General features: G+C 56.4%; 36 protein-coding genes (1 of these 36 running past the window's edge). 12 read left to right on the top strand and 24 right to left on the bottom strand.

The features are described 5' to 3' along the window. Positions 1-2496 carry the 3' portion of a transporter substrate-binding domain-containing protein gene (locus tag ACWKXT_RS21810; RefSeq protein ID WP_454533395.1) on the top strand. The gene continues 426 nt to the left of window position 1, outside the view, so the window shows 2496 of its 2922 coding nt (coding positions 427-2922); the start codon falls outside the window, past its left edge; the stop codon is at positions 2494-2496. Between the two features lie 47 nt (positions 2497-2543). On the opposite strand, the gene ACWKXT_RS21805 is transcribed toward ACWKXT_RS21810, so the two are convergent. From ACWKXT_RS21805 to ACWKXT_RS21775, 7 genes are all read right to left on the bottom strand, one after another. Next, positions 2544-3230, bottom strand: coding sequence for a response regulator transcription factor (locus ACWKXT_RS21805; protein WP_454529521.1), 687 nt, complete (start codon positions 3228-3230; stop codon positions 2544-2546). Between the two features lie 48 nt (positions 3231-3278). Continuing rightward, positions 3279-4754, bottom strand: a complete 1476-nt coding sequence (locus tag ACWKXT_RS21800; protein ID WP_454529520.1) for a TolC family protein — start codon at positions 4752-4754, stop codon at positions 3279-3281. A gap of 1 nt (position 4755) precedes the next feature. Then, a complete protein-coding gene (locus ACWKXT_RS21795) occupies positions 4756-5994 on the bottom strand; it encodes an HlyD family type I secretion periplasmic adaptor subunit (RefSeq protein WP_454529519.1) in 1239 nt (412 codons plus the stop codon). Beyond that, on the bottom strand, positions 5991-8249 hold the full coding sequence (locus tag ACWKXT_RS21790) for a type I secretion system permease/ATPase (RefSeq protein WP_454533385.1): 2259 nt from the start codon (positions 8247-8249) through the stop codon (positions 5991-5993). The genes ACWKXT_RS21795 and ACWKXT_RS21790 overlap by 4 nt, the downstream gene beginning before the upstream one ends. A 203-nt stretch (positions 8250-8452) precedes the next feature. Beyond that, positions 8453-9361, bottom strand: coding sequence for an OmpA family protein (locus ACWKXT_RS21785; protein WP_454529517.1), 909 nt, complete (start codon positions 9359-9361; stop codon positions 8453-8455). A 44-nt stretch (positions 9362-9405) separates the two neighbouring features. Beyond that, positions 9406-14742, bottom strand: coding sequence for an Ig-like domain-containing protein (locus ACWKXT_RS21780; RefSeq protein WP_454533384.1), 5337 nt, complete (start codon positions 14740-14742; stop codon positions 9406-9408). 97 nt (positions 14743-14839) lie between these two features. Continuing rightward, a complete protein-coding gene (locus ACWKXT_RS21775) occupies positions 14840-19762 on the bottom strand; it encodes an Ig-like domain-containing protein (protein WP_454533383.1) in 4923 nt (1640 codons plus the stop codon). A gap of 189 nt (positions 19763-19951) precedes the next feature. On the opposite strand from ACWKXT_RS21775, the gene ACWKXT_RS21770 reads away from it, so the two are divergent. Further along, positions 19952-20662, top strand: coding sequence for a response regulator (locus ACWKXT_RS21770; protein WP_454529514.1), 711 nt, complete (start codon positions 19952-19954; stop codon positions 20660-20662). 185 nt (positions 20663-20847) lie between these two features. Beyond that, complete coding sequence (locus ACWKXT_RS21765; protein ID WP_454529513.1) at positions 20848-22497, top strand: alpha,alpha-trehalase; 1650 nt, start codon at positions 20848-20850, stop codon at positions 22495-22497. A 107-nt stretch (positions 22498-22604) separates the two neighbouring features. Here the strand turns inward: ACWKXT_RS21765 and ACWKXT_RS21760 are convergent, their stop codons facing one another. After that, a complete protein-coding gene (locus tag ACWKXT_RS21760; protein ID WP_454533382.1) occupies positions 22605-24197 on the bottom strand; it encodes an STY4199 family HEPN domain-containing protein in 1593 nt (530 codons plus the stop codon). Positions 24198-24343: 146 nt separating this feature from the next. Between ACWKXT_RS21760 and ACWKXT_RS21755 the strand changes: the two genes are divergently transcribed. After that, the gene (locus ACWKXT_RS21755) at positions 24344-24883 is read left to right on the top strand and encodes a GNAT family N-acetyltransferase (RefSeq protein WP_454533381.1); all 540 of its coding nucleotides are present in this window, start codon (positions 24344-24346) and stop codon (positions 24881-24883) included. Between the two features lie 71 nt (positions 24884-24954). Next, the gene (locus ACWKXT_RS21750) at positions 24955-25293 is read left to right on the top strand and encodes a lysozyme (RefSeq protein ID WP_080329104.1); all 339 of its coding nucleotides are present in this window, start codon (positions 24955-24957) and stop codon (positions 25291-25293) included. Here ACWKXT_RS21750 and ACWKXT_RS21745 read toward each other — a convergent pair. Next, positions 25272-25874, bottom strand: a complete 603-nt coding sequence (locus ACWKXT_RS21745) for a response regulator transcription factor (RefSeq protein ID WP_454529533.1) — start codon at positions 25872-25874, stop codon at positions 25272-25274. The genes ACWKXT_RS21750 and ACWKXT_RS21745 overlap by 22 nt on opposite strands. 174 nt (positions 25875-26048) lie before the next feature. Beyond that, a complete protein-coding gene (locus ACWKXT_RS21740; RefSeq protein WP_454533380.1) occupies positions 26049-26807 on the bottom strand; it encodes an SDR family NAD(P)-dependent oxidoreductase in 759 nt (252 codons plus the stop codon). 119 nt (positions 26808-26926) lie between these two features. Here ACWKXT_RS21740 and ACWKXT_RS21735 point away from each other — a divergent pair, with 119 nt between their 5' ends. The 3 genes from ACWKXT_RS21735 to ACWKXT_RS21725 all read left to right on the top strand — a co-directional run bounded on the left by ACWKXT_RS21735 (position 26927) and on the right by ACWKXT_RS21725 (position 30486). Next, complete coding sequence (locus ACWKXT_RS21735; RefSeq protein WP_119916287.1) at positions 26927-27826, top strand: LysR family transcriptional regulator; 900 nt, start codon at positions 26927-26929, stop codon at positions 27824-27826. A gap of 50 nt (positions 27827-27876) precedes the next feature. Next, positions 27877-28902 carry an inner membrane protein YhjD gene (gene yhjD, locus ACWKXT_RS21730; protein WP_454529509.1) on the top strand — a complete coding sequence of 342 codons (1026 nt, stop codon included), beginning with the start codon at positions 27877-27879 and terminating at the stop codon, positions 28900-28902. A 261-nt stretch (positions 28903-29163) separates the two neighbouring features. After that, positions 29164-30486, top strand: coding sequence for an MFS transporter (locus ACWKXT_RS21725; protein ID WP_454529508.1), 1323 nt, complete (start codon positions 29164-29166; stop codon positions 30484-30486). Between the two features lie 496 nt (positions 30487-30982). Here the strand turns inward: ACWKXT_RS21725 and ACWKXT_RS21720 are convergent, their stop codons facing one another. Further along, positions 30983-33025, bottom strand: a complete 2043-nt coding sequence (locus ACWKXT_RS21720) for an AsmA family protein (protein WP_454533379.1) — start codon at positions 33023-33025, stop codon at positions 30983-30985. Between the two features lie 65 nt (positions 33026-33090). After that, the gene (gene pdeH, locus ACWKXT_RS21715) at positions 33091-33864 is read right to left on the bottom strand and encodes a cyclic-guanylate-specific phosphodiesterase (RefSeq protein WP_454529506.1); all 774 of its coding nucleotides are present in this window, start codon (positions 33862-33864) and stop codon (positions 33091-33093) included. Positions 33865-34093: 229 nt separating this feature from the next. On the opposite strand from pdeH, the gene kdgK reads away from it, so the two are divergent. Further along, positions 34094-35023 (top strand): 2-dehydro-3-deoxygluconokinase, encoded by a 930-nt coding sequence (gene kdgK, locus ACWKXT_RS21710; protein WP_454533378.1) that lies wholly within the window; start codon positions 34094-34096, stop codon positions 35021-35023. Positions 35024-35076: 53 nt separating this feature from the next. Here kdgK and ACWKXT_RS21705 read toward each other — a convergent pair whose 3' ends face one another. The 9 genes from ACWKXT_RS21705 to bcsR form a co-directional block, all read right to left on the bottom strand. Then, complete coding sequence (locus ACWKXT_RS21705) at positions 35077-36570, bottom strand: M16 family metallopeptidase (protein WP_454529504.1); 1494 nt, start codon at positions 36568-36570, stop codon at positions 35077-35079. Between the two features lie 226 nt (positions 36571-36796). Beyond that, entirely contained in the window at positions 36797-38083 is a 1287-nt protein-coding gene (locus ACWKXT_RS21700) for a dicarboxylate/amino acid:cation symporter (protein WP_454529503.1), read from the bottom strand. A 159-nt stretch (positions 38084-38242) separates the two neighbouring features. Beyond that, entirely contained in the window at positions 38243-40249 is a 2007-nt protein-coding gene (gene hmsP / locus ACWKXT_RS21695; RefSeq protein WP_454529502.1) for a biofilm formation regulator HmsP, read from the bottom strand. A 119-nt stretch (positions 40250-40368) separates the two neighbouring features. Continuing rightward, a complete protein-coding gene (gene bcsC / locus ACWKXT_RS21690) occupies positions 40369-43851 on the bottom strand; it encodes a cellulose synthase complex outer membrane protein BcsC (RefSeq protein WP_454533377.1) in 3483 nt (1160 codons plus the stop codon). Further along, positions 43833-44939 carry a cellulose synthase complex periplasmic endoglucanase BcsZ gene (gene bcsZ / locus ACWKXT_RS21685; RefSeq protein WP_454533394.1) on the bottom strand — a complete coding sequence of 369 codons (1107 nt, stop codon included), beginning with the start codon at positions 44937-44939 and terminating at the stop codon, positions 43833-43835. The genes bcsC and bcsZ overlap by 19 nt, the downstream gene beginning before the upstream one ends. Positions 44940-44945: 6 nt before the next feature. Next, entirely contained in the window at positions 44946-47366 is a 2421-nt protein-coding gene (bcsB, locus tag ACWKXT_RS21680) for a cellulose biosynthesis cyclic di-GMP-binding regulatory protein BcsB (RefSeq protein WP_454529500.1), read from the bottom strand. A 10-nt stretch (positions 47367-47376) separates the two neighbouring features. Then, positions 47377-49992, bottom strand: a complete 2616-nt coding sequence (gene bcsA, locus ACWKXT_RS21675) for a UDP-forming cellulose synthase catalytic subunit (RefSeq protein WP_454529499.1) — start codon at positions 49990-49992, stop codon at positions 47377-47379. Further along, a complete protein-coding gene (gene bcsQ / locus ACWKXT_RS21670) occupies positions 49989-50741 on the bottom strand; it encodes a cellulose biosynthesis protein BcsQ (protein WP_061096790.1) in 753 nt (250 codons plus the stop codon). Before bcsQ ends, bcsA begins: the two co-directional genes overlap by 4 nt. Before the next feature lie 11 nt (positions 50742-50752). Further along, positions 50753-50941, bottom strand: a complete 189-nt coding sequence (bcsR, locus tag ACWKXT_RS21665) for a cellulose biosynthesis protein BcsR (protein WP_008503237.1) — start codon at positions 50939-50941, stop codon at positions 50753-50755. 174 nt (positions 50942-51115) lie between these two features. Between bcsR and bcsE the strand changes: the two genes are divergently transcribed. Genes bcsE through bcsG form a run of 3 tightly spaced genes read left to right on the top strand, consistent with a single transcriptional unit; the run spans position 51116 to position 54541 of the window. Next, positions 51116-52678, top strand: coding sequence for a cellulose biosynthesis c-di-GMP-binding protein BcsE (gene bcsE, locus ACWKXT_RS21660; RefSeq protein ID WP_454533376.1), 1563 nt, complete (start codon positions 51116-51118; stop codon positions 52676-52678). Next, positions 52675-52869 (top strand): cellulose biosynthesis protein BcsF, encoded by a 195-nt coding sequence (gene bcsF, locus ACWKXT_RS21655; protein WP_454529497.1) that lies wholly within the window; start codon positions 52675-52677, stop codon positions 52867-52869. Before bcsE ends, bcsF begins: the two co-directional genes overlap by 4 nt. Further along, entirely contained in the window at positions 52862-54541 is a 1680-nt protein-coding gene (gene bcsG, locus ACWKXT_RS21650) for a cellulose biosynthesis protein BcsG (RefSeq protein WP_454533375.1), read from the top strand. Before bcsF ends, bcsG begins: the two co-directional genes overlap by 8 nt. A 60-nt stretch (positions 54542-54601) precedes the next feature. Here the strand turns inward: bcsG and ACWKXT_RS21645 are convergent, their stop codons facing one another. The 3 genes from ACWKXT_RS21645 to murB are packed head-to-tail and all read right to left on the bottom strand — an operon-like array spanning position 54602 to position 57598. Continuing rightward, positions 54602-55594 (bottom strand): glycosyl hydrolase family 8, encoded by a 993-nt coding sequence (locus ACWKXT_RS21645; protein WP_454533393.1) that lies wholly within the window; start codon positions 55592-55594, stop codon positions 54602-54604. Between the two features lie 16 nt (positions 55595-55610). Continuing rightward, entirely contained in the window at positions 55611-56573 is a 963-nt protein-coding gene (gene birA / locus ACWKXT_RS21640; protein ID WP_454529495.1) for a bifunctional biotin--[acetyl-CoA-carboxylase] ligase/biotin operon repressor BirA, read from the bottom strand. Next, positions 56570-57598, bottom strand: a complete 1029-nt coding sequence (murB, locus tag ACWKXT_RS21635) for a UDP-N-acetylmuramate dehydrogenase (RefSeq protein ID WP_454533374.1) — start codon at positions 57596-57598, stop codon at positions 56570-56572. Before murB ends, birA begins: the two co-directional genes overlap by 4 nt. Positions 57599-57671 lie beyond the last annotated feature (73 nt).

Genomic DNA, 57671 nt, shown 5'->3' with positions numbered 1-57671 from the left:
GTATTAGGTATTAACGACCGCGACACCCAGCCCCTTGCCGACGATCTTGCCGACACCGATGTCGCGATGGTCAGGGACTACCTGCCCCTCGCGCAGGTAAAAGCGGCCTATCCTAAAGCACGTTTTCGCCTGTTTGACAGTTACCAGGAGGCGCTGAGCGCCGTGGCATTTGGTCAGTCGCGCGCCTATCTGGGTAACAGCTATTCGCTGAGCCGAAACTATTTAAATAACATTCACATTGAGCGCTTCTCGCGGCTCCCCAACCGCGAGGTGGGGTTCGCCCTGAGCCAGAGTAACCCGCAGCTTAACCAGATCATCAACGCAACGATTCGCGCCGTGCCCGAAGAGGAAAAGCTGGACCTCTACCGCCGCTGGCAGCCCGATCGCGTCGATATTGCTCAGGGAACCAAGTCCCTGGTTTTTACCGACCAGGAGAAAGCGTGGATTGCCCGTCATCCTGAGGTAAACGTGCTGATATACAGCCAGGATAATGCCGCACCGGTCTCCTTTATTGATAATAAAGGTGTGCTGCGCGGCGTCGTGGCCGATCTCTTTTCCGTGGTATCGCTGCGTACCGGATTGCGCTTTCGCTTTGAGACCGGCAATACCACCGATGATTTGATCGCTCAGGTCAACCACGGCCAGGCCGACATGCTCGCGTCGGTAACGCCAAGCGAAGCACGCCGGGATCAGCTCCTCTTCACCCGCCCCTACTTGCGCAGCGCGTTTTCTCTCGCGACGTCAACCTCGCGTAACGATATTCACTCACTGGCCGACCTGCGCGGAAAACGCCTGGCGCTGGTGAAAAATATTGGCATCGAACAGATGGTGCGCGAGCGTTACCCGGAAATTAAGATTGTGCATGTGGGCAATGAATCGCAGTTGCTCTCCAGCATCACCAGCGGTGAAGCCGATGCGGCGATAGGTATTCTGGTCATGACGGATTACCAGATATACACCAATTTTCAGGACAAGCTGAAGGTGGTGTCGATCGTTGGCGAATCCCCCGCCTGGATCTCCTTTGGCGTGGGGCTGGCAAGCCCGGAACTGCAGAGCATTCTGGATAAAGTCTTACTGAGCATCTCTCCCATTGAGCTGGAAAATGTGGCGAATCGCTGGAAACCTAACGAACTGGTGGTGGTCGACAGCTTCTGGTATCGCTATCGCGAGGTGTTGATCGCCACGGGCGTCTTCAGCGGCGTTCTGGTGTTATTAGCGCTGGGATGGGCGCTCTATTTACGCCGACAGATTGTACGTAAGGCGGCGCTGCGCAGGCAACTGAACGAGCAGCTCACCCAGCTGCGCGACATGCTCACCGAACGTGAATCGCTGCTGGCGGAGCTGAGCGAGGCGAAAGAGCGGGCGGAAGACTCCAACCGGGCAAAATCCGTGTTCCTGTCAACCATGAGCCACGAGATCCGTACCCCGATGAACGCGATCATCGGCATGCTCGACATCGTGCTGAAGAAAGGACGTCGGGGCGAACACGATATTCAGGCGCTGGAAGTCGCTTACGACTCGGCTGAGGGTCTGGTGGGGTTGATTGGCGATATTCTGGATATCTCACGGATCGAGGGCGGGCATCTCGATTTTAATCCGGAACCCGTCCAGTTTGGCAAACTCATCGACAACATGATGCGGGTATTCCAGGGGGTGGCAACGGAGAAGAATATCCAGCTGAATAAAGTCTTTCCGACGGAGGCGCTGTATGAGGTCTACGCCGACCCGCTGCGCATTAAGCAGGTGCTCTCCAACGTGCTGAGCAACGCGATTAAGTTCACCGATCGCGGCAGCGTAACGCTGACCTTACGGCAACGTGAGGAAGCGGGCACCGATAATGTCGAGTTTATTATCGAGGTGCAGGATAGCGGCGTCGGTATTGATGCCAGCCAGCAGGCTGCGTTGTTCAAGCCTTTCAGCCAGGCCGATAACCGCCGGGCGGGTACCGGCCTGGGGCTATATATCAGCCGGACCATCTGTGAAAGTATGAACGGCACGCTCACGCTCACCAGCGAAAAACATGTTGGCACCACGGTCAGGGCCACTTTTTCCCTGCCTAAAGTAACCCGCGCGGTCACTCCTCACGCCGAGCCTCTTGTTGAGGATGAAAAAATGCCGGCACTGAATGTGCTGGTGGTGGATGACAATCCCGCAAACCGAATCCTGTTAGCCAAACAGCTGGCGTGGCTGGGACAGCATGCGCACCTGGCTGCCGGCGGCGATGAAGCGCTAAAGATCTGGGCCAATACAGCGTTCGATGTCGTTATTACCGACTGCAATATGCCCGGCATCAACGGCTATCAGCTAACGGGGATGATGCGTAATGCAGAGCGCGAACAGGGCCGGTCGCCCGCATGGATTATTGGGTTTACGGCTAATGCGATGCATGAGATTAAAGAACGCTGTTTACAGGCGGGGATGAATGATTGTCTCTTTAAGCCGTGCTCTATTAGTGACCTGGCGACGGCGCTGCGCAACAGTAAGGCTGAAAAGTAAAGGGAGCCTCAGGCTCCCCGGCTATAGAGACATCTACAGGTAGGTCATCACAGCAGTTGGTCGTGCCAAAGGAACAGCTCAGGATCGGTCTTCACACCCAGCTTTTTCATCGCAGATTTCTTCTGGCCGCTAACGGTTTTGCGGCTACGGCTGAACTTCTCGGAGATTTGCAGCACGGACATACCAGAAAGAAAGAGGCGCAGCACTTCCAGCTCCCGCGCAGAAAGCTGGTCCAGACGGCCAATCCCGTCGATGACCTGCTTCTCGTCTTCAGCATCACCGGACGTCGCTGGCTCGGAGATAAGATAAAACTCCTTCTCCATGCTTTCGGACAGGCAGATGTGGCCCGCCGCCACGCGGCGCACGGCATCCACAACTTCCGAGGCATCACGGCTTTTACCAATATGTCCGCGCACGCCTGCCTTCAGCGCCATACGGACAATGGCAGTATTTTCCAGCGTTGATGAGATTAATATTTTCAGCCACGGAAAATTACTCATCAGCTGTTTTATCATTGGTAATCCGTCGATATCTTCATCACCGAGTAAATAGTCCAGGATCAGCACATCGATACGATTGGTACGTAAAAAGTTAATCAGATCGATGCGGTTTGCAAAGCTGCCTTTCAGTTCGAAATCCGGCTCCTGGCTGAAAATAATTTCCAGCCCTTTGCGCACAATGGGATGATCGTCGAGTAAGGCAATATAGATTTTTTTTCCTGAAAACTGATTCATCTGCACTCTCTTTCTGTGCCTGCTGTGTGGCTCATTATAAACGGCTGATTATTGATTTCTCAGCCACTGCAATAATGTTCCCGCACTGGCATAACTACGAAATATTGCAGCGTAAGCGTCAAAGCGGTTGGTGGCTTCTGCAACCTGGTTACCGTAATAATCACTTTCTGCACTCAGCACATCCAGCAGGGTTCGTCTGCCAAGGTGGTACCATTGATCGAAGAAATCATGGCGAATACGATCGGATTCAAAGGCTAAGTCATGGTACAGCTCAGCGCGTTCCAGCATGCTACGGGCATCCTGATCGGCCGCGCGTACGCGGTTATCCAAATCGCGTAATTGTTTTTCAATCGTTTCTCTGCTGGCATCAGCCCGACGCGCGGCAGAGAGTTCTGCGGCGCGTTGAGAACCGCCGCGGAAAATCGGCCAGCTCACGTTCACACCCGTCTCCCAGGACTGTTCACGCCCCAGTTCATCACGTCCGGTGCTTTTGCCCACGTTCCAGGTTACCGTCGGGTAAGATGCAGAGCGCGCGGCGTCCGCATCCGCCAGCGCCGACGCGGTTTCCGCCTTTGCCTGGCGAATCGTCGGATGGCTGTCGATGGCCGTCAGCTGTGTCGTCAACTCTCCCGGCTTCAGGTTCCAGACGGTCGCCGCTGGCAGGGGCACTTTTTTATCCCCCAACAGGCGGTTAAGGGTGATTTCAACATCACGAGCCCGCGAAACCGCCGTGTCCAGTGATGACTGCGCCTGAAGCAAGCGTCCACGCGCCTGAGTCAGCTCACTGCGACGTCCCTGATCGACTTTCACAATCCCGTCCAGCATGTTGACCAGCTCGTTCATGCGGGCCACATACTTTTGGCTCAGGCTGATGATCTGGCGCTGTTTGCTCAGCTCAACCAGTGAGCTGCTGACCTGCCAGGCGATATCTTCCGCCTGGGCATCGACGTTATTTTTCGCCGCGTCATGCAGTGCCTCACGGCTTTTAATGGTGTTGCTGGTGCGGCCAAAATCGAGCAGCGTGGTCGCCATATTGACGGTCACCGCCGGTCGGCTGTCACTGTAGCGGCGTTCACCGCCACCAAACTGATAGCTTTTGGAACGGGTACCGACGTCAATCTGCGGCCAGCGCTGACCTTTGGCTTCGTCCACGTTGGCTTCCGCCGCTTCAGTGTTGTAGTGCGCGCCACGCACTTCCGGGCTGATGCTCAGCGCGGTATTGACCGCATCATTAAACAGGGCGCGAATCTCACCTTCGCTAGGCGCCCGGGCCGTTGCAGCCAGGGCAAGGTTTTCACGCTTCGGCGTCGCAGCCGTTTTTTTCACGGATGACTGCTCCACTAACGGCGCGGCTGGCGCAGGCGGCGTGGAAGCCATCACCATGCGAGATTTTACCACAGGGGCTGCAGGCTCAAAGGCTAATAAACCATCACTATTGGCTGCACTTTTAGCCGAAGCCAGGCACGCCGCGGCCGTCAGCAGCGCCGCCAGACGGCGCTGCACAAACATTGAATCACTTTTCATATTAACGCTCGCGGAATGCTTCCTTCGCTTTGAAGATAGGTTTCAACAGGTAATCAAGAATGGTTTTTTCACCGGTGCGAATTTCAACCGTGGCAATCATGCCGGGGATGATTGGCAGTGATTTGCCCCCCGCCGTCAGCGTACTGCTGTCGGTTAAGACCATTACCCGGTAATAGGTATCGTCAGGGCGGCCTGCGGCGGCTTTTGCGTCGTCTTTCAGGGTATCCGGGCTGACGAGAGAAACATGTCCTTTCAGACCACCGTAAATACCGAAATCGTACGCGGTGATCTTCACCATCGCCGGTAACCCGGCGTGCAGGAAGGCCACGTCAGACGGTTTGATCTTCCCTTCCACCAGCAGCTGATCTTCCAGCGGGACGATTTCCATAATATGTTCACCGGGCTGAATAACGCCGCCGATGGTGGTGACGCGCACGTTTTTCACCGTTCCGCGCACCAGCGCGGTGATGGTGGTACGGCTTACCACGTCGGCGCGTCCCGTCAGGTTCTCTTCGGCCTGCACCAGATCCAGCTCCTGACGAATCAGCTCGGCGTTGGCATCTGCCTGGTAGCGGTTACGGCGCTCGACAATCTGCGACTGCAGATCGTTCGCCTGACGGCGCATGCGCAGCAATTCTACTTCCGAGAGCAGACCCCGTGCGGCCAGCGGTTCGGACATGGCAATTTCGTTCTGCGCCAGGCGATAGCTTTTCTCTAACGAGGCCACGCCCTCTTCCAGCGCCTGTTTGCGGCTGTTATAGGCGCGCGTTTCCAGGTCTACTTCGGAAGGGTACTGCTTAACGCGATCGCTAAAGGTCAGCGGCAGACCGTAGGCTTCCGCACGCAGGCGGTTAACGGTTGCTTCAAGGGCCACCACTTTACGCAGCGTCTCCTGATAGCTGGACTGGGCGCGGGTCGGGTCAATCTTGAGCAGCACCTGACCCGGCTCGACGATGTCGCCTTCACGCACGTTCATCTCTTCGAGGATCCCGCCTTCCAGGCTTTGAATCACCTGCTCACGGCTTTTAGAGACAATTTTGGCGTCACCTTTAGTGATCTCTTCCACTTTGGCGAAATGCGCCCACGTTAAGAAACCGGCAAAGACCACCAGGATCAGCCAGAGTACCAGACGGGATTTCGGCGTGGTCTGGGAGAACAGAGCTTCCTGAATATCGCTCATCCAGGCGGCGTCGCGCGCCGACAGGTTTTTTTGTTTAGTGTTGCGTTTGAAGAATGTCATGCGCTTGCCTCCACGGGCTGTTTTCCGCTAGCGGCTTTCGCTGGATGGCTGTCATTGGCGGGTGCGCCGTTCAGTGCGGCCAGAACCTGCTGTTTAGGGCCATCCGCCACAATTTTGCCGTCATCAATAACGATCATGCGGTCCACCAGCGCCAGCAGCGACGGGCGATGGGTGACCACCACCAGCGTGTGCCCGGCTGTCGCCACTTTCAGATGCTGTAAGAACAGGGCTTCCGTCTGGGCATCCATCGCGCTGGTGGGTTCATCCAGCAGCAGCAGATTCGGTCTCGCCAGCAGCGTTCGGGCCAGGGATACCAGCTGACGCTGACCGCCGGAAAGGCTGTTCCCTTGCTCACCGACAGGCATGTGGATGCCGCGTGGATGACGTGCAGCAATCTGGTCCAGCCCGGTCAGGCGCAGCACGTGCAGAAAATCATCGGACGAGGCGTTCTGGCGGCCAATCATGATGTTTTCACGCAGGGTGCCGTAAAACAGACGCGCTTCCTGGCCAACAAAGCCGACGTTGTTACGCCAGTCAGACGGTTCGATCTGATTGACATCCAGCCCGCTGCTGAAAAGCTGCCCTTTCACCGGGGTATAGAGGCGCGCAATGATGCGCAGCAGGGTCGATTTACCGCTGCCAATTTTGCCCACAATCGCTACGCGCTCGCCCGGTTTAATCGTCAGGTTGACGCCCTTCAGGATCTCCGGGTTAGGCTGCATCGGCGGTGCGGGGTAAGAGAAGGTCACGCCTTTCAGCTCAATATCGCCGTTCAGTTCAGGCTGTTTGATGTAATCAATGTCGCTGCTGCGATCGGTAGGATGTGCCATCAGCCTGTTCAATGAGGAGAGCGCGGCTTTCGCCTGCTGATAACGCACTGCCAGACCAATCACCTGGCTTAAGGGCGCAGTCACGCGGCCGGCCAGCATCACGGTACCGATCAGCGCACCCTGAGTCAGGTTCCCGGCATCAATGAGATACACGCCGGTGACGATCAGCATCACTGTCTGTAGCTGTTGCAGGAAACTCACCGAGTTCATAGCCAGTGCAGAGTAGTGCTTCGACGCGGCAGAGCTGGTGGACTGCATGGCGCTGAATTTCTGCCAGCGGCTCTGCATCCAGGATTCACCGCCAACTGACTTCAGGGTTTCCATCCCTTCGATGGATTCAATCAATACCCCCTGCTTTAACGACGCTTCCTGCAGGCTGGCTTTCATGACTTTCGCCAGCGGCCACTGGATCAGCAGACTGACCAGCAGGATCATCGGCAGCATCAGCATTGGAATAAAGGCCAGCGATCCGCCGATGGCAAAAATAATGCCGATAAACAGCAGCACAAAAGGCAAGTCGGCAATGGTCGCGAGCGTGGCGGAAGAGACGAAGTCACGGACGGATTCAAATTCGCGCAGCTGGTTGGCAAACGAGCCGGAAGAGGCCGGCTTATGCTCCATTTTTACCGCGAGAGACTGACGAAACAGAACGCTGCCGACGATCAAATCCGCTTTTTTCCCGGCGGTATCGAGCAGGTGCGCACGCACCGTACGGGTGACGGCCTCAAAGACCATCGCCACCAGCACGCCAATCGCCAGCGACCAGAGCGTGGTAAACGCCTGGTTGGGGATAACGCGGTCATAAACGTTCATGGTAAAGAAGACGGACGCCAGCGCCAGCACGTTTACCAGCACCGAAGCCAGCGCGGCGCTGCGGTAGTAGCTGCGATAGCGCCACAGAGTACTGAACAGCCAGTGGCCCTTCGGCTGCGGTGGGGCAATATCGCTCACCCGGCTGTCAATGCGCGCCGTTGGTTTTGCGGCAATAGCATAGCCGACGTACAGCTCGCTAAGCGCCTGATGGTTCAGCTCAACTGGCTCGTCGCCCACTTCTGGCATGATCAGGGAGTAAAACAGGTCCCATTTATCATCGGCATTTTTACGACGCTCGCGCGCCAGCAGCACCATGCCGCCCGCGCCCTTACGCAGCAGGATCATCGGGAAAACCTGCTCGGGCAGTTCAGCACTGTTACGCTTGATGAGCCCCCCGGTGATACCGGCGTTTTTAAGCGCATCAAGCGCTAAAGAGGGTGTGAGGGTTTGTTCAACAGGCAGACCAGCCAGCAAAACATCATCGCTTTTACCCAGTCCATAATGCTCCGACAGCCATGCAATGCTTCTTAGCAGGGAGTCATCATTAAGTCGGGTATCGCGGGCGATGGCGTGCAGCTGCTCCTCCTGGGTATTGGCCATTGAGGATTCCATATTTCGTGTATTCCTGGTTATTAAAATTCATTAAAATCAAAAAGATAAAATAACTTTTTGCGGTGGAATAAGAATATTCTGTCACGCGGAATGGTCTTGCCTTAATGAGACCTGTCTCAATGGAACTGCTTATTTTTTGATACGAAATAGGTTTGAACCGGGGAAAACGTGCCTTCCCCTGGGGGGAAGGCAGCGGAGAGTGGTTATTTCTGTGCGGATGCGCTCACATCTTGATCGCCGCTGACGCGGACCACAACACGGCGGTCAGGCGCATAGCACGCCACCAGCGCTTTTTTATCGGATGCGTTGCAGCCGTTGGCCACGGGCTCATCGCTCCCCACGCTTGATGCGCTCATCAGACGGGCAGGAATACCGTTTTTCACCAGCATGCTACGCACGGTTTGCGCGCGCTTCAGACCCAGCGCATAGTTGCTGCGATCGCTGCCGATAGGGTCGGTATGGCCGATGACCTGGATCTGCTTCAGCTCAACGTTTTCACGTTTGATTGTCGCCACCAGTTCTTTAACGGCCTGATGACCCCTGGCAGAAACCCCTTTCTCACTGGACTGTCCAAAGCGGAACATCACATCGCCGGAGAGGGTGTAATCTTTGTACTGCGGCGCTGGCAGGTAGTTACAGGCTTCGACGCTGGACGCACGAGACAGCACGTGAATCTGCTCACGCAGGCCAGCAAGATCCTTTTCCGCCTGCTCACGGGTGCGCGCTTCCGGCACCGCGTTCATGGTCTGGCTGACGCGTACGAAGTAGGTCTGACCGCCGCTCATTTCGACATTGTAGCCCTGCTCTTTGCCACGATACTGTGGCGCATCGTTCTGATACGCACCCAGGTTGTGCTTACCCGGTGCCAGACAGAACGTAGTAAAGCCGCCCGGCAGCAGCGCGTCGTGGAATTCGTTATCGACATAAATGTGCGCCGCGCCGCCCGCCGTATTGCTGGCGTCACGGTAGTAAACCACCTGCGTTTGCGTCTGGCCGACAGGCGCAACGGGTTGATACGTCTTCCCAAAGTTTTCAGCCGCCAGCGCCGGATGAAGGATAAATGCGGAGGAGGTAAACAGCGCCGCGAATAAAGAGGTCTTGAAAAAAGTCATAAATCCTCCACAGGCCCCCTTTCGGGGGCCTGGAAAAGTTTAAGTTAGTGATTATTCACGTTGACGGTGACGCCGGTTTGCACCAGCAGTTCCACGTCCAGGTTTTCTACCTGGTACACCTGGTACTCGACGCCAGACACCTTGACGTTACCGGCATTGGTCCAGTTACCCGGATCGGTGTTGTCAGGCAGCAGATCGCTCAGGTTCACCACATCGCCTTTGTTACCCTGAACCATCAGCTGTTTATTGCCATCGGCGATAAACATGTCTTTTTCAGCATGGGTCAGCACGTCGTTCAGACTGATATTCAGCTTGTCCTGCTTGCTGTTGGTAATATCAATCGTCTTGTGCTGAAGGTTATCCAGGTTGATCTCACGATCGTTCAGCGTACTTACCGCGATGGCGTTATCGTCATGCTGCTCATCCGCATTCAGCATCATACTTCTTGACGCAGAACGGGAGGTGTTAACCGTCCAACGCACATCATCAATCCAGTACTGGTCTGTGTTGAGGGTGTTACCACCACCAGACAGACCGCTGCTGACACCACGCCCCATATTGAACACGATATCGCCAATTTCACGTCCAGCAGGCGCATTGATGGAGAAAAGCGCGTTATAGTCAGGCGCAGAACCCGAAGGTAAATAACCCGACGTGATAACCTTGCCTTCCGTATCGTAGACGGTATACGTTGACTTCACGACGCTGGACTGCACTGCATCATTCGCACCATGGATGGTCATGCTCACCGCATTCACGCCATCAAAATGCATGGTCATATTGCCAAACGGTGTCAGACCTTTGCCGTATACCGCATTATATCCAATACTGCCGCCATAACCCGGATAGTAGTTATCGCTTAAGGTGAATTTCAGACCACTGTTCAGCGTAACGGTCCCTTTGCCGTAATTTTTCTCCGCGTAAGCATCAAAGTTTTCGTAGCCGCTGGTTTTCGGCGCTTCTACGGTCAGGCTACGCGAAACACCCGCACTTTGGTTACCCGCCTTGTCGATGGAGAACACGCTAAAGGTATGGTTACCCAGCGGCAGCGCAGACGGCGTCACGCTCCAGCTGCCGTTGGCTGCTGCAGTCGTGCTGTACGTCGTACCATTCACCGCGACATAAACGGTGCTGCCCGCTTCTGCCGTACCGTTCAATGTTGGCGTGTTGTCATCGGTTTTACCCATGTTGGCAACATTGCCCGTCGTCGTCCCGACGTTATCCATCACGCTGGTGATCACTGGTGCAGCGTTAACTGTATCAATGGTCACCCCATAGGTAGCGGAGTTCCCGGAACGGTTTCCGGCTCTGTCGACAGAGTAAGCCTGGAAGTTATACAGCTGGTTATAGTTGGTCGTCAGCGGGAAGGACCATTGCCCATTCGCACCCGCCGTGGTCGAACCATGGATCCCACCGTTAGCCGGGTTGATGATATACACCACGCTGCCCGCTTCCGCCGTCCCGCGCAAATCCAGGGTTCTGTCGTTAGTGACACCACCGTTGCCCACCAGACCGTTATACACGCCGCCCTGAACGTTATCGTAAGTCCCCATAATCACAGGTGCGTTATTGACCGTATCCACAGTGATTGCGAAGTTCGTCGAGTTAACAGAACGGTTTCCGGCCTTATCAACAGAATAAGCCTGGAAGTTGTACTGCTGGTTATAGTTGGTCGTCAGCGGGAAGGACCATTGTCCATTCGCACCTGCCGTGGTTGAACCATGGATCCCACCGTTTGCCGGGTTGATGATATACACCACGCTGCCCGCTTCCGCCGTCCCGCGCAGATCCAGGGTTCTGTCGTTAGTGACGCCGCCGTTGCCCACCAGGCCGTTATATACCCCGCCCGCTACATCGTCGAAGGAACCGGTAATGACTGGCGCGTTATTGACCGTATCCACCGTGATTGCAAACTTCGCGGAATCCGCCGAGCGGTTACCCGCCGGGTCAACAGAGTAAGCATGGAAGGTGTACTCTACGTTGTAGTTAGTGGCGACCTGGAATTTCCAGTTACCACTCGCATCTGCCTTCACAGAGCCCGCAACGGTGCCGTAGTTATCCACCACGATGTACACCACGCTGTTGGCTTCCGCCGTCCCGCGCAGTTCTGGCGTTTTGTCATTCGTCACGCCGCCATTAGCGACCAGACCGTTATACACGCCGCCAGCGACGTCATCGTACGCGCCCACGATAACAGGCGTGGTTGTTTGCGTGTCGACTTCCAGACCATAGTGGTTGGACTCACCCGACACGTTGCCCGCTTTGTCCTGCGCTCTCACATAGAAATCATGTTGCGCATCGGACAGCGCCGGAGAGGTCCACGACCAGTTACCGTCCGCATCCGCATACACCGAGCCAACCGGCACATTGCTGCCTGGAACGTAAATTTTTACCAGGCTGTCCTTCTCAGCCGTACCGCGCAGCTCAGGCGTCGTATCGCGTGAACGGCTGCCGTCGACAATCAGCGCGCCTGCGTCGTCATACATGCCGGTGATAACAGGCACATTCGGTGCTTCTGTATCAATGGTCAGGTTCCACGGTGCCGTTGGGGCACTCTTCACGCCGGTCGGGCTCTGGAATACTGCCGTCAGAGACAGCTCGCTACCGTTGTTCTGCTGAGGCAGCGTAAAGTTCCAGGCACCATCCGCACCTACGGTCACAGAGCCGATCGGCGAAGTACCGTCGTAAATGAACACCACATCGCCAGCCACACCCTTACCGTACAGCGTTGGCGTGGTGTCATCGGTCACCGCCGGGTTGGCCAGGTCGCCCTGCACAATACCCACATCATCGGCGATACGATCCAGAGAGCCTACCGGTACACGGGTATCCAGCGTCAGCTCAAACGGTGCGGTCTGCGCGCTTTCACCTGCGCCTGCGTTTTCAGTCGCAGTGATCTTATACAGTGCATCCACCGTCAGTGCCGGGTTAATGGTGTACTGCCACTCACCGGTCACGGCATCTGCCTGCACGCTACCTGCAATTTTGCCGTCAACATACACGTTCACCAGTGCGCCAGCCGTCGCGCGGCCCACAACCGTTGGGGTCGTGTCGTCGGTGTGGCTGCCGCTGCCCAGGTTGCCCTGCAGCAGACCTTCATCGTCCACAACGTGGCTGATGGAGACGCCGTTACGGCTGGTATCAACGATAAAGTGGATCGGATCCGAAGCCGGGCCTACGTTACCCGCTTTATCTTCGATGGAGACTTTCCAGGTGTAGTCGCCGTCCGCCAGCGCAGGGGCCGGGGTGTAGCTCCAGTTACCTTCGCCGTCTACCGGTACGCGCACGGTTTTGCCGTCACCCAGATCGATAATCGCGGTGCCGTCAGGCTCACCCTTACCACGGTAGGTCGGGGTGTTGTCATCGGTGGTGTCGTCATTGGCGATGAGACCCGGCGTGCCGAAATCGTCCCACAGTTCAATGTCGGTCGCCGCCAGCGGGTCGACGGAGTCAACGATAATGACCCACTCGCCGGTTTCCGGGCTGCGGTTACCGGTGACATCTACCGCCACAGCGCGGAAACGGTGCTCGCCCTGCGCCAGCGCGGTGTCGAAATCAATAGTCCAGCGGCCACCCGTCACCACGGCACTGCCGATTGGGTTCGGATTAGCGCCATCATAAAGATAAACGGTGGTGCCATCCTGCGCGGTACCGGTGATGGTCGGACGATCGTCGTTGGTGATACCCCCGTTCTGGATCGTACCTACATGTGCGGCAACATCATCGATCACGTCGGTGATCGCCGGTGCTGTTGGAATACCGCCCGCCAGCAGATCGAACGAGAAGGTGTCAGACGGTTCAGAACGCAGACCCGCCTTATCCTGAGCCACAACGCTCACGTCATAATGGCCGTTCGCCAGGCCCAGCGGCGGTGTCCAGGTCCAGGTGCCGGTGGCGTCAGCGGTTACAGAGTCAACCGTGCGGCCATTGACGATGATAAACACCAGGCTGTTCTGCTCGGCGGTACCGGTGAAGTCTGGGGTGCTATCGTCAGTAATACCGCCGTTCGCAATATTGCCGATCAGCTGACCTGCGTCATCATAAACGGTGTCGATCGTCGGTTTTGCCGGCGGCTGGGTATCAACGATAAAGCCGATTGGATCGGACGGTTCGCTGGCGTTGCCTGCCGGATCGACGATCACCACAACGGCTTCATGTTCACCTTCTGGCAGTGGATTTTCTGGGGTTACCTCCCATTTACCGTCTTCACCCACGATCGCAGTGCCCACGACTTTATCGTCGATAATCAATTCTACGGTTTCGCCAGGCACAGCGCCTTCGCCGCTGAAGACCGGTTTGGTGTCGTCGGTGGTGTCGCCGTTGTGGATAGGGCCGACAACTGGACCCTGATCGTCCTCAACGTCACCAATGATCGGTTTGTTCGGTGCTTCGGTGTCAACCACCAGCTTCCACGGCGCAGTTGGCGCGCTTTCTACGCCGGTTGGGCCACGGAAGACCACGCTAACATCCAGCTCGGTGCCGTTATCCTGCTCAGGCAGGGTATATTCCCAGCTGCCATCGGTGCTAACGGTGGCGGAACCGATGATGTCGCTGCCGTTGCGCACGAACACGATATCCCCAGGACGGCCAGTGCCGTGCAGGGTTGGGGTGGTGTCATCGGTGACCGCCGGGTTAGGCAGATCGCCCTGATAGCGACCGACGTCATCCGATACGCGATCGAACGTCCCCGTAGGAACAACGGTATCGATGGACAGCAGGAACGGACGTGTCGGCGGTGGGATTTCCCCCGGACCGCTGTACTCACCTGCGGTGATTGAGTAGGTTTTACCGGATTCCAGCGCAGGGTTGATTTCAATCGCCCACTCGCCGGTCGTTGGATCGGCCGTCATGGAACCGACCGGGTTACCGTCAACGTACAGCGTGACCAGAGAGCCCGGCGTCGCCGTACCCACAATAACGGGGTTCACGTCATCGGTGCTGCTGCCGCTTGCCAGCGGGTTGGTCAGCGTGCCGGTGTTATCTTCAGCGTGGCTGATGGACACAGCATTACCCAACGTATCAACGGTGAAGGTAATCGGTGCGGTGGATGGCCCACGTTCGCCCGCGCTGTTTTCCAGCGCAACCGACCAGGTGTAACTGCCATCAGCCAGCGCAGGCGCAGGTGTCCAGCTCCAGTTCCCTTCTGCATTGACCGGTACGCGGACGCTTTGACCATCGCCAAGGTCAATCACTGCCGTCATGCCCGGCTCACCCTTACCGCTGAAGGTTGGGGTGTTATCTTCGCTCGGATCGCCGTTGCGAATTTCACGCGGGAACTGATAGTCGTTCCAGAGTAAAACATCCGCAGGCAGTGGCGGCAGCGTCGCCAGTGCAGCGATGTTTGGTTCGGTATTGTTGTTAGAAGCAATGGTCTTTTTCATACTATTTTCCAAATCAATTCTGTTTATGTTCGGGTCAATCCCTGGTAAATCACTTTCCGGAGGTTCCCTGTCAGGAACCTCCGTTTTCTGGCATCAATTAGTGGTTCTGTAGCGTGACCGTAACTCCCATCTGAACGAGGATTTCGGTATTCAGGCTTTCCATCTGGTAAGACTGATACTCCACTCCTCCAACATTCACCGTACCGCCATCGGTCCAGTTACCCGGGTCCATATCGTTCGGTAACAGGTCACTCAGGTTGACCGTGTCGCCAGCATTCCCCTTCACCATCATTTGGTTGAAGTCGTTATCGTGGAACAGATTCTGTGAGGCGTTCTCCAGCACATCTCCCGCGTTCAGCGTCAGGGTGTTGTCACCTGTTCCGGTAATGTCGAATACCTCTACTGACTGAACAGGGTTCGTCAGCGCGCTCAGATCAAGGTGCTGATCCGCCCCCAGCAGCTTCAGGGTGTCCATGCCTTCGCCGCCCTGAATGACGGCATCTGTCAGGCTGGCCACATCGCTGACCTGATACAGGTTGTCCGCCGCATCGCCGTACCAGATATCGCCCTGGTTATCCGCCAGGAATTCACCCGGCGTAACGGTAGTTGCCGTACCGCTTACCACCAGGTTGTCGATACTGAAACCAAACCCGGTGCTGCCCACCTGCTCTTCGTGGTGGATCTCCATCCGGTAAACCGGCGTATCATCCGGGCTGGTAAACGACACCGAGACGTTACGGTTAGGGAGTAAGGCATTCACCTCCTGAGAGCTAATCTCATTGCCGTTAATGTCGTAGAACGTCACCACCGTCGATGGGCCAGCAAATCGCGGGTTGAAAACGAAATCGATCGTTTTAGCCCCATACTGGAAGTCAACAAACATGCTGGCCGCCATCTCAGAATCCGTAGACGTGCTGTACAGATACAGGCTGTTGGTGCTCCCTGCACCGATGACCATCCTGTCGAATTCATAATCCGCGGTGGCGGTATCAGCCGTGTGGGAGAAACGCATCCCGTGCACCCACTGACCCGCATTGATATCCGCGAACTCCGTATCGTCTTCGAAGCTGTTGGTACTGGTGAAATCACTGGTGCGGTAGCTCGAGCTGTTACCCGCCGCGTCAACAATCGCCGCGCCCACCGGAATATCGGTGTAGCCGCCCGCAGGCATGGTCAGGGTCACATTGCCGTTCGCAATGTCCGCAGCCGTCAGGGTGTGCGTAACGGTAATGTCGCCGCTCTTCACCAGCACAGTGTCGCCCTCAACAATGCCGCTGCCCGGCAGGGTGACGGTCACGTCATTACCGCTGCGCACCACGTCGGTCGGCGCGTCTGGCGCAACCTGATCCAGCACCACTTTCTGCGAGGATTCGGTGTAGTTCCCGGCTACGTCAACCACGCGAGTCTGGATAGTCCAGTCCGCGCTGTGGCCCTGCTCATCGATAAACGCCCACTTGTCACCCTCTACCAGCGCCTCTTGCCAGGTTAATCCGCCATCGACGGAAACCAGCACGACATCACCCGCTTCCAGCGGCGCAGAAAGGTGGCCAGTCACCAGGCTACCGGCTTTACCACTGTTGGTGATGAAGTCGCTTCCGCTGACGCCTGAGTCCTGGGTTATACCGTCAACCACCGCACTACCTACCGGCGCCTCGGTATCAATGATGATTCTCCACTCATCTGACGGTGCGCTTCGTACGCCAGTCGGGCTCTGGAAGACCGTGGTCAGCACCAGCTCTGCGCCGTTGTTCTGCGCAGGCAGGGTGTAGTTCCACGAACCATCGGCACCGACGGTTACCGAACCAATCGGCGTCGTGCCGTCGTAAATAAAGACGATATCGCCCGCAACGCCGGTACCGTGCAGCGTTGGCGTGGTGTCATCGGTCCTCGCCGGGTTATCCAGATCGCCCTGCACCAGACCAACGTCATCCGTTACGCTATCGAATGAGCCTGCTGGCACGCGGGTATCCAGCGTTAAATCAAACGGTGCGGTCTGCGCGCTGTCACCAGTGCCGGTGTTTTCACTGGCGGTAATCTGATAAGTTCCATCAGCAGGCAGCGCCGGACTAATGGTGTACTTCCACTCGCCGGTACGCGGGTCAGCGATCACGCTGCCGACAAAATTACCGTCCAGGTAGACTTTGACCTCTGCACCCGGCGTCGCGCGGCCCACAACGGTTGGCGTCGTGTCATCAGTAAAGCTGCCGCTGGCCAGATTGCCCTGCAACGCCCCTTCATCGTCTTCAACGTGGCTGATCGAGACACCGTTACGGCTGGTATCAACGATAAAGTGGATCGGACCGGAAACCGGACCGACGTTCCCCGCGTTATCTTCAATTGCAACGCTCCAGGCATAGTCGCCATCCGCCAGCGCAGGCGCCGGGGTGTAGCTCCAGTTACCGCTTTCATCAACCGGTACGCGCACGGTGGTACCATCACCCAGATCGATGATCGCGGTACCGCCAGGTTCGCCCTTACCACGGTAGGTTGGGGTGTTGTCATCCGTCGTCTCGTTATCGCCAATCAGTCCCGGCGTGCCGAAGTCGTCCCACAGCTCAACATCCGTTGCTGCGCCCGGTGCGACGGAATCAACAATGATGACCCACTCGCCGGTCTCCGGGCTGCGGTTGCCTACTGCGTTTTGAGCGACCGCACGGAAACGGTGCTCGCCCTGCGCCAGCGGGGTGTCGAACTCAATGGTCCAGGTTCCGCCCGTTACCACCGCACTGCCGATCGGATCCGGGTTCGCGCCGTCGTACAGATAGACGGTGGTGCCGTCCTGACCCGTACCGGTGATGGTTGGACGATCGTCGTTGGTCACGCCGCCCTGCTGCACGGTGCCAGTATGTGATTCAACGTCATCGATAACGTCGGTAATGGCTGGTGCAGTTGGAATACCGCCTGCCACCAGATCAAAGGAAAACGACTCGGACGGTTCGGAACGCAGGCCAGCCGCGTCCTCAGCCACGACTTCAACGTCATAGTGACCGTTGGTCAGCGCCGGAGACGGCGTCCAGGTCCATTTACCGTTCTCATCTGCGGTAACAGAATCCACCTCGCGGCCATTCACGATGATATGCACAAGGCTGTTTTCTTCGGCGGTACCGCTGAAGTCCGGGGTGCTGTCGTCGGTGATGTCCCCGTTCGCCAGGTTGCCCGTTTTCAGACCCGCGTCATCAAATACGGTCTCAATCGTCGGCCTTTCCGGCGGCGTGGTATCGACAATAAAACCGATCGGATCGGACGGTTCGCTGGCGTTACCTACCGGATCGACGATGACCACAACCGCTTCATGCTCGCCTTCCGGCAGAGGATTTTCCGGCGTCACTTCCCACTTGCCGTCTTCACCGACGATCGCGGTACCCACGACTTCGTCGTCGATAATCAGACGAACGGTGTCGCCAGGCGTGCCGCCGTCGCCGCTGAATACCGGCTGGGTGTCATCGGTGGTATCACCGTCGTGGATAGGGCCCACAACCGGACCGACGTCGTCTTCAACGTCACCAATAATCGGTTTGGCTGGCGCTTCCAGGTCGACAATGAATTTAAAGTCGTCAGATGGCTCACTCGCGTTGCCAGACGGATCGGTGATCACCACATTTCCCACGTGCTCGCCTTCTGGCAGCGGGTTATCCGGGGTCACGGCCCATTTGCCGTCATCACCCACGATCGCGGTGCCAACCAGTTCATCATCAATAATCAGTCTGACGGTATCGCCAGGGGTCGCACCTTCACCCCGGAATGTCGGCTGGGTATCATCGGTCGCACCACCGTTCTGAATCGGGCCCACGACGGTACCGACGTCATCTTCTACGACGCCAATAACCGGTTTTTCCGGTACAACGATAAATTTAAAGTCATCAGACGGTTCGCTGTCGTTGCCAGCCGGATCGGTGATGATCACGGTCCCGGTGTGGCTCCCTTCCGGCAGCGGTTGTTCAGGCGTGACTTCCCATTTGCCGTCTTCACCGACGATCGCGGTACCGACCACTTCGTCGTCAACGATCAGCCTGACGGTATCGCCAGGGGTCGCACCTTCACCGCGGAATGTCGGCTGGGTATCATCTGTCGCCTCACCGTTCTGGATTGGGCCGGTTACCGCACCGACGTCGTCTTCCACTTCGCCAATAATCGGTTTAACAGGCGCGTCCTGAGCCACGGTGAAATCAAAAGAATCGCTCGGCGCGCTGGTGCGGCCGTCCGGGCCTATACCGATCAGCACAATACTGTGGTCGCCTTGCGCCAGCGGGGTTTCCGGCGTCCAGCTCCAGGAACCGTCAGGATTGACGCGGGTTTCGCCCAGCTTTTGGTTGTTTTCCCAGAATTCAACGATGTCGCCCGGCGTGCCGGTACCGCTGAAGGTCGGGGTCGCGTCATCGGTGACGCCGTTTTGCAGGATCGCACCGGTTTCCGTGCCGAAATCGTCCTGTACGTCGGTCAGTACCGGTGTCTGGACAGGCGCAACGGCGCCGCCATTATCACCGCCATTGTTATTACCACCATCGTCGCGGTTATGACGAATAATGGCGCCCAGGCCCACCAGCGCGCCAATACCGGCTAACGCGCCCAACGCCAACAAGGCAGGAGAGAACGCGGTGCCCGCAACGGCTAAACCATCGAGACCCGCAATAGCGCCCGCACCCAGCGCCTGGGCGGAGGATTCACCATCCAGCAGGAAAGCGGCTTTATGGTCGTCATCGCCGTCAGTGGCGATGTACTCATGCCACTGACCATCTTCGCCTTTACCGACCAGCTCACCCGGATTATCAAAATAGCCTTCAATGATCAGCTGTGGCTGATCTTCGTCGGTGCCTTCCAGCAGGACGAACAGGTCTTTCCCGACGCGCTTGAGCGTAATGTTTTCTGGCGCGACGCCATTTTCCCCTTCAGCAAGAATGTATTTTGCATTCGGGATGGCTTTAATTTTGACAGCACTGCCAACCTTTTCACTGCGCAGAACGTCAGCTTTGACAATCGTCTCTTTATCAACGACTGCAATATTTACTGGCTTGAGATTCATTTTCTAAATTCTCGTGTAAATAATCGATCTGTGTCCGCGCAACGCGCCAGACGCACTTCCATACGGGATTCACTCCCTGGCTGACGCTATCTTCCCGGCTGGCAAGTTTTGGCTTAATAAGACCTGTCGCAAACCCGTCTTATAAGTCATTTAAGGGTAAGGAACGGTCGGGATGACGTGAGGAAAATAATGGCGAAGATAAAGACAAGTCTTGGTTCACTTTTTTGGACATGGATAGAAAATAATGCTTTCGTTACCCACTCAGGACAGTCAGGAATGTCAGGTAAAAAAGTCATTCTCATGGATTCCAGCCCACTGCTGCGTGCAGGTATCAGGGGCTTATTAACAGAACAAGATTATGAGGTCGTGGCACAATTTCCGGCCATCGAGGAATTGCACAGCGCATTACCTGCGTTACATGCTGACCTGATTATCATGGAACATCTGCAACAAAGCGCCGAGGTGTTTTCTTACCTGGCAAAAATAAGGAAAACACGCCCTGAGATTCGGGTTCTCATTTTGTCTTCATCATTCAGTGATTTTCACATTCAGCTAAGCAGGCGGGCTGGTGCGGCAGGTTACATCAATAAAAATAGCTCGTTAGAAAAAATAATCGCTACCGTCAATAACGTCCTCTCCGGTAAGTATTGCTACGGCTCTGAGCTTTGGCATCATCACGCCCGATATCCGCAGGATGCTTCGTTATTATTATCCCTGTCCCATATTGATATATGTATTTTGCGCTACATTTCTGCTGGCTATAGCAATCAGATTATCGCCTCGATGCTGGACATGAATAACAAAAAGGTCAGCGCCTATAAGCAGCGTATCATGGCAAAATTTAATATCACCCGACTGGCGGACCTGGTCGATCTGGCAAAACGGAATTATCTGTACTGAGCGCCGGAGGATGCCCGGACGACGGTTTGTTCGGGCTTGATGACATAAATCGTTGCAAAACGAATGCTCCGAAAAGAGTGATCTACCGCACATATCCCTCCACATCTACCGAAGCGAATGTCTACGCTTATAGGACGCCCGGAAAAACCTGTCATCAGAACACACAACCGGAGGTCCTTATCACCATGTTCAACCAGAAACTACAGGCTACCGAGAACATCGAATTCGAGATTGCAGAAGAGCTGCGCTACGAGACCGATCCCTGCGAGTTAAAACTGGATGAGATGATTGAGGCGGAGCCGGAACCCGAAATGATCGAGGGGCTACCCGCCTCCGATGCCCTGACGCCCGCCGATCGCTACCTTGAACTGTTCGAGCACGTGCAGTCGACGCGGCTGTTTGCGGACAGCAAAACCTTTCCCGACTGCGCGCCGAAGATGGACCCGCTGGATATCCTGATCCGCTACCGCAAGGTCAGACGGCACCGGGATTTCGACCTGCGCCAGTTCGTGGAGAACCACTTCTGGCTGCCTGAAACCTACAGCACAGAATATGTTTCCGACCCTGGCCTGTCGCTGAAAGAGCACATTGATAGCCTGTGGCCCGTGCTGACGCGTGAGCCGCAGGACCACATCCCCTGGTCGTCCCTGCTGGCGCTGCCGCAGGCCTATATCGTGCCCGGCGGACGTTTCAGTGAGACCTATTACTGGGACTCGTACTTCTCGATGCTGGGGCTGGCGGAAAGCGGCCGTAACGACCTGCTAAAGTGCATGGCGGACAACTTCGCCTGGCTGATCGAGCGCTACGGCCATATTCCCAACGGCAACCGCACCTACTATCTCAGCCGCTCGCAGCCGCCGGTCTTTGCCCTGATGGTGGAGCTGTTCGAAGAGGACGGCGTGCGCGGCGCGAAGCGCTACCTCGATCACCTCAAAATGGAGCACGCCTTCTGGATGGACGGCGCGGAGTCGCTGTTGCTTAATCAGGCCTACCGCAGCGCGGTGCGCATGCCGGACGGCTCGCTGCTGAACCGCTACTGGGACGACCGAGACACCCCGCGCGACGAATCGTGGATTGAGGACGTGGAAACGGCCCGCCACTCGGGCCGTCCGCCGAATGAGGTCTATCGCGACCTGCGCGCCGGTGCGGCCTCCGGCTGGGATTACTCGTCCCGATGGCTGCGCGATCCGGCGCGGCTCGCCAGTATCCGCACGACGCAGTTTATCCCGATTGATTTGAACGCCTTCCTGTTTAAGCTGGAAAGCGCCATCGCCAATATTTCGGCGTCGAAAGGAGATAAAGAGACGGCCGAGCTGTTCCGCCAGAAGGCTGCCGATCGCCGCGCGGCGGTGAACCGCTATCTATGGGACGAGGAGAGCGGCTGTTACCGCGATTACGACTGGCGACGCGAGGAAATGGCGCTGTTTTCTGCCGCCAGCATTGTGCCGCTGTATGTTGGAATGGCGACGCATGAGCAGGCAGAACGTTTATCCGACGCGGTAAAAGCGCGTCTGCTGACGCCGGGTGGAATTCTGGCAACCGAGTATGAAACCGGCGAGCAGTGGGATAAACCCAACGGCTGGGCACCGCTGCAGTGGATGGCGATTCAGGGGTTCAAGCAGTACGGCAACGACTCGCTGGGGGATGAAATCGCCTGGAGCTGGCTGCATACGGTGAACCACTTCTACAAGACGCACCACAAGCTGATTGAAAAGTACCACATCGCCAGCAGCACGCCGCGCGAAGGGGGCGGCGGGGAGTATCCGCTGCAGGATGGCTTCGGCTGGACCAACGGTGTGGTGCGGCGGTTGATTGGGTTGTATGGGGAGCCTTGAGTGGGGTGCGATTTGGCCCCTCACCCTAACCCTCTCCCCAAAGGGGAGAGGGAACTTGAACACCCTCACCCCTTTGGGGAGAGGTCCGGGGTGAGGGGTGAAAAATTTTATCGAATCACCTCATAAATGGCGGTCTGAATAGACTGCCATTTTTTCGTGGTGGCATCCGGCTGAGACTGCGCGCGGCGCGTTGCCATCTCAAGATCGTGCTTCTGACGCTTCACCACGGCCGGCACGGTGCAGAATGCTTTCAGATACTCTTTACGTATTGACGTCAGGGACTCGCCGTTGGACATGGCGTGGCTGAGCGTATTGATGAAACGGCGGCACGGCTTCTCTTCCACCATGTTCTGCCGGTAGCGCAGCATCAGTTCCAGCACGTCGTCATAGTCTGCCGACATCGCCTCTTCGGTCCATGACAGCTTCCAGTCCATCCCGCCCTGCAAGAAGAGCAGCGCCACGCGGGTGTCGTTGCGGTTAATCGCCGAACGGAAATTATTCTCGTCCCAGGTCACCCCCATTCGCGTCAGCGTCTCACGCGAGGAAGGGGTTTCGCGCATCTCCTGCGGCGGGGCCGCCTGCGCCGTAGTCGCCGCCGCTGCAGGCTGCGGTTTGCTGTTGGTCACCAGCCAGAAGCCACCCGCCACAATGGCAATCACCATCACGCCGACCGCCCCCCATAACACACCGGAGATAAGCTGCTCACGCTGCTCGGGCGTGCGCGGCGCGCGCTGGGTCGGTTTTTCAATCGTGTCGCGGACTTCAAACAGATCCCCACCGGTAAGGCGATCCATCTTCTGCGCCTTTTCCCAGAAGGCGTGCAGCTCGCTGGCGTCCACCGCCATGAGTCCGGCCGGGTTGACGCGCGTTCTCCCCTCTTCAAACGCCCGTTGGACCGGTCTGGAGATTTGCGTGTAGTAGTTGTCCAGCAGCTGAATTTGCGCAGAACTTAGCGTTTTCTGAACCGTGATGCTGTTGCGGATTTGTCGAATGTCGTCGAGGAAGGTTTGCAGCGTTTTGCGCGGCTCCACCAGAAGCGTCAACATGGAAGGATCGTTAAACAACGAGGCGTAATAGCGGCTGAACTCTTTTTTATCCACCAGCATTTGCGCCAGTTCGCTGAACATCATGCCGCTCAGAACATCGTTGATTTCGCCAAGCTTCAGCCAGCGTCGTACACGGTCAGCGTTAAATAAAGTTTTAAGATGATTATTGAGCCGCACCTGATCGGGCCAGGCCTGCTGAATGAGCCCTTTAATCATTAGCTCGATAGCGCGTACCTGCTTGTGCGCCTGCTGTTGCTGGAGTTCGCTTCCCGGTGCCAGCTCGGTGCTGTAGGTCAGCAGCGGCTGCTGTAGACGAAGGTGCTCCAGCGCGGTTACAAACCGCATTGCCGCAATCAGCTGATTTTCACTGACATCCTGTCCGCTTTCATATTGCGGTACGCGCTGCTGTAGCAGACGCAACTGCAGCGTAAACTCCGACATCTCGGCATCATTCAGGTTAAGCTTTTTCGCAACGGCGCCCCATCCCCCCAGGCCTGAACGCGCGCTGTCCAGCTGTTCCAGAAACCAGCGTGGATCTTTTCCCTCAGAAACATGTACATTCAGAAGAAGTAAAATTTCCACCGACGCGTGGCGAATGACCGCCAGACAGTGTTCGAACTGTTCGCGAATATGATGTGATGTGCTGAGAGTCATTGTTTTCCTTAAGCGACAACGAAGACATCGGAATGGGCGCTAATGGCCGTTTTTCTTTTTATTTATACGCGCTTAACCATACCTGACTTTCCGTTGAAATAAAGTGACAACTCTAAAATCATTTAAAATGTTTCAGGAGAATCTTAATGCCGGTTTTAATGACCTCACGCCTGAGCTGCTCACCTCTGCAGGAGCAAGACTGGCCCTTTTTTCTGGCGCTGCAGCAGCATCCCGAGGTCATGCGCTTTGTGGCGGAAGACCGCCCCGTCGCGGCGATCCGCGAGGCGTTTGATTCACGCCTGGCGCCCTGGACGCCGGGCAGCGCGCACTGGCTTTGTCTGGTCGTGCGTGATGCCGCCTCACAGGCCCCGCTGGGCTTAACCGGGTATATTCATCGGGAGGAGGATTGCGCAGAAGTGGGCTTTCTTTTTGCACCTGAGGCGCAGGGAAAAGGTTACGGTTTCGAATCCCTTAATGCGCTTTGCGATTACGCCTTTCATCAGGGCGGTATACGCCGGCTCACCGCCACCGTCACCGCGGGAAATATCGCCTCCAGACGCCTGCTGGAAAAAGCCCACTTTCGACTGGAAGGGGAACTACGCGAGAGCTATTACCTCTCCGGGCGCTGGCAGAATGACTGGTTATTTGGCTTATTACGGCAGGAATACCTGCACAATAATTACTGAACAATAGCCATTTGGCGGATATTTCTCCTGGCCCGATTCCTCTACAGTATCGCCATTAAGAGGAAACGAATATGAAAGGTCATGCGCTGAATATCTCTTCTGCCGCCATTGCATTAATTAAGACACATCAAGGGCTTTCACTGGAGAAATATCGTGACGAAAACGGTTTATGGGTTATCGGCTACGGGCATGTGATCCGCGAGCGGGAAAAATTTCACGGCCTTATCACTCCCCTTCAGGCGGAATATTTGCTTCAGGAAGATATTCAGCTGTGTGAGACGCTGCTGCGGGAAATGTGTGTACGTCCATTAACCCAGCAGCAGCATGACGCGCTGGTCCTGATGATATTAAGTTTCGGCGTGACGTCCTCACTGCCGAAAGCGGTGCTTCAGGCCGTCGCTCGGGTGTAATACATGGCGGCCTGGGTTCTGTTTTTTACCTCCAGCCGGCGGAAAAGCGCTTCAAGGTGTGCTTTCACCGTGGCCGCACTGATATTGAGATTGCGGCCAATCTCTTTATTTGATTCCCCCGCAGCCAGCAGTTTCAGAACCTCACGCTGACGTTCGCTCAGGGATAACAACGCCTGCGCTGACGATTGTTGGTTGACCCACTCTCCGGGGAAGCAGACCATCCCTCGGGAGACGGAATCCAGCACGGCGGAAAAACGCTCGGGGTTGGCATTACGGGGGATAATGGCCATTACGTTTCGCTGCATCAGCTGCTCCACCCATCTGGCCTCTTTTTTTGCCAACACCATGATCACCCGTATCGCCGGGAAGCGATGCATGATTTCCTCCAGGAAAGAACTCCCTTCTTCCTCAATTAAATTGCCATCAATCATGACGATAGCTGACGGCGATGCGGATATTTGCGCCCATAAATCGTCTGCCTGACAAGCCCCCGTTATATTTATTTCAGGAATCAACTTTTGCAGACTGTGAATCGCTCCATGAATAAATATCGACTGCCTGTCAAACATGATTACTCGCATCGTTTTTCTCCCTCTGAGAATAGCGAAGGGGGATTCTACCGAGGCATTTTTTAAGAAAAAACTCAATGAATGGAGACGTTACAAATACGCCAGTGGTTTTTATATTTACCCGCATTTTGACACATCCACATTAAGGATTTCCTCAAAGGGGTTCCCTCCCCTTAAGTGAAAATATCAGAGGAACATTCCGCCAGACACTTCAATACGTTGTGCATTCATCCAGCCGAGCTTATCGCTAAGCAGTGCCGCGATGGCATCGCCAATATCGTCCGGCAGACCTACCCGCCCCAGCGCCGTCTGCGACGCCAGCATTTGATTAAGCTCGGCGTTGTCGCGCACGCGTCCACCGCCAAAGTCGGTTTCTATCGCCCCTGGCGCGATGATGTTAACGGCGATCCCGCGCGCGCCCAGCTCTTTCGCCTGATAGCGGGTCAGTACTTCCATCGCCCCTTTCATGGCCGCGTAGGTCCCTGAGCCCGGCTGGGTAAAACGGGCTAGTCCGCTGGAGACGTTAAGGATCCGACCGCCGTCGTTAAGCAGCGGCAGCAGGCGCTGCGTCAGGAAAAAGGGTCCTTTGAAATGAATGTTCAGTGCCTCATCAAACTGGGCTTCCGTCGTCTCGGTATAGGGCGCGTATAAACCCGTTCCGGCATTGTTCAATAAATAATCAAATGTTTCACGCTGCCAGACGCTAATAAGGATTTCCTGAAGCTGTCGGGCAAAATGATCGAAACTGGTAATATCCCCGACATTGAGCGGTAATGCCGCCACTTTGACGCCTTTTCCCTGAATTTCGCGTACAACGTCCAGCGCGTCCTGCTGACTGCGGTTGTAGGTGAGGATAATTCCCGTCCCGTCTGCCGCCAGCTTTAACGCAGCGTTTTTACCCAAACCACGGCTGCCACCCGTCACTAATGCGATACGTTCAGTCATCTTAAACCTCGTTTTGGCTGTTATGGAGATTGAGAAAGAGCTTATTAGGTGATAGAAAATCAATAAAGACGGGTTAAAACGCTTCACTGTTTCAGTGCAAACAACAATGAGCTTCCTCTATGGATAAAATTCACGCAATGCAGTTGTTTGTTCGCGTCGCGGAACTGGAAAGTTTTTCCCGCGCGGCAGAGACATTAACGCTGCCAAAAGGCAGCGTTTCACGGCAAATCCAGGCCCTGGAAAACCGGCTTGGCACCCAGCTACTGCACCGCACCACGCGCCGCGTCAGCCTGACGCAGGATGGCATGGTCTATTACGAGCGGGCAAAAGATCTGCTGGCGAACCTGGATGAACTGGACGGTATGTTTCAGCACGATCCGTCCAGCATCAGCGGACGGCTACGCGTGGATATGCCCGTCGGCGTTGCGCGAAATGTCGTCATCCCCAAACTGCCTGCGTTTTTACAGCAGTATCCGGGTATCGAACTGGAGCTCAGCAGCAGCGATCGTCTGGTGGATGTGATCCGCGAAGGGTTTGATTGCGTCGTCCGCGTGGGTTCCCTGAAGGACTCGGGGCTGATTGCCCGTCCGCTGGGCAAGCTGTCGGTGATTAACTGTGCCAGCCCGGACTATCTGGCGCGCTTTGGCTACCCCGACACGCTGGACGATTTGGGTTCACACGCCGTGATTCATTACGCCGCGATGTTGGGAAGCCGCCCTCAGGGCTTTGAGTTTTATAACGGCAGCGCAACGCAGTGGATAAAAACGGGCGGCGTGTTAACCGTCAACAGCACCGAAACTTACCAGGCCGCCTGCCTCGCCGGGCTGGGCATTATTCAGGCGCCGCGCGTTGGGGTGCGTGATTTACTGCGCGCGAAGAAACTGGTCGAAATCCTCCCGCAGTATCGTGCGGAACCGATGCCTGTCTCTCTGATTTACCCCCACCGGCGCAACCTCTCCCGCCGGGTGCATTTGTTTATGGAGTGGCTAACCGAACTCACAAAAGCTTACGTGGACTAGTCGCAAGCTATAATTCAGTAACATCCAGCCAAACGAAAAGGAAAAGACGCGTGACGCCGGAAAATAACCCGCAACGACCCACCCAACATTTAGAGTATGAACCCATCAAGAAGATGGAAACCGAGCCAGAAGAAGCTAAAGCCCCCGGTACCGCCAGCAAAGCGCTGGGTACCGTCACCAGCCTGGCAGAAAGAATTCAGCAGCTTCCCATGGTTGCGCATCTGATACGCGCGACCGAGCGCTTTAATGACCGCATGGGAAACCAGTTTGGGGCCGCCATCACCTATTTTTCCTTCCTGTCGATGATCCCCATTCTGATGGTGTCGTTTGCGGCGGCAGGTTTTGTACTCGCGTCGCACCCGACGCTGCTGCAGGATATCTTCAATAAGATCCTGAATAACGTCAGTGACCCGACTCTCGCCAGCACGCTGAAAAGCACGATTAATACCGCCGTGCAGCAACGTACCACGGTCGGGATTGTCGGTTTGCTCATTGCCCTTTACTCCGGCGTTAACTGGATGGGCAACCTGCGCGAGGCCATTCGCGCCCAGTCGCGCGACGTGTGGGAGCGCACGCCTCAGGATCAGGAGAAGATTTGGGTTAAGTATTTCCGTGATTTTATTTCGCTGATTGGCCTGCTCGTCGCGCTGATCGTGACGCTCTCGATCACCTCTGTTGCCGGTTCTGCACAGCAGATGATTATCTCGGCGCTCTATCTTGATTACATCGAATGGCTGAAGCCCGCCTGGCGCGGTATCGGGCTGGCGATCTCTATCTTCGCCAACTACCTGCTGTTCTTCTGGATTTTCTGGCGTCTGCCCCGCCATCGTCCGCGCAAGAAGGCGCTGCTTCGCGGAACGCTGATTGCGGCAATAGGCTTTGAAGTGATTAAAATCGTGATGACCTACACGCTGCCATCGCTGGTGAAATCCCCGTCCGGCGCGGCGTTTGGCTCGGTGCTGGGGCTGATGGCCTTCTTCTACTTCTTCGCGCGCCTGACCCTGTTCTGCGCGGCGTGGATTGCCACCGCCGAGTACAAAGGCGACACGCGAATGCCCGGTAAAACACACCGCTAGCTCCGCTCTCGGGCTGATATTTCAGCCCGACTCATCATTTCAGCATATAAATCCAGTCCGTAACTTTTATTTAACCGAAAACCAGTTTTATCAACCAATATTTAAAAACTGTGAAGCATTTCATGGAAGCATTTCGGCTGGTCTGAACATTATCCGCTTTTTGTTGCTTTTATCATCAGAACGCGGCCTTGTTACAGATTGAAATGTCGCTTTTGCTGTGCGTAATATGGCCTTTCGTTCGACAAACAATAAGAAAATATTATGCAAGCAACAGCCACAACACTCGACTCTGGTGCGGAAAACGTCCCGGTCAACTCGCGCAATAAAGTTGTCGTCGCATCGCTGATTGGCACCGCCATTGAGTTCTTCGACTTTTACATTTACGCCACCGCAGCGGTCATCGTTTTCCCGCATATTTTCTTCCCGCAGGGTGACCCGACGGCGGCGACGCTACAGTCTCTGGCGACCTTTGCCATCGCGTTTGTGGCGCGTCCGATTGGATCTGCGCTGTTTGGACACTTCGGGGATCGTATTGGCCGTAAGGTCACTCTGGTGGCCTCGCTGCTGACGATGGGGATCTCCACCGTGGCGATCGGCCTGCTGCCGACTTACGAAACCATCGGCATTCTGGCGCCGGTCCTGCTGGCGCTGGCGCGTTTTGGTCAGGGTCTGGGGCTGGGCGGTGAATGGGGTGGCGCGGCGCTGCTGGCGACCGAGAACGCCCCGCCGCGTAAACGCGCGCTGTACGGTTCATTCCCGCAGCTTGGCGCGCCAATTGGCTTCTTCTTTGCCAACGGGACCTTCCTGCTGCTCTCCTGGCTGCTGACCGACGAGCAGTTTATGAGCTGGGGCTGGCGTATTCCGTTTGTGTTCTCAGCGGTGCTGGTGCTGATTGGCCTGTATGTGCGTGTTTCCCTGCATGAGACACCGGTGTTTGCAAAAGTGGCCGCGGCGAAAAAACAGGTAAAGGTGCCGCTGGGTACGCTGCTGACCAAACACGTGCGCGTGACCGTACTGGGCACGTTTATCATGCTGGCGACCTACACGCTGTTCTACATCATGACGGTCTATTCCATGACCTACAGTACCGCCGCCGCGCCGGTTGGGCTGGGTCTGCCGCGTAACGAAGTGCTGTGGATGCTGATGATGGCGGTCATTGGGTTTGGCGTGATGGTACCGATTGCCGGCCTGCTGGCGGATAAGTTTGGCCGTCGCGCGAGCATGATTACGATCACCACGCTGATCATTCTGTTTGCTCTGTTCGTCTTTCCGCCGCTGCTGAGTTCAGGTAGTCCGGCGCTGGTGATGGCGTACCTGCTGATTGGTCTGAGCCTGATGGGGCTGACCTTCGGCCCGATGGGCGCGCTGCTGCCGGAGCTGTTCCCGACGGAAGTGCGTTATACCGGCGCGTCGTTCTCCTATAACGTCTCGTCCATCCTGGGCGCGTCTGTGGCGCCTTACATCGCCACCTGGCTACAGGCAAATTATGGTCTGTTCTACGTGGGCGCTTATCTGGCGGCTATGGCGGCGCTGACGCTGATTGCGCTGCTGCTGACCCATGAGACTAAGCATCAGGCGCTGTAATTTATTGCGGCCTGATGCCCTCATCCCGACCCTCTCCCACAGGGCTGAGGGATCCCCACAAATTAATGCGAGCAGCGAATTATCCCCTCTCCCTTTTGGGGAGAGGGTTAGGGTGAGGGGAACATACGGCAGCAGTGGTCATTCCGTTCACTTTATATTCCTTGCTACTCTGTGATTCCTGTACCGGTGAACGTGCCAGGGCGGCTCAATCGCCGCCGCCCTGGCAACCCGGGCTCCCGGCGGTAAATCGCCGCTTCGCGGTGCCTTCGGCTAATTCCTTCCGGCTTATCGGGGACGGGCGGAGGTAACGTCCATGTAAAGCCCGCCCTCTCGGCGCATCCCTGCGCCTCGCCCCGGCCTGCAGGAAACGCCTCAGCGATTTACAGCCGGACCAGGGCGTCGCTGCAAGTCTTTCATTTTCCTGAAGTAACATTCATCGCTTCGTGTAGAGAAATTACTGGGGCTCCCTCTCCCTTTGGGAGAGGGAGAAAGGGAGCTATTTCTTCATCTGCGACAAAATATTCCGGCACTGATTCGCCTCGCCTTCTGACGGCGAAATCAGCGCCAGCAGCGCCGCAGCGGGCGTCACCAGTGTGGCAAGCGCTGCCGCTACTGCACCACGCGCAATCAGCGGCCCTGGCTTGACGCCCGCCTGCGGATTTTTAAAGGTCCCGCGCACGTAAAGCGGCGAGCGCAGGGTGATGATACGAATCCCCTTACTTTCCGGATCGATGGTCAAATCCAGCTGCTCGGAGGCCATACTGGCGGTACCGGTGACGTTAATCACCGCGTTTTCCGTGTCGAAGGCAAATATCTGCGGACGCGCCACGCCGTTCACCAGATCCAGATTCGCCGCTGCGCAGTTCACCCGCACCTCGTCATCACCAAAGATTTGCCCGATGATAAAGTTACCGACGTTCAGCCCCAGGATCTCCATCAGGTTGCGGCTGACCAGACCGTCGTTCATCAGCAGTTTCAGGTTACCGTTTCCGCTGCCCAGCAATGCCGCCACGGAATTCCCCACCCCGCGAATGTCAGCATCACCGTTCATTTCACCGAGGGTTTTCTGCATGAGCTCCACGTTCGGCATCAGCTCTTTCAGCTTCAATCGACGCGCCTGGATCTCCGCCCGCCCCTGCATCGGCTTTTTATCGCCTTCCAGGTGAATGTTTGAGGAAATCGTCCCGCCCGCCATGCCAAACTTCAGCGGCTGCAGGCGCAGGTCGGCATTTTTCAGGATGATATGCGTCGAGAGATCGCTCAGCGGCAGCGTGCTGCCATGCTCAATCTTGCGTCCTTTGAAGCGCACATCCGCATCCATCACGTCCCACTTATCGGTTTCAAAGCGATCGTAAGGCAGTACTTTTCCCGCAGGCTGAACGTCTTTTTTGACCTCTTTTGATTTGGTGCCTTTACCGGAATCCACGCCGATCAGCGGGCCCAGATCGGCCAGACGCAGCTGACGAGATTCAACATCCCCTTCCAGTTTTGGCCGTGGTTTTCCGGTGGTGTAGGTCAGCGTGCCGTGAATATCACTGTCGCCGATGCGGCCGTTGAAATCCCGGTAGTCAAAAACGGACGATTTTTCGGTATCGATTTTGGCAACCAGATGCCCGTCCGTTTCAAACGGCGGGGTATCCGGCAGCAGTACGCCGGTCAGTTCATACAGCTCGCCCAGCGAGTCACCGGCAAACTTAAGCTGCAGGTCAACGCCCCCCATGTTCATCGGGTCGTTCACCGTCCCCACAAACGCCACGCGCGTATTCCCCGAGCGGAAATCCGCCTGCACCGGGAACGGCGTGCCTTCGCTCCGGAGCGCCAGCATGCCGCCGATTTTCCCTTTCCCGGTCAGCGGCTGGCCGTTGTAGCGCCCTTTTGCCGTCAGGCCAAAGACATAATCACCCGCTTTGGCGTTATCACCTTTCGCTTTATTGCCCGTGACTTCGCTAAACGGCAGCGGTTTGCCCAGCGGATCGACCAGGATCTCCACGTCCGCCTTGCTGACCTTATCGTCGATGACGATCCGCCCGCGATCGAAAAGAATATTGTCCAGACGGAATGACCATGAAGAGGGTTTAGCATTCGGATCCTTTTCGCCGTCGCTGGCAAGGTTAAACGTCCAGTTGTTGTTTTTTTCAGAGAGGCGGATCAGGCGCGCATCAGGCTGCTGGAGCTTGATCCACGGCAGATAGACGGTTTTGGTCAGGAGCGCCAGCGGTGCCAGCGTGGCCTCCACGCGCGGCAGGTGCACCATGGTCACTTCAGGGATATCCGGCGGATTGCCGAGGATGATGTCGTCGGCGTGGACGTGTGGCCATGGGATCCAGCTTCGCCAGCCGGTCTCCTCTTTCTGACGCTCCCATACCACACCCAGATCGCCGCGAATGGCGAAGGGACGGTTCAGCTCAGTTGAGACTTTCTGGTTGATGGTCGGCTTAAGGCGGTTCCAGTCAAACGTCGCAATAATGACGACGACAACCACGATCAACAACAAGAAAATCCCTGTAGTCCAGGAAATGACCCTGGTTGTTTTTGTCATTGTTATCCCCTTTCCTGATGACCTGTCCTGTAAAACTATAGTCCAGACAAAGGGAAGCGGGGTTATCAGAGGGTCGTTCTGACGCTTTCGAGGAGATCCATTGGCACGGGACGAGAGAGGAAATAGCCTTGCGCCGCCGCTGCGGGAGAGTTTTGCACATCACGCCACTCTTCCAGCGTTTCCACGCCTTCAACAATTACACCCTGGCAATAGCGGTTCATCAGCTGTAATAACAGCGTGAACAGATTCCGCCCTTCCGGGGTCTGGCGCAGCATGATGAACAGATCGCGGGCCACCTTGATGTAGTCATAGCGCACTTCGCTGAGGGCCGAGAAGTTCGCCATACCGGTGCCAAAGTCATCCAGCCACAGCGGGCCAAATTCACACATCGACGCAAAAGAGGAGTCCTGCGGCAGGCGAACATGCTCCACCAGTTCAAAGCGCAGCCACGGCAGGGTAGCGATCAGCTCCTGCAGCTTCGCGTTCTGACGCAGCGCCAGCAGGGTTGGGCCATCAACGTTAACCGAGGCGAGGAGAGTATGCTGCTCGAAAAAGGCCTGTTTCGTCGCCAGCATACGGAGCTGCTCTTCCAGCACGTCCAGACGCTGGCGAACGGCAACTTCGGCAAAATAGCGATCCGGCGCGATACGCTGGGAAGGATTTGACGGGTGCGTGACAACGGTCAAAATTTCAATTGCCATCAGTCGACCATCCGTTCGGTAGATCGGCTGCCAGGTGTACGCGCGCTCACATTGCAGCCAGTAGCGATGCTCCTGCAAGTTCTCAATACTTGCCTCAGGCGTAGTGCTCAGCCGCTGGATAACCTGCTCTGACTTCATTTCAGATGTCCTGTTGTTGGGATGGCCTTTCTGGACTCGTCAATGGGTTATCGGCCCGACAATTGAGAACTTTATGTTCAATTCACCGCGAAAATGAAATTAAGATGACAGAAATTTTCCGGAACACGTGCTGGCTCAAATAAAATAATGGAACGTCGTTTTAATATAGTTGACCATCTAATTCACTCAGCGCACACTGCTGAAAATTCTACTGTTCAGGTTCACGACTATGTCCAAAAAAATTGCCGTGATTGGCGAATGCATGATTGAGCTGTCACAAAAAGGCGCGGAAGTCAGCCGCGGATTTGGTGGCGATACGTTAAACACCTCGGTTTACATTGCCCGTCAGGTTGCGCCTGAGGCACTCACCGTGAACTACGTTACCGCCCTGGGTACGGACAGCTTCAGCCAGCAAATGCTGAAAGCCTGGCAGAGTGAACATGTTGAAACATCGCTGATCCAGCGGATGGAAAACCGTCTGCCTGGGCTTTACTACATCGAAACCGACAGCACCGGCGAACGGACGTTTTATTACTGGCGTAACGAAGCGGCGGCCAAATTCTGGCTGGAGAGCGACGCTGCCACAGCCATCTGCAAAGAGCTGGCGACGTTTGACTATCTCTATCTGAGCGGCATTAGCCTGGCAATTTTAATCCCGGCCAGCCGCGAAAAGCTGCTCTCGCTGCTGCGCGAATGCCGCGCCAACGGCGGGAAGGTGATTTTTGATAACAACTACCGCCCGCGCCTGTGGGCCAGCCGTGAAGAGACGCAGCAGGTCTATCAGCAGATGCTACAGTGCACCGATATCGCCTTCCTGACGCTCGATGATGAAGATGCCCTGTGGGGTGAAAAACCGGTCGATGACGTGATTGCGCGCACGCAGGCGGCTGGCGTGAGAGAAGTGGTGATTAAGCGCGGCGCGGAGTCGTGCCTGGTCGCGATTGCGGGTGAAGCGGTGGTTGAGGTTCCTGCTGTGAAGCTGGCCAAAGAGAAAGTGATTGATACCACCGCGGCGGGGGATTCCTTCAGCGCGGGCTACCTGGCGGTACGTCTGACGGGGGGAACGCCGGAAGCAGCAGCACAGCGTGGTCACCTGACGGCCAGCACCGTGATTCAGTATCGCGGGGCGATTATTCCGCGCGAGGCGATGCCTGTTTAGTCTCCTTTCCCCCTAACCCTCGCCCCTTTGGGGAGAGGGTCGGGGTGAGCGGTTTACTGCCCCTGCGGAATATCCGTCGCGTCCGGGTGTAAATCATCCGCCGTAGCCGCCTGCGCTGGCTGCGGTGCGGTGACCATAATGGAATCCCAGGTCTTCTGAAGTTCCTTCATGTCATATTCCGGCTCGCCTTTCGGCTGCAGGAGGATCAACGCCATATCCTGCGACAGCTGCTGACGTAAGTCCTGATTGAGCATATCCACGGTCAGACCGTTGAGGAAATCCTGACGCAGCTTCTGGTATTGCTCAGGCGCAATGTCGACAACCTGATTCTGCAGGGAGCGAATCCGCTGGCTGATCAGAATATCGGTATCGGCGCGAGCATAGGTGGCAAACAGCTTCTGCAGCTCCAGTTTTTTCTGGGCCAGCAGCGCGTTGAATTCCTCTTCAGAGAGGCCCTCTTTCCGCACTTTTGCCAGCTCTTTCGCCACTACACCGAGATTCGCATTCAGCTTATCGCCCGGCGATTCAACGTTAATGGCGCATTGCGCACGCTGGAACAGCACGCGACAGTCAAAGCCAAGACCAATATTCTTCACGTTGTTTTTACTGAGCGTTTGCTGAACGTGCCAGAACAACGCTTCACGCGCCAGATCGGCACGCCAGTAGCGCAACAGCGCGGCGGACTCGCGGATAGGCTGCCACGCGTTATCCCACATCACGGAGAGGCGGTCCTGGCGCACGGTGTCTGTCATGATGCTGACAGGCTCGGCGCGCAGCGGGGAGAGTGTCGGTACAGGGGCTGGCGTTTCACGTTTGCCCTTCAGATCGCCAAACGCTTTGTTGATCTGCTCAACCACCGCGCGGCTATCCACATTGCCGACGACAATCAGCGTCATCGCGTCCGGGGTGTACCATTTCTGGTAGAACGATTTCACCTGTTCGGCATCCACCGGCTGCTTCAGCGGCTCCGCCGGATCGTGACCCAGCAACGTTGAGCCTTTCAGGCGGTAACGCCACCAGCCCTCTTTGGTATCCACAGGCCAGGTCGCCACCATGTCGCTGTTGCTCAACGCATAGTTCACGGTTTCCGGCGTAATCGCCAGGTTGCCAGAGGCATCAGAGAGATACGTAAGGGCTTCTTTAAGCAGGTCGTTACGGTTATTTGGCAGGCTCAGGTTAAACATGGTGTAGTCATAGGAGACCACAGCCGGGGGAAGCGGGCGTTTCGGGTCGATGGCCTGTTGCCACAGCGAACGCACCTGAACTGCCTGCAAGCTGCCGCTCTGGGTGAGCGCCAGACGGGGAATAAAGTGGCTAAAACCGGTTTGCTGAGTGCTTTCCGTAAGGGAGCCGGTATTAACGGACAGACGGATTTCAATACGATCGCTGGGACGTTGCGGTGTGGACAAAACCTGCCACTGAAAACCATTCGCTAACGTACCTTGTTGCCAGGCCGGGTCTGGCTGGAGCGCATCTGCCTGCACATAACTGGCTGCTGCCATCATCAGCAAACCGCCGGTTAAGAGTCGAATTTTTGTGCCCTGCATGTGAACCCCTGATCAACATTCCTGGTTAAAAAGAGTGTCTCGCGACGCGCTTCACTCTAAAAGATGACGATGAAAACACGTCGATTAGACCGCGCGTTCGGCAAAACGTCACGGTCCGCAGTGAAATATACCCAAAAAAAATCTTGTCGAATTATGACAGGTATGAACAGTTATTATGCGCAGGAGCCCGCATCCCGACAAGGGAATGCGGGCATTTGTGACAAGATTAGGAGGTTAAACCAGGCGTTTTGCTATCAGACGCGCGATTATTCAGCGTATCGTCGAGTTTTTTGTGATCCAGCTCCTTCACCCATTTCGCGACCACGACCGTTGCCACGCCGTTACCCACCAGGTTGGTTAACGCACGCGCTTCCGACATAAAGCGGTCAATACCCAGAATCAGCGCCAGACCGGCCACCGGCAGATGCCCCACCGCAGAGATGGTGGCCGCCAGCACGATAAAGCCGCTGCCCGTTACGCCCGCCGCCCCTTTAGACGAGAGCAGGAGCACCACCAGCAGGGTGATCTGATGGAAAATATCCATATGGCTGTTGGTTGCCTGAGCGATAAACACCGCCGCCATCGTCAGGTATATCGAGGTACCGTCCAGGTTGAAGGAGTAGCCCGTCGGGATCACCAGGCCGACGACCGATTTACGACACCCCAGCTTTTCCATCTTGTCGAGCATACGCGGCAGCGCCGATTCTGAAGAGGAAGTCCCCAGAACAATCAGCAGCTCTTCGCGGATGTAGCGGATAAATTTGAAGATGTTGAAACCTGTCGCACGGGCGATGGAGCCCAGCACCACCACCACGAAAAGGATACAGGTGATATAGAAGCAGATAATCAGCTGACCCAGCTGGACCAGCGTACCGACGCCATACTTACCGATGGTGAAGGCCATTGCACCGAAAGCACCGATCGGCGCCAGGCGCATGATCATATTGATGATGCCGAAGATGACCTGCGAGAAGCTTTCAATCACGTTGAAGATAAGCTGGCCTTTGCTGCCCAGACGGTGCAGGGCAAAGCCAAACATCACGGCAAACAGCAGCACCTGCAGGATGTTTCCGCTGGCGAAGGCGCCGATGACGCTGCCAGGGATGACGTCCAGCAGGAAGGCGACCACGCCCTGATCCTTCGCCTGCTCGGCATAGACCGCGACCGCTTTGGCATCCAGCGTTGACGGGTCAACGTTCATACCCGCACCAGGCTGTACCACGTTGACGATGATCAGACCAATAATCAGAGCCAGGGTACTGACCACTTCAAAATAGAGAAGCGCTACTGCACCGGTACGGCCTACCGCCTTCATGCTTTCCATGCCAGCGATGCCCGTCACTACCGTACAGAAGATTACCGGGGCGATGACCATTTTGATGAGCTTAACGAACGCGTCGCCAAGCGGTTTCATTTGCGCGCCCAGTTCCGGGTAATAGTGACCCAGCAGAATACCGATGGCGATGGCTGTCAGGACCTGGAAATAAAGACTTTTGAAGAGTGAGGTTTTCATAGGGTGTCCTTGGGAAGAAAAACCACAGGCTTTGTAAGGTTATGGTTAACCTGCGGCTCTAAAATAACACCCGTATAACAGGACAGAAATAAACGCGGTTCAAATTTGAAACACAAATGTTAAGAACTTTGAGCTGGCTCGCACAAGCCAGCAACAAAATTACACTTTTGCGTTATTGTCAGCACCAGAAAGGTATCGCTGTTCAAAGATATCCGGCGGCACTGCGCGGGCAAAAAGGTAGCCCTGACCGCTCTCCACGCCCGCTTCGGCCAGCCAGGCGCGTTGCGCTTCGGTTTCAATCCCCTCGGCAATAAGATGCAGGTTGAGGCTGCGTGCCATCTGGATAATGGCCTGCACCATGCTGCTGTCTTCCGGCAGCCCGTCGACAAACGATTTATCGATTTTGAGCACGTCCACCGGCAGGGTTTTCATGTGCTGAAGCTGACGCAGCCCGGCGTATCCCATACCAAAATCGTCCAGCGCAATGCGAATGCCGGCATTACGCAGCGGCTTCAGGATGGCGACCGCGTCATTAGGATCGTCAATGCGTCGGCTCTCCGTCACTTCCAGCGTCAGCGTATCAGGCGTGATCCGGTAGCGGTGGATCAGCTCCAGCATCTCGGAGACCATCGTCGGATGCATGAGCTGCAGCGCGGACAAATTGACCGACAGCGGCAGCGTTATGCCGCGCTCCTGCCAGGCGGCAAGCTGACGGCAGGACTCCTCCAGCACCCAGTAACCGACGGTGACCATCAGTCCACAGGATTCGATGCGCTCAATCAGCCCCTCCGGCAGCTCCCATGAGCCATCCGGCTGCTGCACGCGAAGCAGCGCCTCGGCGCTTTTTACTTCACCCGTCTGTAAATTCACCTGCGGCTGTAGCCAGAGGGCAAACTGTCGGTTGTCCAGGGCGGTCAGGATGTCGCTCTCTTCCGTCAGGCGCTGCTGCGCCTTTTCCATCTGCTCCGGGTCGAAGAACTGGATCTGATTTTTCCCTTTGCGCCGGGCGGTAAACGCCGCCGAGAACGCGCGACGGTACAGCTGTTCCGCCGTTAAATCACCATAGTACATGGCGATGCCGATACTGGCGCTCGGACGAAGCTGGATACCCTGTACCGGCAGCCGCTCATTTATGACAGTGAGTACTTGCTGACCTAACGTGATGGCGTGCCACGGCTCTTTCACGCCGTTGGCAATCACCACCAGGTCGTAACCGCTGACCTGCGTCAGCACCATGCGCGGGGCAAGGACAGACTTCACCTTTTCCACCAGCGTCAGCAACAGCATTTCACGCTGGCTCTCTTTAAGCACGCCCGCCGTGTCCTGCAGGGTTTCACAGGCGATAACCATCAGCGCCGTGGTTTGCTGACGCGCAACGGTCTGCTCCAGCATCGCCATCAAAAACGCTTTATTGGGAAGTTCAGACACCGGGAAGCGCGTGGCGCTGTTGTTTAGCTCATCCTGCTGACGCTGGATGCGCTGCTGGTTGAGGTTGTAGCTGCGCACCAGCATACCGATTTCGTCGTCGTGATGAAGGCGCGGCAGCTCAAGCTGGTGCCCCAGCTGATCCTGCGGCGCGAGCCCGTTCAGCTCGCGGGCGATACGGCGCAGCGGGTGGACAATGAGTCGGTTTATACACCACGTCAGCGCCACGCTGAGGATCAGAGTCATAAGTAAGCAAGTGGTCACTAACGTAACGACCCAACTCATGACGAACTTATACATCCGGTACGAGTCCGCCTGCAGAACCAGGTAGGCCAGCGGCTGCGGATTGGCAGGACGTTCCAGCGAATAGAGCGGCAGAGAGATTTGTACCGGCAGCTCGAACAGGCGCATCACCATCATCGGGACAGGACGCTCCGGGATAAAGCTCATCCGCAGCGCCTGAAACTGGTTGGGTAAGACGACGTCGGCGCGGCTAACGACGCCGGCAGGCTGAATGCGTTTTAAAATGGTTTCCGCTTCGGGAATGTCCCCTTTCAGGATCGAGGCAGAGAGCGGAGCGCGCACCGAGCGGGCGATACTTTCTAATTGCGAAGCGGTGTTGTAGCGATTCTGCTGTACGGAATGAAACAGCAGAATTACGCAGAAGAGCAGTACAAACAGCATAGTGACGGCAGAGACCATCGCCATCTGTTTGATCGTTAAGGAACGGCTGACACGCAAAATGACTCTCCACAAAACTCGAAGCGCAGGGCGCGCCAGGGTGTAAACCTGGCGCGCCTGAGTATACCCGATTGCCGCGCTATTAAGAGAGACTTACAAATGGATTAAGGAAAATCCGATTACCAGTCCGCGTAAGGAATAAGCGGCTGCGGCGGTAAGTCCATATCGCCCTGCCATCCTGCAGCAGAGTAGCGCACATAAATCAGCGCATGGCTTGGGGTATAGTCTTTCGCTTCCTGAATATCTACGCCCATACCCACAAACCAGTTCGACGTGACCCGGCGTTCGATAATCGCCCGCGCGGTATAACCCGTGCCGGAGGAACTGCTGCTGGTTTCCATCGCGCCACGGTCGGTGTAGCGGCCTGGCTCATCGGTCGGGATCAGGCTCTGGATCGGGTAACGCAGCTCGTCTTTGGTTTTGGAGTGAGACCAGGACACCGAACCACCCAGCTCCCAGGACCAGTTTTCCGTGCGCTTACGCCAGGTCACCGGCAACGCGAACGAGACATACTCCTGCGGACTGTAGTAGCCGCCCTGACCGAGGGAATAGCCGCTCAGATCCTTGTCGTAGTGCCAGAGCATATTGGAAACACCGACCGACAGGCGCTCGTTGTTTTTATTAATGAGCTTGTAGTAGTAACCCGTCATCCAGCGGACGCGCCAGTTATCTTCCACATTTTTACCGGTCAGCGTTTCCGCGTTCAGGCTTGACCAGACGCCGTTCGCCTCGCCTTTGTCATAGCTGATGCTTACCCCGCCGCCCGTCGCGCGCACGCCGCCCCAGGTGGTGCCAGTATTGGTATCTTTTTGCCCGGCGAACGCCAGCAGAGAGCTGGAGATAGGCCGACGATGGGCGTTGACGGTATAGCCGATGGGGCCTAAATCGCTGCTGTAGCTGATGCCGCCCACCACGTCGACGACGTCAAAGCCCATTGGCGTGGTACCGATATCCATCGCCCAGGTTTTATTCTGCCAGCCGACGGCGACGCTGGCGCCGCTGTCGCTCTGGCTGGTGTTGCCGCTACACGGCGTGTCGTAGCAGGTACCCCATTTAGGATCGTAAGTCCCGTTATTGTTATCAAAGGTACCGGCATCCATGTTGACCAGATCGCTTCTGAAGAACATGCGCCCGTCAGAGAGCGGCGCGTCCACCTGGAGCATGGTGGTATGCGCTTTCAGGTCGGAATAGCCGCCCGTGCCGCTGGAGCCCCAGTAGTCGTGCTGCAGCGTGACGTTAACATCCTGCTGACGGTACAAATCTCCGGCGTCACTGCGCACGCCGCGCTTCAGCCAGTCATCTTTTTCATCGTTGCGCGTCAGGTGGGTGAAGCTGTCGTTATCCACCGGACGCGTCGTGGTGATGCCGGACGACACCATCGCATCTTTATACGTTTCGAGCGCCTGCTGCGGCTGGCCGTTTTGCGTCTGGAAGCGGGCAGCATCACGCAGCACCAGCGCGTTTTCCATAGAGGCGGGCTGTGATTTGGCCTGCGGAATGATTTTACTGAAGGTCTGTTCTGCGGCAGCGGAATCGCCCAGACCCGCCTGCGCCATCGCGATCCGGCGCTGCATATTGAGCGACAGCGGCTGGCCGTTTTGTGCGGCGGGCAGCTTCGCCAGCTCCGCGCGCGCGGCATCGTTGTTACCCTGCGCGCTGTAAATTTCGGTCAGACCGAGGATCGCGTCTTCGTTCTGCGGCTCACGCTGCAGGACCGCGTTGTACGTCGTTTTTGCCGCGTTCAGATCGCCGCGCTGCTGCGCCCAGTCCGCCAGGGTCAGGTCGATGCGGGTGGAGGCTGGCTGCTGACGCAGAAGGTTTTCCGCCTCCTGCTCTTTGCCGCTGTCGCGCAGACGGTTGGCGGTTTCCAGCACCTGGTTGCTTTGCAGGCGGTCGGCAAGCTCCTGAATATTGCCGTTCCACTGGCTGCGCGGCAGGGTATCCAGATGCGCCAGCGCGGCACGGTCCCGATCGTTCCCTGAGAGATAGAGCCCGTTGGCGTAGACCTGATCCGGGTCAGACGGTTTCTGGCTGGCAAGCTGGCGCATCAGGGTATCCGCCTGGCTGCGCTGACCCGCGCTGTAGAGATCGCGCGAGAGACGATAGGTTATCCACACGTCGCCCGGAGAGAGCGCCAGACGGCGACGCTGAATTTCTGCCGCCTGTGCGAATTGCCCCTGATTCTCCAGCTGTTCTGCCTGGGCGGAGAGCTGCTCGTTAGTCAGGCTACGTTCAATATCATCAATGCTCCGGCGCTGGCTGGCGGAAAGCGACTGAATAAACTGCGAGGCTTTCTCCGGGGACTGCGCGCGGTAGATATTGGCCAGGCCGCGAACCGCATTGCTGTTGCCGCTGTCCATACGTAATGCCTGGCGGTAATAACGCTCCGCTGCGTCGTTATCTTTACGCGCCGCGGCGGCATCTCCCAGCCCCAGCACCGCGTAGCTGTCGGTATTGTCGACGTTGCGCGCCTGCTGATAGTAACGCTCCGCCTGTGCCGGGTTATTCGCCTTCAGCGCCGCATCACCCTGCTGGATCAGCAGCCAGTACCGGTTGACCTTCAGCAAGCTGTCCCATTTACCGCGGTTATCGCTCTGCGGATCGAGGGCTATCGCCTTTTCAAACTGTGCCACCGCGCGGGCACGGTCACCTTTCTGGGAATAGGCCTGCCCCAGGGCCCCCACCGCTTCACTGTCGGCATGGTTGGCGCTGACGGCTTTTTGCAGCTCGGCTACCGCCTTACTCCCCTGCCCGGCATCTACCGCCGCGAGCCCTTCCGCTTTTGCGCGGAACGCCGGGTCGGCGAGCTGTTTTTGCTGCGCCTCAAGCTGGGCGCGCGCCGCCGCAACGCTATCGCCGTCGCTGAAGACGGTCAGGTATTTTTGCAGCGCGCTAACGCTGGCGCTGCTGGCAGGCTGATCTTTGATTTGGTCGTACCACATGTCAGACGCCTGGCTGCGGCCGCCGGTGGATTTAGCCATCTCCTGCAGCACCGCAAAGCCTTCATCGCGGCGTCCGCTCTGGAACAGAAGCTGGGCCAGCGTCGTCTGGAGCTGCGTATTCCCGGGGCTGCTGCTGTTTATTTTTTTCAGCTGGTTAATGGCCGCATTGCGACGGGCAGGATCTTTCGCCACCACATTCCAGTATTCCGTCGCGACGTCGCCGCCCGGCGGGTTGCCGTCAAAGAGCTTGTCATAGGCGGCAATCGCCTCCTGCGTATGTCCTGTGGTGGCGAGTAAGCGCGCCTGCTGTAACTGCTGGCGGCCATCCGGGGTGGAAAGCAGCATAGTATTGCGTGAGGACTGGTACACGCTGGAGTCCGGGGCGATCCCTTTCAGGCGATCCAGCTCTTTTTGCGCACCGGCGTTATCGCCCTGGCGCAGCAGGTAGCGAAAGCGGGCGGCAATGACGTCAGGGTTGTTCGGATCGATCAGTTCAAGACGGTAGAGCGACTGACGGACCAAATCTTCGCGATGGGTCGATTCGCCCAGCCGAACCTGTTCCAGCAGCTGTTTTTGCTGCGGCGAGTTGACGGCCTGAGCCAGCGGCATCAGCGCCAGGCCAAGCGATAAGGTGAGTAGATTTACTGTGAACTTGCGCATTCCTGGCCCCAATCCGGTATTAATTCACCTTTAGCGGTGAAGCGAAAACGATGCTGATCCCATCCCTGACCAAAAAGAGTCAATACATAGCTGTAGTAGGCGCTGTTATCGGGAAAATGGTCTGCCACGCGCTGGCGCTGAACCGCCTGGGCATCGCGCTGTTGTAAAAACGGCAGCATTGCGGCAGAGAACCCGACCGGGCCATTGCCGGTGCGTTTACCCGTCGCCACATCCACTTTCTCCGGCGGCACGCCCTGTTTGATTGTCTTTGCCGCCATCGACTGGAAGCGCGTCAGCAGCCGGGCTTTCTGGGGATCGTTATCACTCATCATGCCCACCCAAAGATAGACACGGATGGCGTCATAGCCCCCCACCAGCGTTTTATCCTGCTGTAACCGCCAGCCTTTGTTTTTCTGATACTGCACCCAGTCCGGCGAGAACCCTTTTGGCGCACTCTCCAGAAGCAAGCGCAGATTGGTCTCACGCAGCGTGGTCCACGGCGCGCCATAGCGGGTGAAATAGCTCGCTAACTGTGGAGGAAGGTAGCTGGGGTTAAAGCGCCAGGCGTTTTCATCGGCAAAGCCGACTTTGCCAGGAAGCAGCATTGAGCCGAGCCCCGGCACTTTCACCACTTCCTCGCTGGCAATGCGTTTCAGCAGCGCTTTACCCGTGCGGGTATAGTCCGGGTCTTTCCATAGCCGCCCCGCTTCGAGCAGCGACCAGGCAATCCAGACATCGGCATCTGAGGCGGAGTTGGTATCAATCACCCCCCAGTTTTCTTTGTCTTTCTGCCCCCAGAGCCAGGCGGGCAGACGATCGTTGAGATTGCCGCTGGCAAGGTTATCGCGCGTCCACGTCAGCAGCAGGTCAAACGCGTTACGATCGTTGGCGGCCAGGGCAAAGAACAGCGCGTAGCTTTGCCCTTCCGACGTCGTAATTTTGCGCGTGTCGCTGGGATCAATGACACGTCCCCCCTCGCTGATGTAATCCTTTTTAAATTGCTCCCAGGCAGGCCAGGTGCAGGCGGCGCGAAGAGGGATCGCCGCCAGCATCAACGCTGCCACTACGCACCAGCGAAAGGCTTTCATCACCACTTACTCATCCGGGTTGAGGCGACGACGGCTGATGATACGCAGCAGACGCCACAGCACCCATGCCAGCAAGACCACGCTGACCGCAGCCAGGATGGCGAGCAGAACCGGATGGTTCGACAGCGCATACCACAGACGTTCGAACCACGGCAGATGGCCGACATAGTACACATCACCCACGCGCAGGCTATTGACGCCGGACTCGCGGATCACCGACACCGAGCCAAACATCGCGGCACGTTTGCCGCTGTCGTTCATCGCGGTATTCAGCAGCTCATAGCCACGCGGGCTGTCCGCCAGCAGGGCTATCACGCTACGCTGATCGTTGTAAGGAGACTGGAAGCCCACCACCGCAGCCATCGCCCCCTGAGAGGTTACGGCCGTCTGTGCGCTGGCCTTGCGGTCGTTCACATCCGGCATAATGCTCGGGAACTCGGTCTGGCGCAGCGGCGTGTTAACCCACGACTCGGTGGCTTTCACCAGCAGGTCGATACGTTTGTCATCCTTCAGCTTATCCGGAATGGTGCCAATCACCATAATGTCCGCATCTTTGTTCTGGATCTGGCTGCCATCGTCCGTCAATGTGACGTTAATTGCCGGTAATCCCGTCTGCGCGCCTACGGTTGCCATGGTGTCGAGCAGGGTCGTGACCTGACCTTCGTTTGGCGCTTTTGGCATCACCACAATGGATTCAGAGAGATCGGCCATGCGGCTGAACGGGAAGCCCGCGTTCGCAAAGGCACGCAGATCCGGCATCGCCAGGAAGTGATAGTACTTCGAGAAGTCGATGGTCGACTCATCGCCAATCACCACGTGGTTCTGCACCGGCTGGAAGGTGATGCAGTTATCCACCGAGCCGCCAGGCATCGGGTTCATGTACTGGAAATCAAAACGCAGCTGGTTGATCGCGCCAAGCTTCAGCGCAGGAATAGAGACGTCCGTTTTACCGTCCAGCAGCCCCTGCAACACCGGCAGACGGAGCATCAGACGGTTAGTGTCCTGGGTGCTTTGCAGGCTGAACGATTGCAGGAACTGGTTGTTCAGGCTGATATCCATGCGCGAGCTGTCTTTCGTTGCCGGCGCGGTATAGCGGTAGTTAAGATTGATATCAATGCCGTTGGTACGCAGCAGGTACAGATCCGGCGGCAGGTTCAGCGACAGGCTAATTGGCGCTGGCTCAAGGCCGGACGCCTGCAGCTGCTCTTCATAGGTTTTCAGCTCGCCAAACGTCACGGCACGGTCGGTACGCACCCAGTTTGGCGCGTCATAAGGTTTACGCGCCAGCAGCGGCTTAACTTCGTCCACCACCACGCTGTTGCCGCGGAAAAGGACGTTGCCCTGGGCAATCGCTTTTGCGGCCTGAACCAGATCTTTATCATCACGACCAAAGACCACCAGCAGCTTCACGTACGGGTTATCCGGGTGGCTTACCATCTCAATGGTTGGCGCTTTGACTTCCGGGTGGTCGCGCAGGAAGCCCGGACGCTTGGCGTTAGTTGCAAAGACAATCGCGTTTCTGTCCGGCATTTTGTCATACATCACCGGGAAGTTCTGGCCACGCCAGCCAGAGCGGGAACCAAACCAGGAGGCCACAATGGTCGCCGCTAGCTGCTCGGTCACGTCAGGGGATGAGGCAAACACCATCGGCAGCGTGAGCGGACGGTTATCACGCGGGTCGAAGAACGGAACCGGGAACGCCGACAGATCGTTTTTCAGCGCCAGCGGCTGGTAGGTCATCTGCAGCGAGGAGTTACGCCCGACGTCCAGCCACAGCGTGTTGCTGGCAGGGTTTTCGCAGACATCGCGGTAGTGACCAACAAACTCCAGACGGATACGGTTAAAGTCGGTGATGAACAGCGGGTTGATCGGCACCTGCGCCTGGGTTTTCTTGCCCAACTGCTCTTTGGTCACCGGCAGAACGTCCATCAGCTCATCGTTGAGATAGACCTTCAGCTGAGACTGCGTCGGCAGCAGGGAGGGCGACGGGGTGTATTCAAGGTTCAGTACCGCATTCGAGACAACCTCATCGCTGCGCATACCGAATTCAATGCTGCCGTTAGGGTTGATGCCGCGCAGCACCATGCTGCCCGGCGGCGGCGCGATTTGTGCGAAGGTTAGCTTCACGTCCCGCGACGGCGCATTATCCGCGACAACGGGCGCGTTAGCTCCCCGTACGCCCGGCATCACCTGACCGATGATCTGGCTGTCTGCCGGCAGGGTGTTCCCCTCCGTTGGCTGGTTCGGAATGACGTTTTCTGTTTGACCGGGTGCCGCCGTAACAACCGGATCGGTTGCCTGCGCGACCACGGGCACCGTTGGCGCAGGCGTAGCCGCTGCGTTACCAGGTGCTGCGTTAGCCATTGTTGCGGGGAGTGCACTCACTCCCATTGCCACTGCACATAACCAGGAAAGTTTTGTTTTCATCGCGTTATCATCATTGTTGAGCCATAACCGGGTCCGCCTGCTTCGCCTCATCCCGCTCAGGACGACGAGGAATGAACGACACGACCCAGGAAACCAGCGAAGTAAGTGACCGGAAAATTAATTTCACCGACGACGGGGCAAATTCTGCAAGGTGACGATAGCCACGGAACCCCAGCTTCAGAATATCCAGCAGGCTTTCCAGAGGTTTATCTTCCGGGAAGCTGTCCTGCCAGAGAGCCCATGTATCCGCACGGGCAAACGTACATTGCACAAAATCAATGTGTTGCTTTTTGGTCAACGGCATCAGCTGCAGACCTACCTCACTACCTGCCACACGCACAACCTGCGTCGGGAAGACGTACTCCTGCTGGCCGCGTTTAAGCAGCAGGTTAACCTTCTGCCCTTCCAGCACTTTCGCCTGGCCGTTGATTTTGATCCCCAGACCACCGTCAGAGAAGTCGTGCACCGTACAGGAGAAGAGATGACCATCTTCACGGGCAATCGCCGCAGGCATGCAGATTTCAACGCGATGCGCGCGACGAACCTGTTTACTTTCCACCGACACCGCCACCGCGCCACCGAGGATAATCAGGTTGTAGAACACCCAGGCCATACTGACGAAGACGGTCAGGATTTCGTTTTCCGGGCCGTAGAAGTAACGCCAGATACCGGCGATGACGCCAACGATATTCAGCAGCACCAGGAAAATATACGGACGGGAGATCACCCAGTCGACGTACTCCTCTTCTACCAGGCCGCCCTTCGCGGTGACGTTGAATTTCCCTTTATGCGGGTTAATCAGCGCCACCATCGTCGGCGGCGCGATGTACCAGGCCAGCACCGTTTCGTAGATTTCACTCCAGAAGGAATGGCGGTATTTACCCTGTATCTTCGAGTTTGTCAGGCTCGCGTGGATCATGTGCGGCAGAACAAACAGCGCGATCATCAGCGCGGGCGCGTAGATGATATAGGCGTGAAGCAGCAGGAACGCCAGCGGCGCGGTCAGGAAGATCAGACGCGGAATACCGGATAAGAAGTGGAACATGGCGTTGACGTAGCAAAGACGCTGCGCCAGCTTAAGCCCTTTGCCTATCAGCGGGTTATCAAGACGGAAAATCTGCACCATGCCGCGCGCCCAGCGAATACGCTGGCCAATGTGCGCCGAGAGAGATTCCGTCGCCAGACCGGCAGCCTGAGGAATACGCATGTAGGCAGAGGTATAGCCCCGACGGTGCAGGCGCAGAGAGGTGTGCGCATCTTCAGTGACCGTCTCGACCGCAATACCGCCAATTTCATCCAGCGGTTTACGGCGGATAACCGCACAGGAGCCGCAGAAGAAGGTGGCATCCCACATGTCGTTCCCGTCCTGTACGAGGCCATAGAACAGCGTGCCTTCGTTCGGGGTTTTACGGAAGCGGCCAAGGTTACGTTCAAACGGGTCCGGCGAGAAGAAGTGGTGCGGCGTCTGCATCATCGCCAGCTCTTTCTCTTTCAGGAACCAGCCCATGGTCATCTGCAGGAACGAGCGCGTCGGCACATGGTCGCAGTCAAAGATCGAGACAAATTCGCCGGTGGCATACTTCAGCGCGTTGTTGATGTTCCCTGCCTTCGCGTGTTCGTGAGTCGGACGGGCGATGTACTCGACGCCAACCTCTTCGGCAAACTGGCGAAACGCCGGGCGGTTGCCGTCATCCAGGATCCAGACTTTGAGCTTATCTTTCGGCCAGTCGATGCCCAGCGCGGCATAGATGGTGTTTTTCACCACGCTCAGGTCTTCGTTGTAGGTCGGGACGAAGAGATCGACGGTCGGCCACTGCGTGGTGTCTTTCGGCAGCGGAACCGGCTGGCGGTTGAGCGGCCAGATCACCTGGAAATAGCCCAGCACCAGCACAATCCACGCGTAGGTTTCCGCAAACAGCAGCACCAGACCGCACACCAGGCTGACCGGATCGTCCCAGTTCAGCGTTGAGGTATAACGCCACCAGATGTACCGACAGGAAACCGTCAGCGACAGCACAATCAGCATCAGCGCTGAGAAACGGCCCGGAATACGGCGAACCAGCAACGCTACGCCCCACAGCAGGATCAGGAAGGTGAACTGCGCCAGGGGGTTGAAGGGCTGCGTGATACAGACCAGCGCCAGAATGAGCGAGAACACGACAATCACGCCAAGGATAAAACGCCGTAAGCCCGGGTGGAGATGCCCGAGCTCTTTATGGTTATCCAGATGGCTGGTTTTATCGCTGACGCTATCGGGCAGTTTATCCAGCCACTGGTGATAGCGTTCGCGTAGCTGCTGTACGCGGGAGTAGCTGCGCCAGTGCGGCGTTATTTTCTCCGCACGGGATGACGTGACCGCCAGCCAGATGGCCTGAATAAGATAGCGCGCCGGATCCAAAGGCCGTGGCCGGTCGGGGTTAATGTGGGGATATAATTCGCCGTGGCGCGCACGTATGCGCTGCCAGCGCGGGTGTTCGAGTGGAATGAACGTCCAGGCCAGAATCATCCAGAAACAGCCGAGCGCAGCGCTGAATGCCGGGGCACCATGCCGGCGAAAGTGCCGGTAATGGTCGCTCAAACGCGAACTGACCGGCGGGATAAGAAGCCAGCTGGCGAGTCGACTCATACCGAACTCCCCGCCGGCTCCGCCTTGCTGGCGAAGTTCAGCAGACACCAGTTAGCCAGCGTCAGGATCTCTTCTGCTGCCAGCGAGTCGCTGCGGTATTCGCCGAGCGGCTGCTTGGAGGCGAGGCATTCCGCCATTCCTTCATCACGATGAATCACAATCGGCAGCAGGCGTCGCTGGCTTTGCAGCCAGACCTGGTAGAGATCGTCCTGAATTTGGCTGCCAATGCGTAAATCGTTAATCAGGAGATGCGCATTCTGAGGCAGTCCCTGCTGATGCAGGCGAATATGGCAGTTCGCATCAACGTTCACGATGGAAAGCACATGGTCGCACTGGGCGATAAGCTGCCGGGTAAGCGTGCCGGCGCCGTGCGGCAGATCCAGCAGGATCCACTGGTAATGCCCCTTCTCTTTCAGGCTCTGCAGCGCAAGCGTGAACTGCGAAAACAGACGCTGATAGGCGGCTTCATTTTCGCGCTCCGTGGTGGTCAGTTGACCAAAAGGCAGCAAATCCAGCTGGGAGGTGTAACGCAGACCTGCGTCCCGCCAGTCTTTGTCATCAAGCAGTGCGCGGGCCCAGCCCTCTTCGCGCGTGAAATCGACGTTGAACGACATACGCAGCAAATTATCGGCACAGGCATCAATCACCAGCACCGATTCACCTAAAAGCTGTAATGACCACGCCAGCGCCGCGGTAACAGATGTGGTACCCACACCGCCACGGACGCCCTGTAATCCGAGTATGGCCATCAATGGCTCCCTTATTGTTGATGGGCAAATTCAGCTAATAACGGCCAGCGTTTAATAGCCGCGGCCAACTGTTCCCGCTGGGAAATATCGGTGTAATCTATTTCGGGTAAAGAAAAGGCCTGCGTTAGCGCCAGAAAATCGTTCTGGAAAGTGTAACCCAGGGTCGAGTCAACTGGGGTTCCGGGTTCGTTATTATCCATTCTTTTTCCATCCCTTTGAGGAAAATCGCACGCTCAGAAGTCGCGGGGCGTCCTGCCCTGACAAATTTCATTTACATGCTAAATCTGATGTTCTTTAATTTCAATGTTAGGTTTATTTCTACGCTTTCGCTAGTAAACTGAGATACAGATAAATTAGACGAAAAGAGGGACACCGTGGACTCCATATTTTCTATTGGCATCCAGTCATTATGGGACGAATTGAGCCACATGCCAGTCGGTGGAGTCTGGTGGATTAATACGGATCGTAATGAAGATGCTATCAGTCTGGTAAACCAGACAATTGCCGCTCAGGATAGGGATTCCCGCGTGGCCGTCATTAGTATGGGCGAAGAGCCGAAAAACATTATTACGCTTGAAAGCGACCGCGGACCTCAGACCGTACGATTATTTTCCATGTCAGCGGAAGCGGATAGTCTATACTTTTTGTCCCGCGACATTCAGTGCTCTATTGATCCGGATCACTATTTAGTGATTCTGAAATGTGCAAATAACGTCCTGCAAAATATTCCTGCCGAAAAACTGCTGCCGTGGCTGGAAAAAATCAATAAATGGGCAAAGTTTCAAAATTGCACGCTATTGGTCGTCAACCCCGGCAGTAATAATGACAAGCTGTTCTCACTTTTAATGGGTGAATATCGTTCCCTGTTTGGTCTGGCAAGCCTTCGTGACCAGGCGGGCAGCTATCTCTACGATATCGCCTTCTGGTGTAACGAAAAAGGCGTGAGCGCAAGGCAACAGCTGACCCTTAGTCATCACGAGGGGAAATGGCACCTGGCACAGCAGGAAGAAACGGTGGTGCAGCCGCGCAGCGATGAAAAGCGCATTCTGAGCCATATTGCCGTTTTAGAAGGCGCGCCTGCTCTGTCGGAAAACTGGTCGCTGTTTGAATCTAACGAAGCGCTTTTTCATGAAGCCCGTACCACCCAGGCGGCTACCCTCGTTTTCTCGTTGATGCAAAATAACCAGATTGAGACGCTGGCGAGACAAATTCATACCTTGCGCCGCCAGCGCGGAAGCGCGTTAAAAATTATCGTGCGCGAAAACAATACCAGCCTGCGCGCCACCGATGAACGTTTACTGCTTGGCTGCGGGGCCAATATGGTTATCCCCTGGAATGCGCCGCTGTCACGTTGCCTGACGCTCATTGAAAGCGTTCAGGGCCAGCAGTTCAGCCGCCATGTACCGGAAGACATCTCCACGCTGCTCTCCATGACCCAGCCGATGAAGCTGCGCGGCTACCAGAAATGGGATACGTTCTGCGATGCCGTCGGCAACATGATGAACAACACGTTACTGCCTGCGGACGGTAAAGGCGTTATGGTTGCCCTGCGACCTGTACCGGGCATTCGCGTTGAGCAGGCGCTCACCTTATGCCGCCCGAACCGCACAGGGGACATCATGACCATTGGCGACAATCGGCTGGTGCTGTTTTTGTCCTTCTGCCGGGTGAACGATCTCGATACCGCGCTGAACCACATCTTCCCCCTGCCTACCGGGGATATTTTCTCAAACCGTATGATTTGGTTCGAAGATAATTCTATCAGCGCGGAGCTGGTGCAGATGCGCGCGCTTCAGCCTGAACAATGGGCTAAACCACTCGCGATTACGAGCGATGTGAAGCCGATCCTCAACGCCAGACATGATGGACACGTCTGGCGCCGGGTTCCGGAGCCCCTTCGCTTATTAACAGACAATGCGGAGAACGCACCATCATGAATATCAGCGATATCCTGCAACTGGTTATATTCTGTGCGCTGATTTTTTTCCCGCTTGGCTACTATGCGCGCCATTCCATACGTCGTATCCGTGATACGGCCAGAGTGATGTTTGTAAAACCTCGCTATGTAAAACCAGCCGGAACACTGACACGGGCATCACACGTCAAGGCAGACCGAAAACATGACTAATTCTACCTATACCGCTTCGTCACCTTCGCCGCTCTGGCAATACTGGCGCGGTCTTTCCGGCTGGAACTTCTACTTTCTGGTGAAGTTTGGTCTGCTTTGGGCAGGCTATCTGAATTTCCATCCCCTGCTTAACCTGGTGTTTATGGCCTTCCTGCTGATGCCTCTGCCAAACATCAGGCTGCATCGTTTACGTCACTGGGTGGCTATCCCCATCGGCTTTGCGTTGTTCTGGCACGATACCTGGCTGCCTGGCCCGGAAAGCATTATGAGCCAGGGGTCACAGGTTGCGGGTTTCAGCGCAGACTATATGCTTGATCTGACTGAGCGCTTTATTAACTGGCAGATGATTGGCGCCGTCTTTGTTCTGCTGGTTGCCTGGCTTTTCCTGTCCCAGTGGATCCGCGTCACGGTGTTTGTCGTCGCGATGATGATCTGGCTTAACGTGCTGACGCTGGCGGGACCAGACTTTTCCCTGTGGCCTGCTGGCCAGCCGACGACAACGGTGACCACGACGGGAGGAAGCGCAGCGGCTACCGTGACAACGGCTGGCGATACACCGGTGGTGGGCGATATTCCAACGCAGACCGCGCCGCCAACCTCCACCAATCTCAATGCGTGGCTCTCCAGCTTCTATACCGCTGAAGATAAGCGACAGACGAAATTCCCGGATGCGCTGCCAGCCGATGCGCAGCCGTTTGAGCTGCTGGTGATTAACATCTGCTCCCTCTCCTGGGCCGATGTGGATGCCGCCGGGTTAATGTCTCACCCGCTGTGGTCCCATTTTGACATCCAGTTTAAAGATTTTAACTCTGCCACCTCGTACAGCGGCCCGGCGGCAATCCGCCTGCTGCGTGCAAGCTGCGGTCAAACGTCGCATAAAAACCTGTATCAGCCCGCCGGTAACCAGTGTTATCTGTTCGATAACCTCGCGAAACTGGGCTTTACGCAGCATCTGATGCTGGGGCATAACGGCCAGTTCGGTAACTTCCTGAAGGAGGTTCGTGAACAGGGCGGCATGCAGGCGCCGCTAATGGATCAAACCGGTCTTCCCGTAACGCTGCTGGGCTTCGACGGTTCGCCGGTTTATGACGATACCGCCGTGCTGCAACGCTGGCTGCAGACCATCGAAAAAGACAACAATCCGCGCAGTGCGACCTTCTATAACACCCTGCCGCTTCACGACGGTAACCATTTCCCGGGCGTGAGCAAAACGGCGGATTATAAAGTGCGGGCGCAGAAATTCTTCGACGAGCTGGACGCGTTCTTCACGGAGCTGGAAAAATCCGGCCGTAAAGTAATGGTGGTTGTAGTGCCTGAACACGGTGGCGCGCTGAAAGGTGACAGAATGCAGGTGTCCGGCCTGCGTGATATCCCAAGCCCGTCCATCACCAACGTGCCTGCAGGCATTAAATTCTTTGGAATGAAGGCTCCGCACCAGGGCGCGCCAATCGAGATTAGCCAGCCAACCAGCTACCTGGCGATCTCAGAACTGGTGGCCCGCGCCGTTGACGGGAAGCTGTTTGTGGAAGTTAGCGTGAACTGGGATCAGCTCACCAGCAATCTGCCGCAAACGGCAGAGGTCTCCGAGAACGCCAACGCGGTGGTGATTCAGTATCAGAACAAACCGTACGTTCGCCTGAACGGCGGGGACTGGGTACCGTATCCGCAGTAACTGATTTACCCCTCACCCTAACCCTCTCCCCTTAGGGGAGAGGGGATAGTCAGTGCGTTATTATTGCGCTGAAATCCACACCAGCATTTTCAGGCTTGCAGAATAATAGTCGTCTTTAGAGGTGATTTCGGGTTCGCCGGAAGACTCCCCCATCGTTAAATCCCTCACCGCCAGCAGACCGCCCTCCATCATGTAGGGCGCATATTCGTTGGTCGTGACGTTAACCCAGGCGGGGGTGTGTTCCCGGGGGAACTGACCGAACCAGTCCTTCCACGGCGTCAGCAGCGGGCTTTGCTTATCAGACCAGGCAAGGTACAGCGGAATACGAATTGCGTCGTAGCTCATCCGCGGCGGCCAGCCTTTGGCCGGTGTTAACTTGCCAGCGGATGTCAGCGAAACCCAATCCGTGGGCAGATTCGCTTTCCCCGATCCCATTTTTCCCAGCAGACGTTTCCCGTCCTTTATCAACTCACGCCAGACCGGTAAATGACTGCGCCCGGCAAAATCCTGCCAGGCCGGAAACACGAAATAGGAAGGGTTCAGGACCACTTCACCGTCAAGCTTAAATCCCCCGACGCCGGGCAGCATTACACGGTAACCCGCATAGCGGATCACGCTGTGGTCAGTCAGTGCTTTTGTAATCGCATCCGAGGCGGCGCTGTAGCGTTTGTCATGCCAGCGGGCATCGGCTTTGAGCAACGCCCAGGCGATCAGGACATCGCCATCTGCGGCGTTGTTTTTGTCGGCGACCGGGTTGGACTCAGCGGGGTTATAGCGCCAGTAAAAAAGACCGCTATCTTTGTTCCTGAGCGTAGTGTCGGTCCATTGCCAGAGCTTATCGAACGTGGCTTTATCATCGTTAGCCACCGCCATCAGCATGGCGAAACCCTGGCCTTCCGTATGCGAAACGTTGCCATTGCCGGAATCGACAATTCGCCCATCCGGTTTGAAGAAGCGCGCTTTATAACTCTCCCAGGCCTGGCCCGCCTGAGAGAAAGGCGAAAACAGCATACTCATCATGACAGCCAGCGCGACGCAGATGGGTTTTCGCATCATTCGTTCAATCCAGTTATTCGGCGCTTCGCAGGGAAATCTCACCGCCCACCCAGGGCTTGATGGTGCCGTCCTGCTCCAGAAGCAGCGCGCCCTGTGCGTCAATACCACGGGAAATACCGTAAATTTCTTTATCACCAATCAGCAGTTTAACCGGTCGGTTGATGAAGTTATCCAGCTTTTCCCAACGAGACAGGAACGGTGCCAGGCCTTCCTGTTCAAAAAGCGTGAGTGAACTGCGCAGCTCTTTAATCATACGCACGGCAAGGGTGTTACGATCGATGACGATCCCCGCCTCCTGCAGGTTGGTCCAGGCCTGATTGACCACGTCATTTTGGACATTGCGCATCACCATATTGAGTCCCGCGCCAATGACAATTTGCGCTGCATCACCGGTTTTCCCCGTCAGTTCGACCAGAATCCCGGCAAGTTTACGATCGTTAAGGTAAAGATCGTTTGGCCATTTAACGCGCACTCGATCGGCACCCAGATCGTGCAGCACTTCCGCCATGACAATACCAATAACCAGGCTCAAGCCGATGGCAGCGGCAGGGCCCTGCTCCAGGCGCCAGTACATGGACAGATAAAGATTAGCGCCAAATGGCGAGAACCATTTTCGGCCTCGACGGCCACGCCCGGCCTGCTGATACTCGGCAACACAGGCATCACCGGAGGAGAGTTCGCTCAGCCGATCCATAAGGTACTGGTTCGTCGAATCAATTACCGGTAGCACCGCAACATTGCCGTATCCAATCTGGCTGCGAATTGTCTCTTCATTCAGTAATTGAATAGGCTCCGGCAGGCTGTACCCTTTTCCAGGCACCGTGAACACATCAACACCCCAGTCGCGAAGTGTCTGGATATGCTTGTTAATGCCAGCACGACTCATGCCCAGCCGTTCACCCAACTGCTCGCCAGAATGAAACTCCCCGTCAGCAAGGATGCTAATCAGGGTTAACGGAATGGTATTGTCCTTCACGCGATAGTCTCCACGGCATTGACTTCACCAGCGCGACCAATGAAGCGGACTTCTGGCTCCAGCCAGACGTTAAACTTTTCACCCACACGCTGACGAACATAATGGGCCAGCTGTACAACATCATCGCTGGTCGCATTGCATTGATTAATCAGTACCAGAGCCTGCTGCTGGTGAACGGCAGCGCCACCCACTGACGTGCCTTTTAACTGGCATTGATCGATAAGCCAGCCTGCAGCCAGCTTCACGCTGCTATCTGCCTGAGGATAATGTGGCGCAGTGGGCCATCCTTTAAGAAAAGCTTTTGCATTTTCGCTGCTGATAACCGGGTTTTTGAAGAAGCTTCCTGCATTTCCGTTTACTTTCGGATCGGGAAGTTTGGTCATTCGCATATGGCAAACTGAGTCAAACACCTCACGGGGAGTGATGGTTGCCGGATCGAGCCGCGTTAAATCGCCATAGGTCAGCACCGGTTGCCAGTTCTTCGACAGACGCAGGCCTACGGCGACAATCACGTAGCGATCCTGATATTCATGCTTGAAGATACTGTCACGATAGCCAAAACGGCACTGTTCTGCCGTTAAACGCTTAGCCGTTCCGGTCGCCAGTTCGATGCAGTCGACATATTCACAGACATGTTTCAGTTCGATGCCGTAGGCACCGATGTTTTGAATGGGTGACGATCCGGCGCAGCCTGGAATCAGCGCAAGGTTTTCCAGACCCGGCATCCCTTTTTCGAGGGTAAATTGCACCAGCTGATGCCAGTTTTCTCCGGCCCCCACGTGCAGATGCCAGCTATCGGCACGCTCTTCCACATCAATGCCCATGATGCGGTTAACGATCACTGTTCCCGCAAAATCATCGAGAAACAGGACATTGCTTCCTTCGCCCAGAATCAGTACGGGTTCGTTATTTTCGGTTGCGCTTTGCCATGCATCCAGCAGCTGCTGTGCAGTATCGGCACGTACAATTTGATTAGCATTGCGTTGAATGCCAAAGGTATTCCAGGGCTTAAGGGAGTGGTTCATAGACGCTATCCTGATGCAAAAACGCAGGTAGTTTACCGTATAAGCAGGGCGTTGGGGGATTAGTTTGTGCAGC

The sequence above is a fragment of the Enterobacter sp. UPMP701 genome (genome assembly GCF_053709515.1).
Note: the sequence above shows the minus strand (reverse complement) of the source record. Positions and strands in the feature narration are given on the sequence as shown.

What these genes read in the sequence shown, in the direction of transcription:
- ACWKXT_RS21790 (WP_454533385.1), bottom strand. Translation starts at nt 8,249, where the DNA reads ATGGAATCCTCAATGGCCAATACCCAGGAGGAGCAGCTGCACGCCATC.
- ACWKXT_RS21735 (WP_119916287.1), top strand. Translation starts at nt 26,927, where the DNA reads ATGGATAAAATTCACGCAATGCAGTTGTTTGTTCGCGTCGCGGAACTG.
- ACWKXT_RS21645 (WP_454533393.1), bottom strand. Translation starts at nt 55,594, where the DNA reads ATGCGAAAACCCATCTGCGTCGCGCTGGCTGTCATGATGAGTATGCTG.
- ACWKXT_RS21760 (WP_454533382.1), bottom strand. Translation starts at nt 24,197, where the DNA reads ATGACTCTCAGCACATCACATCATATTCGCGAACAGTTCGAACACTGT.
- ACWKXT_RS21740 (WP_454533380.1), bottom strand. Translation starts at nt 26,807, where the DNA reads ATGACTGAACGTATCGCATTAGTGACGGGTGGCAGCCGTGGTTTGGGT.
- ACWKXT_RS21805 (WP_454529521.1), bottom strand. Translation starts at nt 3,230, where the DNA reads ATGAATCAGTTTTCAGGAAAAAAAATCTATATTGCCTTACTCGACGAT.
- bcsR (WP_008503237.1), bottom strand. Translation starts at nt 50,941, where the DNA reads ATGGATAATAACGAACCCGGAACCCCAGTTGACTCGACCCTGGGTTAC.
- bcsB (WP_454529500.1), bottom strand. Translation starts at nt 47,366, where the DNA reads ATGAAAACAAAACTTTCCTGGTTATGTGCAGTGGCAATGGGAGTGAGT.
- ACWKXT_RS21785 (WP_454529517.1), bottom strand. Translation starts at nt 9,361, where the DNA reads ATGACTTTTTTCAAGACCTCTTTATTCGCGGCGCTGTTTACCTCCTCC.
- ACWKXT_RS21745 (WP_454529533.1), bottom strand. Translation starts at nt 25,874, where the DNA reads ATGCGAGTAATCATGTTTGACAGGCAGTCGATATTTATTCATGGAGCG.
- ACWKXT_RS21795 (WP_454529519.1), bottom strand. Translation starts at nt 5,994, where the DNA reads ATGACATTCTTCAAACGCAACACTAAACAAAAAAACCTGTCGGCGCGC.
- ACWKXT_RS21750 (WP_080329104.1), top strand. Translation starts at nt 24,955, where the DNA reads ATGAAAGGTCATGCGCTGAATATCTCTTCTGCCGCCATTGCATTAATT.
- ACWKXT_RS21720 (WP_454533379.1), bottom strand. Translation starts at nt 33,025, where the DNA reads ATGACAAAAACAACCAGGGTCATTTCCTGGACTACAGGGATTTTCTTG.
- bcsF (WP_454529497.1), top strand. Translation starts at nt 52,675, where the DNA reads ATGAATATCAGCGATATCCTGCAACTGGTTATATTCTGTGCGCTGATT.
- bcsZ (WP_454533394.1), bottom strand. Translation starts at nt 44,939, where the DNA reads ATGAAAGCCTTTCGCTGGTGCGTAGTGGCAGCGTTGATGCTGGCGGCG.
- ACWKXT_RS21700 (WP_454529503.1), bottom strand. Translation starts at nt 38,083, where the DNA reads ATGAAAACCTCACTCTTCAAAAGTCTTTATTTCCAGGTCCTGACAGCC.
- kdgK (WP_454533378.1), top strand. Translation starts at nt 34,094, where the DNA reads ATGTCCAAAAAAATTGCCGTGATTGGCGAATGCATGATTGAGCTGTCA.
- ACWKXT_RS21800 (WP_454529520.1), bottom strand. Translation starts at nt 4,754, where the DNA reads ATGAAAAGTGATTCAATGTTTGTGCAGCGCCGTCTGGCGGCGCTGCTG.
- bcsG (WP_454533375.1), top strand. Translation starts at nt 52,862, where the DNA reads ATGACTAATTCTACCTATACCGCTTCGTCACCTTCGCCGCTCTGGCAA.
- bcsC (WP_454533377.1), bottom strand. Translation starts at nt 43,851, where the DNA reads ATGCGCAAGTTCACAGTAAATCTACTCACCTTATCGCTTGGCCTGGCG.
- ACWKXT_RS21775 (WP_454533383.1), bottom strand. Translation starts at nt 19,762, where the DNA reads ATGAATCTCAAGCCAGTAAATATTGCAGTCGTTGATAAAGAGACGATT.
- murB (WP_454533374.1), bottom strand. Translation starts at nt 57,598, where the DNA reads ATGAACCACTCCCTTAAGCCCTGGAATACCTTTGGCATTCAACGCAAT.
- ACWKXT_RS21725 (WP_454529508.1), top strand. Translation starts at nt 29,164, where the DNA reads ATGCAAGCAACAGCCACAACACTCGACTCTGGTGCGGAAAACGTCCCG.
- ACWKXT_RS21755 (WP_454533381.1), top strand. Translation starts at nt 24,344, where the DNA reads ATGCCGGTTTTAATGACCTCACGCCTGAGCTGCTCACCTCTGCAGGAG.
- bcsA (WP_454529499.1), bottom strand. Translation starts at nt 49,992, where the DNA reads ATGAGTCGACTCGCCAGCTGGCTTCTTATCCCGCCGGTCAGTTCGCGT.
- ACWKXT_RS21705 (WP_454529504.1), bottom strand. Translation starts at nt 36,570, where the DNA reads ATGCAGGGCACAAAAATTCGACTCTTAACCGGCGGTTTGCTGATGATG.
- ACWKXT_RS21765 (WP_454529513.1), top strand. Translation starts at nt 20,848, where the DNA reads ATGTTCAACCAGAAACTACAGGCTACCGAGAACATCGAATTCGAGATT.
- ACWKXT_RS21780 (WP_454533384.1), bottom strand. Translation starts at nt 14,742, where the DNA reads ATGAAAAAGACCATTGCTTCTAACAACAATACCGAACCAAACATCGCT.
- bcsQ (WP_061096790.1), bottom strand. Translation starts at nt 50,741, where the DNA reads ATGGCCATACTCGGATTACAGGGCGTCCGTGGCGGTGTGGGTACCACA.
- ACWKXT_RS21770 (WP_454529514.1), top strand. Translation starts at nt 19,952, where the DNA reads ATGGCGAAGATAAAGACAAGTCTTGGTTCACTTTTTTGGACATGGATA.
- pdeH (WP_454529506.1), bottom strand. Translation starts at nt 33,864, where the DNA reads ATGAAGTCAGAGCAGGTTATCCAGCGGCTGAGCACTACGCCTGAGGCA.